Raw genomic sequence first — 57,671 nt, forward strand, 5'->3', positions numbered from 1 at the left:
GAAATGGATTATAAAGCAGGATACTAAGAAAATAGAAGATTATGAATGCTTTAAAGCTGTCGCAAAAATAAAAACAAGAGAAGATAAACCAGCACTAACTGTAATAGCATGGTTTACACCTGTAATACCAGTAAGTTTTGGTCCTAAAGATTATTTTGGGCTTCCAGGGTTAATTTTAGAAGTTTCTTATAAAACAACACGTATAAAGGCGACGAAAATTGTTTTAAATCCATCTAAAAAAATTGTCATAAAAAAACCAAGAGAAGGGAAGCGAATGACACATGAGGAATATGCAGAAATGAATAAAAATTTCTTTAGAGGTGTGGGAAGAAAAAAAGATAGACATTAATGTTGAAAAGAATAGTATTTACCTTATTAATTTTTATAACGGGCATTACTTGTAGTGGTCAAACTGTTGTTTTTAAAGGGATAGTTAAAGATAGCTTACAAAACCCATTGTCATTTGCCAATATTATAGCGAAACCAAAAGATGTAACTAAAAACATGAGTTTTGCAATTACCGATGAGCAAGGTCGTTATCGTTTAGAACTTACTAAAAGTAAGGGGTATACAATTAGTATAAGTTATTTAGGTTATGAAAAAATTGAGTTTGAGATAATATCGGCAGAAAGTAGTATTAAAAATTTTGTTTTAAAAGAAGCAAAAAACCAGTTAAACGAAGTTGTAATAGAATTACCTATAATGGTAAAACAAGACACCATTATTTATAACACCGATAAGTTTGTAAACGGTACTGAGCGTAAGCTGAAAAATGTTTTAACAAAATTACCAGGTATTGAAGTAGATAAAAACGGAGGTGTAACCGTACAAGGTAAAAAAGTAACAAAATTATTAGTTGATGGGAAAAAATTCTTTGGTGGTGGTACTAAATTAGGCGTAGAAAATATACCTGCAAATGCAGTTGATAAGGTTGAGGTAATAGACAATTACAATGAAGTGTCATTTTTAAAAGGTCTCAGCGATTCCGATGAAATGGCTATGAATATTAAATTAAAAGAAGATAAGAAAAATTTTATTTTTGGAGATGTAGAAGGAGGTAAAGGAAATAGCAATTTTTATAAAGCGAATGCGAATTTGTTTTATTACTCACCTAAAACCAATGTAAATTTTATTGGTAACCTTAATAATATAGGCGAAAAAACGTTCACTTTTAAAGACTATATGAACTTTCAAGGAGGAATTAACGCTGTTTTTAGTGGTAATTTTAATTGGAAAGGTGGCGATTTTTCACAGTTTTTAGAAAATAAAGATGTATTGAAAAGTATACAGCGTTTCGCAGCCTTAAACATTACAAAAACAGTAGCGAGTAAATTAGATATATCTGGCTATGCTATTTTCTCTCATAATAATACCCAAAGTTTTAATGAAGAGTTAAATGAATATGCTACTTTTTTAGAGGAAAAGAAAAGCAAAACGAATTTAAAAAATGTTTTAGCTATCGGTAAGTTTAATATTGAATATACCCCTAATAATAAAGAGCAATGGTATGTTAGAACACAAGTAAAGAAATCAGCAGTTAATAAGCTAAATACGATCTCTTCATTAATAAATAATGATGTAAATAGTATAGAAACAAGTAAAGAAAATGATATTTGGTATGTAAATCAGAATATAGAATGGCATAAAGATCAATCAAAAAAGCATACGTTTTCTACAGTTTTAGATTATACATTTGATAAAAACAACCCAACTACTTTTTGGGGCGCATCTCAATCTTTTTTAGATAGAATTAAGCCAATTATTAAGCCCTTAAATATTAGCCAGAATTCATTGAAAATTCAGCAATTAAATCAAACTGAAAAACATTATTTACATACTGTATTCAAAGATTTTTGGGAGTTAAACAATAGCAATCATATTTATACGACTATTGGGAATACGCATCAACAAGAAAAATTTGTAAGTAACGATTATCAAATATTAGATGATAATTCGAATAACAATTTTTCATCAGATGGGTTTAATAATGCAACTGTTTTTAAGCACAACGATTTTTTTGCAGGCGTGCATTATAAATTCAGAACAGGAATCTTTACTTTTAAGCAAGGAGCCTATTTACATAATTATAATTGGAGAGTAAATCAGTTAAACCCAATCGTAAAAAATAAATGGGTGGTATTACCAGATTTTCTACTAAAAATTGAATTTAACAAATCTAAAAAAATTCAATTGAATTATAATTTAAAAACAAATTTTTCAAATGCTTCTAAATTAGCAAACCGTTTTTATTTACAATCGTATAATTCGGTGTTTAAAGGGAACCCTAATTTAGAAAACGAACTATATCATTCGGCACGTATTCGTTATAGTCGTTTTAGTTTGTATCGTGGTTTAATGTTACTTGCTAATGTTAATTATACTAAAAGAGTAAAAGGGTTTAGAAGTGCCGTGAATTTTGATGGTGTAAATCGTTTTTTAACTATTGATATGTTAGAAAATCCTACTAAAAATTGGAGTGTAAGAAGTTCATTAAGAAAGAAAATTAAAAAAATACGTTACCATATTGAAGGAAGTTATAGTAGTTCTAGTTTTAAACAAAGTATTAATAATAGTTTTGTAAATAACAAGAACAATAATTATTCTTTTGATGTAGGTTTCGAAACATTGTTTGATCATTTTCCAACAATAGAAACGGGTTTTAGAAGAAGCATAGGTAGTTATGTGTCTAGTAATTCAACTTCTAAATTTGTAACCAACGAACCTTATGTAAATATCGATTATGATTTCTTAAAAGGATTTGTTTTTAATTTTGATTACACGTATTATAATTATCAAAATAAATCACAAGGAATTAATAATAAATACAATGTTGCTAACGCTGTATTGTCATATCAAAAAGAAGACAGTCCTTGGTTGTTTAAAACGACTACTCAAAACCTCTTTGATACAACGTTTAAGCAAAGTAATAGTTTTTCTGATTATTTAGTGTCAGATTCTAAAACTTATGTTATGCCAAGAGTTGTTATGTTTAGTATTGGTTATAAGTTATAAAACTTACCCTCCACTAACAGGCGGAATAATAGCAATAACATCATTTTCTTGAATGATAGTCTCATCAGTTACATAGCTTTCGTTGATTGCAACAGCATATGCGCTCATTTTTTCTAATTTAGGGTGTTGCTCTTTAAGTAAATCTTTAAAAGAGTTAACGCTACTATTAATTGGAAGCCCTACTTCTAAAGAAGAACTTCCAATTAAATCAGTAGCAATACCAAAAAGTAAAACAGTTATTTTCACACGAGTCTTTTTTAATTAACCTCCCAATGAGGTTTTATACTTCGAAATTACAATTTAATTCCAAATAATACACGGTTTTCATTTTTTCCGTTAAAATTAGACCTTGCAAAATCTACACGTAAAAAACGCCATTTTCCGAAACCTATATTATCTAAACCAACAGCAAATTCAGAATAAGGTTTACTACCTGCTGTAAATAAACCTTTAGCACTCGTAATTAAATGAAAGTTTAGCTTATTAAGTAATGGTATTTTGCTTAATAGCGCACCTTTAAAGTTATACTCTCCATGCAGTTCTCCATATTTATCATTAGTACTTAATTGATAATAAGGAAGCATGTAGAAATTGTTTAAGTAATTGTCTTTAGGAGCTATTAGTAAGCGATTCCCATTAAAATGAGCATGATCTATGAACGGAATGTTTTTCTTCTCTAAAAACAGTCCCCCTTTAGCTTTGTATTTAAATTCTCCCCAGTTATTTAAGGATATCTTTTGAGTTAATTGTGAAAATATAACATCTGAATTCCATTGCGAATTACTTGATCCAAAGTTCTTTTTATAACCAACAAATAAAGATGGGTATTTGTTTGTCGTTACATTAAATTTTCGATTAGGATATGATATATATTTTTGCCCGAAATTAATGTTTGCACCCATAGTAAATGACCACATTTTGTGTGCTGTAAATGAAGAAGTGAAATTGGTAGGCTCTATAGGATTGTTTGAAGTATAATTAATATCGCTTTTAGGAAACATTACATAATCTGTTGTATTGAATAAAGGTTTTCTGTAAGCATATTCTAATCCAGAGAAGATACGAACACCGTTTGTAACCTCTTTTGAAAAATCAATTTTAGCAAATGTTTTCTCATAAATTTTCATGTAATTTCTTTCAAATAAAACAGAACTTATAGTGTTCCAAAATCTAGAAATAGGTTGTTTTGCGTTAAATTGAGAAGTGGTAATACCTCCAGAAATATTTAAAATTGGTTTTGTGGTATTGTTCCATTTGTAAGAGAAAGCCCCTGTTGGTCTTAATTTTTTATCAGAAAGACCATAATTAAATTTTGTACCAAAACTAAAACGCTTTCCTTTTTTATTTAAAATTTTGTAATAATTTAATCCTATAGATGAGTTCCAACCTTGTACGGTATTGAAATTTAAACCAATGATAGGAGAAGAAAAACTAACCCCCCATTTATTATAAGTATCATTATAAGAATACCCAGAAAGAACATCTAAAAGTTTAAACTTATTTTGTTTTGTGTCGATAGAATCTAAATATTTTTTAGATTTTCTTATTGTTTTAATGCTATCTTTTAATTTATAATCAGAAGCTTCTTCATAGGTTAAAGAAACAGGACGAATTTTATTCCAGTATAAACTATCTTTTTCGGTAGCGTTTTCTGCAAAAGATAATATTTCACTTCCAAAATACTTATCAGTAAAATTAGGGTTGAAATTGTAATTTGAATATGCCGCAGAAAAACGACCATTAAAATTAAAACCAAATATACCAGCTTTAAAATCGATTGTTTGAGTAACAGGAACCCATGCTTTATTTAAAAGTGAATAATTGTAATTCTGCTTAATATGTAAAGAGTCTACCATTGGCATACTTACTTGTGCGCCTGTAACAACAACATCGGTTCCATAAATAGCCCAATCATCTTCAACTATATAGATAAATCCATTAAAAACACGATCATTTTTTCTTTTTGGAAGCAGTTTTATTTTACTAATTAGTCTCCCATTTTTATCATAAAAAGTTCCTGTTAGTTTGTAGTTGTAATAACCAAAAGCTCCGTTAGCAATAGGAGATATCATTTGAGCATCTGCTAATTGAAAAGAGTTTTTATAGAAATTAAAATCTACTTCTTTTGCTTCATTAAAGCTAATTCCGTTATCACTTCCTGAAACTTTTGACGCGATAATATGTTCTTTAAAATTCTTTGGTTTTTTTTGAAATGAAATCTTTGAAATAGTTTCAGAAAGATATACAACTCCACTTCTTGTAGAATCCAATCCACCTCCCATATCATCAATTTCTTGACCTAAGAATTTTTTTGGAAGATTTTTTACTTTAAATAATCCACGAGAATAGAAATCAGCCTTATACTGAGCAAATTTATCAGTGTTTTTATTTTTATTAGCAATTACATTCCTAATAATTTTGTTTGCTGGGTTTTCTTTAGATGAAATTAAAACTTCATCTAAAGCAACTTCTTCTTCGTAAAGGTTAATATTTAATACGAAAGGAAAAGATTTAATGTCAACAGATTTCTTTACCGTTTTATAGCCTAAAATTTGATATACTAACGTATGCTCTCCCTTTTTTTTAACAACGAGTTCGTAATCTCCATTATTATTTGTTGTAGTACCAGTAATAGAGCCCTCTAGATAAACACTAACAAAAGATAAGGGTTTATTAGCAATGTTGCTTACTCTTCCTTTAATCTGAGAAAAAGAAATGGTCGTAAATATTAAAAAAAGTAGTGTAATTTTTTTTTTCATGATTAATCTAATTTTTCACATACAAACATAAATCAACAAGCTTAATGTGTTTGTTTATAAGTTGTTAAATATATTATAATGAAAGCTTAAATTATAAGACTATAAAAAACACTAATAGGTTGCCTGTGAATTTAGTTGCCTCCCTTTTTCTTCTTCTTTTTACCAAACAAACCACCTAAAACATCTGTTACTTTTTTTACTGTTTTGTCAGTTTTATTTGCAGAGGCTTTGGTTGTATCTTTCTTTTTGTTACCTAATAAATTTCCTAATGTATTATTAATAAGGTTGTTTTTTTGTTGTTGAATTAATTTTTGACTCAGTTTTGAAACAGATGAAGATAAATCGGTTTTTACAGAAGGATTTTTCATGTTTCCAGTAATATTTGCTGTAATTGGCACTGTAATATTTTGATCTTTAGAACTTAATTTAGAAAGTAAACCTTTAGCCTCATTTCCTAAGTATTTAGCAGGCACATCTAAAGTTACGTTGTAATTCATGTTTTGATCAAAACTATGATTTCCGCCAATGTTAATACCAATGTCTTTATATTTTAATTTGAAAGGTTTTACAGCTACTTGTCCTTTATCAAAAGAAAGGTGTGTTTTAATATCAGATAAGTCTAATTCACTTAAATTAATAAAAGATAACTTATCGTCTAACAAACTTAAAGCTTTCGTGTTTTTTGGATTTATTTTAGTACTTAAAAGTTCTGCTAATGCTTTACCTGAAAGTGAAGTTAAATTAGGCGTAAAATCTTTATTTAAATAACCAGATAAATTAATATTAGAATTTAATTTACCATTCATTGCTGCTGCAATTGGACTTATTGATTTTAGTAAATCTAAACCATTAAAAGATTGTGAAATATCAAATGAATTTATACCCAAATCCATATTAAAAGATGGTGTTTTTTGTTGTGTATTTACTTCACCATTTAAAGATATTTTTCCCTTAAACATATTTGCATTTACATTTTTTAATATAGCCTTTTCATCTTTTAAATATAAAATACCCTTTACATTGCTTAAAACTAAATTGTCATAATAAACAGTTTTTGCATCAGCTATAACCTTACAGTCTAAAAAAGCGGGTATCTTTAAAGATTCCGTTGTTTTTTCAGCTTCATTAATGTCCTTATCCTGTTCAGGAGAAGTGTTTTCTTGCATAAAATCACTAACATAAAAGTTACTTGAATTCACATTAAAAGTTCCTCTTAATTTTTTTTGAGACAATAAGAATCCTAATAAATTTTGAATTTTACCAGTAGCATTTAAATCACTTTTTCCTGTATTAGCATCAAACTTTGTTAATGTAACCGTTGTTGGAGTAAAATCTACTTTAGTGTGTTTTATACTAATAGGGTTAACAATATCTTTAGAAGAGAAAATAAAATCGGTTACTTCAATATTACCTTTGTTTTTAATGCGGCTTATGTTATTGTTTTGTACAGCTTTAATATCAAATTTGGTATGTAAATTAGCTTTTAAAATTCCTTGTAATTCATTTTTTAAATCAATAGGATATGCTTTATTTATATTAGCTAAATTTAAAGTTCCATTTATTTTTGCATTAATAGCAGGGTTGGTTGTTATATTGGAAACACTTCCACTTCCTGAAAAAACATCTTCGTCAATTTTAAAAGATAGCCCATTAATGTTAACGAAAGTTTGATTAACATATCCAGAAGTGTTTTTTAATTGTGCATCAATATTAATAGCACGTACACTTTTTGGTAAGTCAGGATATTTAAAAGATGCATTGGTTGATTTAAGACTTATGTCTAGAAGCGGAATAGCATTGTTGGTAACTAATCCCTTAATAGTTCCTGAAACACTGAAATCACCAGAAGTTTCTACATCTTTTATACTTTTAGTATATGTTTCAGGTATTAAACCTAAGAAATTTTTAAAGTCTGATGAAGGAGTTTTAAAGCTAATATCTATATCTTGATTGGATTCATTAATCTTAACGTACCCATTAAATACTAGAGGTAATTTATTAAGTTTTGCTTCGTTTTTTAAGAAAGAAAATTTTTGGTTTACCAAATCCATTCCTAAAATAGCATTTAATTCTATTCTTTGATTTCTTGCATACGAAGTGCTATCCATTTCTAAAGAAACCAATGTAGATGTTTTTGTGTTTAATTCAGAGTTTGATTGAGAGAAATCTCCACTACCACTATGATTTAACTCAGATAGAACAAGGTTTATTTTTGCTTTTTTATCATAATATTTTACATGAGCGTTATTTATCTCATAAGAATTTATGGAAAGACCAAAGTTAGATGGAGTATCATTTGTATTCTCACTTTCTGTATCAGAAGGTTTAGCTATGTCGTAATTAGCAATTCCAATTTCGTTTACTAAAATAGTAAGATCAGGATTGTCAATTGAAAAAGATTGAATATTTAACTGTTCTGTTGAGTTTTTAAATAATTCGGTAAGCCTTAGTTCTAGGTTAATCTCTTTAGTATATAATAATGTGTCACCTTTAAAAGGTTTGCCATTAATAATAGAAACATTAGAAAGTTGTAGTGATGCATTTGGGAAATCTCTTAATAAGCTAAGATTTGCGTCTGTAAAATCTAATTGAGCAGTAATATTATTGTTAACTGTTTTCTTTACAAGCGTAATAAGTTTATCTTGAAATAAAAATGGAGTTAAAATTAGTAAAACCAATAAAGTAACGAATATGGTTAACAGTATTTTATATATTTTCTTCATAGATAAGGGATTAAAGTTTGCATTATTAAAGTGCAAAGTTCAGAAATTATTTGTTAAGTAAATTATAAATTATGCTATTTGATAGTTTTATACCTTAAAAAAGTTTTCTTAGTGATAATAATAAGTTTTTTTCCGAGTAAACAACCTTAAGCTAAATAGGTTTTATTAATTGTCAATCTATCTGATATGTAGTCTCATTTTACTAATGAGCTATTTGTAGGAAGTGATTTTTTAAGTAATAATAGTTTGAAGATAAAGTAATTTATAAAAACAAAAAGGAGGCTATCAATAGCCTCCTTTTTGTTTTTTACAAAAAATCACCAAAGAAAAACCAATTTAAACTTTTTTTGATTTTCCCTTTTTCATTGTGTGATTTTATTTGTTCTTCTTTTTCGCTTTTTATAGATTCTTCTGTAAATAAATCAACTACAAAATCATCATAATTTTTACCTATTTCTTCTTTTAAATATGCACCGAAATATAGTTCACTTGCTTTTTCACTTTTTACATTTTCGATGTCTAATAAAGTCTTATACAGTGGAGCAATTTTTTCTGTTACACTTTGAGGTACTGCTTTCCTGCGACTCGTATAACCTATAATTTCACCATCTTCACTTTTATCAACAGTAAAATCTGTAATAACCCAATAATATCTACCAGAGCGAGTAAGGTTTTTAACTATTGCATGAAAATTATTGCCTTTTTTTAAATTTTCCCATAAAGTTTTAAAAATAATTTTTGGCATATCGGGATGCCTAATGATGTTATGAGGTTCACCAATCAATTCAATTTTATTGAACTCTGAAGCTTTTTCGAAAGCATCATTCATGTATAATATAGTTCCGTTAGCATCGGTTTTACTTATGATTGTTTGGGTTTTGTCCCAGTTAATTTCTTCATCAATAACTTTGGTTGGCCTGAGGTTATTCATAATTATAGTAATTTGTATTTGGTCTAAACAAAAATAATAAAATAAAATAAGTAATCTCTAATTTAATGAAATATTACTGATTTTAAGAGTATTATGTTTATATGGATTAAAAGTGAATAGTTAATTTTTCTCTTTTTTTATTAATAACTTTAGTAAAGGGCGAATGCTTCACTATTATTACCGTTTTTTTAATAGTAATAATAGTGAAGAATCAAACCTTTTTTTAAATATATAGCGTGTTTTGATAAAGGCTATAGAAAGTCACCAAAGAAAAACCAGTTTAAACCTTTTTTAATTTTACTTTCTTCTTCAGGTTGTTGCTCTTGTTGTTGTTCAGCTTTTAATGATTCTTCTTTAAATAAATCAACAACAAAATCATTGTAGTTTTTTCCTACCTCCTCTTTTAGATAGCCTTCAAAATATAGTTCACTTACTTTTTCTCCTTTTATTTTTTCAATTTCTAGAAGTGTTTTATAAAGAGGTTCAATTTTATCAATTACGCTTTTTGGTACCGATTTTCTACGAGCAGTATACCCTGTAATTTTCCCATCTTCATTTTTATCAATAGTAAAATCTGTAATAACCCAATAGTATTTACCAGTTTTAGTTAAGTTTTTTACAATAGCATGATAATTTTCTCCTTTTTTTAAAGAATCCCACAAGGATTTAAAAGCAACCTTGGGCATATCTGGATGTCTAATAATATTGTGTGGCTCACCAATTAAATCAATAGCGTTGTATTCGCAAGCTTCTGTAAATGTGTTGTTTGCGTAAAGTATGGTTCCGTAGATGTCTGTTTTACTAACAATTGTTTGAGTTTTGTCCCATTTAGACTCTTCATTAAGGACTTGTTTGCTTTGGGGGGTCATAGTTTTGTTTTTTGGTTATAATAAATACAAAAGTATAAGAAAATAAAAAAAGCAAACATGACTTTAGTCATGTTTTAGACTTTTAACTAAATAACAAAAACGTATATTTGTGAGTTCAAACAAACAACAACGAACCTATGAGTGATTCTAGAAAAAGGCGCGAAGCTTTACTATATCATGCAAAACCGAAACCAGGAAAAATAGCAGTAGTACCTACTAAAAAATATACAACACAGCACGATTTATCGTTGGCATATTCTCCTGGGGTTGCAGAACCTTGTTTAGAAATAGCAAAAGATAAAAATAATGTTTATAAATATACAGCAAAAGGAAATTTAGTAGCAGTTATTTCTAACGGAACAGCTGTTTTAGGTTTAGGAGATATTGGTCCTGAAGCTTCTAAGCCAGTTATGGAAGGAAAAGGATTGTTGTTTAAAATATTTGCAGATATTGATGTTTTCGATATTGAAGTAGATGCAACTGATGTAGACAAATTTGTTGAAACAGTTAAAGCAATAGCACCAACTTTTGGAGGTATTAATTTAGAAGATATTAAAGCTCCAGAAGCTTTTGAAATAGAAAGAAGATTAAAAGAGGAGTTAGATATTCCAGTAATGCACGACGATCAGCATGGTACTGCTATAATTTCTGCAGCGGCTTTAAAAAATGCATTAGAAATTATTGAAAAAGATATTTCTACTGTTAATATTGTAGTGAATGGAGCAGGAGCTGCTGCGATTTCTTGTACGCGTTTGTATTTAGAATTAGGTGCGAAGAGAGAGAACGTAGTAATGTGTGATAGTAAAGGTGTTATTAGAAAAGATAGAGACAACTTAACATCACAAAAAGCAGAATTTGCTACAGATAAAGATGTGAATACTTTAGAAGAAGCAATGCATAATGCAGATGTTTTTATTGGTTTGTCTAAAGGAAATGTGGTAACACCAGAAATGTTGTTATCTATGGCTAAAGACCCTGTTGTTTTTGCAATGGCAAATCCTGACCCAGAGATTGAATATAAATTAGCTGTTGATACACGTGATGATATTATCATGGCAACAGGAAGATCAGATCATCCTAATCAAGTAAATAATGTACTAGGATTTCCGTTTATTTTTAGAGGAGCTTTAGATGTTAGAGCAACTAAAATTAATGAAGAAATGAAAATGGCTGCGGTACACGCTTTAGCAGATTTAGCAAAAAAATCAGTTCCAGAGCAAGTAAATATAGTATATGATGAAGTAAGTCTTTCTTTTGGTAGAGAATACATTATTCCGAAACCATTTGACCCGAGATTAATATATGAAATTCCTCCAGCAATTGCGAAAGCAGCAATGGATTCAGGTGTAGCTCAAGAGCCAATTACTGATTGGGAAGGATACCGTGAAGAATTAATGGATCGATCAGGTACTGGAAGTAAGGAGATACGATTATTACATAATAGAGCCAAAAAAGAACCAAAAAGAGTTGTTTTTGCAGAAGCAGATCATTTAGATGTCTTAAAAGCAGCACAACGTGTTTACGATGAGAAAATAGGAATTCCTATTTTATTAGGAAGAAAGGACGTTATTTTAGAATTGAAAAAAGAGTTAGGTTTTTATGCAGAAGTAATTATTATTGATCCTAAGACAGATGAAGAGAATGATAGAAGGAATAGATATGCTGAAGCTTTTTGGAAAACAAGACAGCGTAAAGGTATTTCTTTTTTAGAAGCTCAAAAGTGGATGCGTGAGCGTAATTATTTTGCAGCAATGATGGTAAATACTGGTGAAGCAGATGCTTTAATCACTGGATATTCTAGATCATACCCTTCTGTTGTAAAACCAATGTTAGAGTTAATTGAAAAAGCTAAAGGAGTTACAAGAGTAGCAGCAACAAATATGATGCTTACAAAGCAAGGACCTATGTTTTTAGCTGATACTACGATTAATATAAATCCTACAGCCAAAGATTTAGCAAAAATTAGCCAACTAACATCATCACTTGCAAAAATGTTTGGTATGAAGCCACATATTGCAATGTTAGGTTTTTCAAATTTTGGGTCATCAAAAGCCGAAAGCTCTGTAAAAATAAGAGAAGCAGTATCGTATATACACCGTAATCAGCCAAATGTAATTGTTGATGGTGAGTTACAAGCAGATTTTGCTTTAAATCCAGAATTATTAGCCAAGGAATTTCCTTTCTCTAAACTAAATGGAAAAAGAGCAAACATCTTGATATTTCCAAATTTAGAATCGGCAAACATAACTTATAAATTAATGAAACAAGTTGATGGAGTTGAGTCTATTGGACCTATTTTATTAGGAATGAGTAAGCCAGTTCATATTTTACAATTAGGTGCAAGTGTAGATGAAATGGTTAATATGGCTGCTGTAGCTGTTGTAGATGCTCAGAATAAGCTAAGAAAAAAATAAGGTTTTTAATAAATAATAAATTGTTTACTTTAGACAACTTGAAAATCAATTGAATGATAACACAGCTTAAAGGGAAACTTGTAGAGAAAAACCCTACATATGCAGTAATTGATTGTAATGGAGTAGGATACTTATTACATATTTCTTTAAATACATATTCAGCATTACCAGACAATGAAAATGTATTGGTTTATACGCATCTATCTATTCGCGAAGATGCGCATACTTTATTTGGTTTTTCTAGTAAAGTTGAACGAGAAATATTTAGATTACTTACTTCAGTTTCTGGTGTAGGGCCAAGTATAGCTAGAACAATGTTATCATCAATGACTTCAGAAGAAGTACAACAGGCTATTGCTTCAGAAAACGTTAAACAAATACAATCTGTTAAAGGTATTGGAGCAAAAACAGCGCAACGTGTTATTGTTGATTTGAAAGATAAAGTTTTAAAAATCTTTGATTTAGATGAAGTTTCTGTTACACAAAACAATACAAATAAAGAAGAAGCGTTATCTGCATTAGAGGTTCTAGGCTTTGCGCGAAAACAAGTAGATAAGGTTATAGGAAATATTTTAAAAGAAACACCTAAAGCTAGTGTCGAACAGCTAATAAAACAGGCGTTAAAAAATTTATAAAAAAGTTTGAAAAAGACAATTATTAATAGATTACTTACAACACTTGCTTTATTGTTAAGTGTTGTTTCGTTTTCACAAAGCACTTCGGGAAATAATAAAGGAGCAGTAAAAAAAGATACTGTTATACCTCTTAAATATAATTTTAGTAATACTCAGAAAGGAAGTCTTTTTTTAAGTAATCCGTCTGAAAAAATTATAACGTATGATAAAGCAATAAATAAATTTGTTTTGGTAGAGAAAATAGGTAATTACTACATTGGTACTCCTATTTATTTTACTCCAGAAGAATATAAGACGTATCGATTAAAGAATGATGTAAAAACTTATTTTAAAGAAAAAATTGATGCAACAAATTCTAAGAAAAAAGGAAATAAAAAAGCAAGAAAAAATTTACTGCCAAAATATTATGTGAATTCTAAGTTTTTTGAATCTATTTTTGGAGGAAATACAGTTGAAGTAAATCCTACAGGACAAGTAAATATAAAGTTAGGAGGGATTTATCAGAAAAATGAAAATCCTCAAATCTCTATAGAAAACCAAAGTAGTTTTACATTTGATTTCGACCAACAAATAAGTGCAAGTTTACAAGCAAAAGTAGGGAAAAGGTTAAAAGTAACAACAAATTACGATACACAATCTACTTTCGATTTTCAGAATATCATTAAACTAGAATATACACCAACAGATGATGATATTATTAGAAACATTGAGGCTGGTAACATTAGTATGCCAATTAAAAACTCATTAATTAACGGAGCGCAGGCATTATTTGGTGTAAAAACAGAGTTGCAATTTGGTAAAACATATATAACAGCAGCATTCTCACAACAAAACTCACAATCTAAAACAGTTGTTTCTGAAGGAGGAGCTACAATTGAACCTTTTGAGTTAAGAGCTTCTGATTACGATAATGACAGACACTTTTTTTTAGGACAATATTTTAGAGAAAATTATAAAAAGGCACTAGCAAACTACCCATTAGTAAGTAGTCCTATAAATATTACAAGAGTAGAAGTTTGGATTACAAATAGAAATCAAAATGTAACAGATTATCGTAGTATTGTTGGTCTTGCCGATTTAGGGGAGTCTAGTGACGCTAATGAGGTAGATTTTGCAGAAATTAATGCAATTCCTGGGGCAATTTCTTCAGGGTCTAGAATATTACCGTACAATGGAGTTAATAATTTAAACCCATTATTAACTACTACATCAGGAGGTATTAGAGATGTTGCGACAATAGATAATGCTATAACATCTTTAGGAATTACTCCAAAACAAGGGTTTAACTATTCGTATTTACAAAATGCGCGTAAGTTACAGCCTAATGAATTTAGAATGCACCCTCAATTAGGTTTTGTTTCTTTGAACAGACGATTGAATGATGGGGAAGTTTTGGCAGTAGCCTATGAATATACGGTTGTTGGTACCTCAAATGGTGAAACAGTATTTAAAGTAGGAGAATTTTCTAATGATATTGTTGCACCAGATAATTTAGTAGTAAAATTATTACGTAGTGAGATTTTAAATACAGTACGTCCTAATACAGCTACAACTACAAGTCTTGGAGAAGCTTTTCCTACTTGGCGTTTAATGATGAAAAATGTATATGCGTTAGGTGCTTTTCCTCTACAACGAGAAGGTTTTAGATTTGAATTATTATACCGTGATGATGAAACAGGAACTTTACAAAATACTTTACAAAAGGCTTTAACTTCAGGGATTAGAGATAAGCCATTATTACGTATTTTAAATTTAGATAAACTAGATCAAAGTCAGTATACGGTTCCTAATGGAGATGGTTTTTTTGATTATGTAGATGGAATAACAGTTAACTCAGAGAGAGGATACGTATTGTTTCCAGAACCAGAACCATTTGGAAATGACTTAAAAGGGGAGCTTACTAATGCTGTAGATCAAGAAAAATATTTATTCGAAGAATTATATTTAACAACAAAAATTCAAGCAAAAAACGAATATCAAAATAAAGACAAATTCTTTTTAAAAGGATATTTTAAATCAGAATCTAGTAGAGGTATATCGCTAGGAGGATTTAATATTCCTAGAGGTTCTGTTAGAGTTACAGCAGGAGGACGACAATTGGTTGAAGGAATTGATTATGTTGTAGATTATCAGCTAGGAAGAGTACAGATTTTAGATCCAGGATTAGAAGCTTCTGGAATTCCAATTAACGCAACAACAGAAAGTAATACTTTATTTAGTCAGCAAAGAAAAACATTTATAGGTATTGATGTAGAGCATCGTTTTTCAGATAAGTTTATTTTAGGAGGTACTTATTTAAATGTAAGTGAAAAACCTATTACACCAAAAGTTAATTTTGGAGGTGAACCTATAGATAATACGATGTTAGGTTTAAACTTAGATTATTCAGCTGAAGTACCATATTTAACAAAATTAGCAAATAGATTACCATTTGTTGAAACTGATGCATCATCAAATGTATCGGTTAGGGCTGATATGGCATATTTATTACCAGGATCACCTAGTGGAATTAATGTCGATGGAACTGCAACATCATATTTAGATGACTTTGAAGCATCTCAAATACCAATTAACTTAAATTCGCCACAGCAATGGTTTTTAGCAAGTACACCTGAATCACAAGGTTTTGATGGTGGTACAGGAGATTTATCATATAATTATAAAAGAGGTAAAATTGCATGGTATAATGTAGATCAGTTATTTTACGGTAGCAGTAATAGACCTAGTAATATTGATGAGACGGAATTATCAAGAGATGAAGTTCGTCAAATTAGGTACAATGAATTATTTCCGAATACCGATTTAGATATTACACAACAAAATTTAGTGAGAACACTAGATTTAGCATACTATCCTGCTGAAAAAGGGCCGTATAATTATAACGAAAATGCTAGTTCTGTAACTCCTGAAGAACGTTGGGGTGGAATTATGCGCCCATTAACAACGAATAATTTTGAGCAAGCCAATGTAGAATATATTCAATTCTGGTTAATGGATCCTTACGAAAATCATTCTATTAAACAAGAAGAAGGAATGCCTGTTGGAGTGAATGCTAAAGATATAAGTAATCAAGTAGGTAAGTTGTTCATTAATTTAGGTAATGTTTCTGAAGACATTTTGAAAGATGGAAGAAAGCAGTATGAAAACGGATTACCTGTTGATGGAAATAAAATTGACGGAACAAATGTAAATACTACAACTTGGGGTAATATACCAATTAACCCATCAATATTATATGCTTTCGATTCAAGTAATGAAGCTAGAGAAAATCAAGATATTGGTTTGGATGGTTTATCAGATGAAGAAGAAAAAATTAAATATCCAGCATTTGCTTCATTAGAAGATCCTGCGGGAGATAACTTTCAATATTTTAGAGGAGGAGCTATAGAGGCATCAAGTCCTTCAGTTTTATCACGTTATAAAAATTTTAACGGTACACAAGGAAACTCACCAACAGCAAGTCAATCAGGTGAATCATATCCAACCTCTTCAACAGCATACCCAGATACTGAAGATATAAACAAGGATCAAACAATGAATCCTGTTAATAGTTATTTTGAATACGAAATTTCATTAAATAAAAGTGATTTACAGCTTGGGCAAAATCATATTATCGATATAAAAAATGAGCAGGTTACATTAGTAGATGGAACTTCAAGAAATGCGACATGGTATCAGTTTAGAATTCCTGTTAGAAATGGAGCGAATGCAATTAATGGAATTACCGATTTTAATAGTATCCGTTTTATACGAATGTTTCTTTCACAATTTAAAATGCCTGTAGTTTTACGATTTGGTGAGTTAGAGTTAGTGAGAGGAGATTGGCGTAGGTATACAAAAACATTTCCAAATGTTGGAGTTCCTGTTAGTTTGGATAATGCAGAGCTTAATAAGTTTGAAGTTGGAGTTGTAAGTATTGAGCAAAACTCAGATAAATATCAGCTTCCTCCAGGAATTGAAAGAGAGCAGTTACAAGGTACAAACAGAATTCAACGACAGAATGAGCAGTCAGTAACTTTAAAAGTAACAGATTTACCCGCAGACGAACAAAGAACTATTTACAAAAATATAAGTATAGATATGCGTAGGTATAAGAATTTACGTATGTTTTTGCATGCTGAAGCACCTACGAGTTCTACTACACAAGATGATGAAACAGTAGCTGTTGTTCGTTTAGGTACTGATTTAAATGATAATTATTACGAAATTCATAAACCATTAAAATTATCTCCTTCTAACGGATCTACTACACCAACAGGTGTTTGGCCAAAGGAAAATAATTTGGTAGTCCCTTTGCAAGAGCTAGCAAATTTAAAAATTGAAAGACCAATAGGAACAGGAACAAGTATTACAGATATATTTTCAGGAACAAGTTCTAACGGGTTGAAAATTTATGTAAAAGGAAATCCAACATTGGCACAAATAAGAACAGTAATGTTAGGTGTTAAGAACACATCAACTGATTCAAAAAATATTGAAGTTTGGTTTAATGAATTACGTGCTGTAGGTTTTGATAATAAAGGCGGTTGGGCTGCGGTTTTAAATGCAGATGCTAACCTTGCAGATGTAATGGATGTTTCTTTAGCAGGTAGAATGTCTACCATTGGTTTTGGTAATGTAGAAGATAGAGTACAACAAAGAAGTATTGAAGAAATAAAACAATATAGTGTTGCTACAAATATTCAATTAGGTAAAATGATGCCTAAAAAATGGGGTATGCAAATACCTATGAGTTATAGTTATGGAGAAGAATTTAGAGACCCTAAATATGATCCACAGTTTCAGGACGTAGCATTAGAAGATGCTTTAGATAAAAATCCAAATAGTAAAAATGCACAAGATTATACGCGTAGAAAAAGTATAAGTTTTATAAACGTAAAAAAGAATAAAAATCCTGAAAGTAAGAAAAAGCCTAAATTTTACGATGTAGAAAATTTATCAGTTTCTTATGCACATAATGAAGAGTTTCATAAAGATTATAATATTGAAAAGTTTGAGAATAAAAATGTAATGGCAGGAGCTAGTTATAGTTTTAGTTTTAAGCCTTTTGTTATCGAACCTTTTAAAAAGTCGAAAAAATTTAAGAGTAAATTTTATAAATTTATAAAAGATTTAAACTTTAATCCTGTACCAAAAACCATAGCACTTAATTCTAAGATTAATAGAAATTACAATTCGCAACAATCAAGAAATTTAATTGTTGATCCTGTTAATCCATTACCTGCACAACCTGAATTAGTTCAGCGCAGATTTATGTTTAATTGGGATTATACTATTGGTTTTGATTTAACAAAATCGCTACAATTAAACTTTAATGCTACGAATAATTATATTTATGATGGTTTTGGAGCTGATGAAGACTTAGAAATTTATGATCAATTTTTTAATATAGGTAGACCAGATAATTATAATCAAAAATTAAATGCAACTTATAAATTGCCGATTAATAAGTTACCATATTTAAGTTTTATAAATGCAGATTATGGGTATACTGCAGATTTTAATTGGAAATCAGGATCACAAAGTGTTATTGAAAATACAGATGCAAGTACAGGAGAAGTTACCGTTATTGACTTTCAGGAAGTTGTTGGTAACATGATTCAGAATGCAAACACACATAACTTAAATACAAATATTGATTTTGGACGTTTTTATAAGACGTTACGACTTGATAAATTATTACTAAAAGGAGCTAGGAAAAAACCAACAAAAAAAGGAGAAGCAACATTAGGAGCACAAGTAGCAGCAAAAAAGCCAAAATTAAAAAAGAATGCTTCTTTTGGACACAAAGTAATGAAAGGGATGTATGATGTGTTAACTTCAGTAAAAAGAGCAAAAATAAGTTATTCTCAAAATAATGGAACTTTATTGGAAGGGTATAAACCATCGGTTGGTTTCTTGGGAAGAAATAATTATGGAGGAGGCTCTGCACCTACACTAGGATTTGTATTTGGAAGTCAAACAGATATTTTAAATACAGCTATTGAAAACGGGTGGTTGGTAACAAGAACAAGCCAAACAGACGATAAACAACCTTATTATAATAAGAACTATGGAAAAACAAGATATAAAAAATTAGATTATAATATTGCTGTTAAACCATTTAAGAGCTTAACAATTAATTTAAGAGGTAATAGAATTCAAACAAGTAACTTAAACCAACAGCTAGATGTAATTTCTGATGGTAGTGGAGGTTTTCATCAAGACCCAAATATAAAAGCATTTGAAACAGGTAACTATAGTATTAGTCACTTTATGTTAGGTACTATTTTTACAGATAGTGAAGTTTTATATCAAAACTTTTTACAAAATAGAAGTATAGTAGCTGATAGGTTAGCGACTTCGTTAGGAGTGCCAAATACACCAACATCAGGATATCAAACTTCAGGACAACAAGCTATGTTACCAGCGTTTATTGCTGCATACTCAGGAAAGAATGCAAATTCGGTAAGCACAGGTGTTTTTAAAAACATTCCAATTCCAAATTGGACATTACGTTATAATGGTTTTATGAAATTTAAGTGGTTTAAAAAGAATTTCTCAGCATTTACCCTGTCGCATGGCTATAAGTCATCTTATACAATAGGTAATTACACTAATAATTTGCAATATGGTGGAGTTGACTCAAATTCACCAATATCTGTAGGAAATCCACCAAAGACAAATAATTCTGGGAATTATCAATCAGAACTATTACTTTCGTCGGCAACTTTAATTGATGAGTTTTCACCATTAGTAAAAGTTGATTTTAGAATGAAAAGTTCATTTTCTTTTAAAGGTGAAATAAGGAGGGATAGAAGTTTAACATTAAACTTTAATAACAATACCTTAACAGATATAAAAGGAACAGAATATGTTGTAGGATTTGGATATAAAATTAAAGATGTTAAATTTGTAACCAGATTTACAGGAAAAAAAGAAACGTTAAAAGGAGACATTAATCTAAGAGCAGATATTTCATTAAGAGATAATCTAACCTTAATAAGAAGTGTTGATGAACAAAATAGTCAAATAACAGGAGGAGAGAAATTATTCGGGTTTAAATTTATAGCCGATTATAATTTAAGTAGCAATTTAACAGCATCGTTTTATTACAATCATCAAACGTTTCAATATGCTGTTTCAACAACTTTTCCAAGACAATCAATTAATGCAGGTATTAATTTAATATATAACCTAGGAAACTAAAACAAACAAATTAAATAAATAAGGACAATGAACATTCCATCAGAATTAAAATATACAAAAGACCACGAGTGGGTAAAGATCGAAGAAGGTGTTGCTACAATTGGTATTACTGATTTTGCACAAGGTGAGTTAGGTGACATCGTATATGTAGATGTTGATACTTTAGATGATACTTTAGATATTGAAGAGGTTTTCGGATCAGTAGAAGCGGTTAAAACTGTTTCAGATCTTTTTATGCCTTTATCAGGAGAAGTAGTTGAATTTAACGAAGCATTAGAAGATGAGCCAGAATTAGTAAATTCTGATCCTTATGGTAATGGTTGGATGATAAAAATTAAACTATCAGATGATTCACAAACTGCAGATTTATTAAGTGCTGATGCGTATCAAGAACTTATTAAAGGATAATATAAAAATTAAAGCAATTGCAATACTAATTACTATTAGTATTGCAATTCTTAGTTTAATAAAGATAGGTCCTCAACCAATTCAAATAAATAATTTAGATAAATATGAGCACGCTCTCGCTTATTTTGTTTTAACTTTTTTTTGGTTAATGGTCTTCAGAACAACAAAAATCAATAAACTTATTGTTGTGTTTTGTTGTTTTTTTTACGGCATAATTATTGAGACTCTTCAAGTTACAGCAACATCATATCGAACTGGAGATATTTTAGATATTGCAGCAAACACGACGGGTATTTTAATAGCTTATACCATTTACTTTCTTTTTTTAAGGAAAATGTAGTTATTTAAAGGAATTAGCTTGTAAAAGTTAAAATAATTTAATTAAATTAGCGAACTATTAAAAAAACATTTAGGATGGAAATTAAGAAAAATCCAAAATCAAACTTAGAGAATTATAGTAAACTGTTTATGCAGTTAGGTTTGGTTTTAGCTTTATTTGTAACATATATTGCAATAGAAAATAAAACATATGATAAAACATATGGAGATTTAGGTTCTGCGAACATGGCTTCAGAAATTGAAGAAGAAACCATTGAACTTCAAATTGAACCACCAAAGCCAAAACCTAATACACCACCACCACCAGCTCCTGAAAAGATTGAAGTTGTTGAGGATGAAAAAGAAGTTGAAGAGACAGTTATAGAAACTACTGAGACTGATGAATCTGAAGCTGTAGAAGTTGAAGAAATTGTAGAAGTTGAGGAAGAAGAAGAAGTAGTTGAAGATGTACCTTTTTCAATTATTGAAGAAGTGCCTATTTTCCCTGGATGTAAAGGAACAAAAGCACAAAAGAAAGCTTGTTTAAACAAAAAGTTACAAAAGCACGTACAACGTTATTTTGATGCAGAATTGGCAAACGAATTAGGTTTAGCTCCTGGTAAGAAAAGAATCTATGTTCAATTTAAAATTGACAAAGATGGATCTATTACAAGTGTAAATGCAAGAGCACCTCACCCAAGATTAAAAAAAGAGGCAATGCGTGTAGCTAGAAAGATACCGAAAATGAAACCAGGTAGACAAAGAGGTAGACCTGTAAGAGTTGGTTATACTTTACCTATTACTTTTAATGTTGAGTAGTAAATAACCACAGTATAAAGCATAAGAAAGCAATCCTATTTAGGGTTGCTTTTTTTATTGGCACGCTTCTTGTTTTTAACATAGTATTAACACTAAAATTAATAACTATGAAAGCACAAAAAAAGACCCCTAGAAAACAATTAGAAAAATTTTCATCAATTTTTACCCAATTAGGTTTAGTACTTGTACTATTTATTGTTTTTGTTTCACTTGAGCATGAAACTGAAAAAACAGCACAATTTTATGATGATTCAGGTAGAGAAATAGAAACAATTTTTGACTTTTCACCAGATATTATTATCGAGAAAGTTAAAACTGTTGTGAAGAAGCCAGTAAAAGTACAACCTGTTATAACTATTGTTCCTCCGGTAATTGAAAAAAGACCTGAAATAGCTCCAGCACCTGTAATTAATTTACCAATTAAAAACACACCAACAATTACCGTTGGTAAGAAGAAAAAAGAATCAAAAATTATAAAACCAATAGAAGGACCAGTATCTATAAATAACGTTCAAAATAGACCTGTTTTTAAAGGGTGTGAAGGATTATCAGAAGAAGATAATAGAAAATGCTTTGAGAAAAAAATTAAAAAACATGTACAGCGTTATTTTGATGCAGAAATAGCACAAGATTTAGGATTAAGATCAGGGAAGTATAAAATTTTCACACAATTTATAATAGATAAATCAGGGGTGATATCTGATGTGAAAATAAGAGCACCACATAAAAGATTAACAAAAGAAACGAATAAAGTGGTAAGTAAAATACCCAAATTTATACCAGGTAAACAGAATAATAAACCTGTAAAAGTTAAATATACTTTGCCAATTACTTTTAAAGTAGAATAAATTTAAAAACTCAACTATTTAAGTTGAGTTTTTTATTTTTGTTTTATGGATACACAAAAACTTTTTTTTGCACACGAAACAGCAGTAATTGATGATAATTGTAGTATTGGTTTAGGTACTAAAATTTGGCATTTTAGCCATGTAATGCCTAACTGTATTATAGGAAATAATTGTAATATAGGTCAAAATGTAGTTGTTTCACCTAAAGTTATTCTGGGTAATAATGTTAAAGTTCAGAACAATGTATCTATTTATACAGGTGTTATTTGTGATGATGATGTTTTTTTAGGGCCATCAATGGTATTTACAAATGTTATAAATCCAAGAAGTGCCATAAAAAGACAAGATCAATATTTAAAAACAATTGTTAAAAAAGGCGCAAGTATAGGTGCTAATGCAACAATTGTGTGTGGTAATAACATTGGTGAATATGCATTTGTTGGTGCAGGTGCAGTAGTTACTAAAGAAGTGCTACCTTATGCATTAGTAGTTGGTAACCCTTCGAAACAAATAGGTTGGGTTAGTGAGTATGGACATCGCTTAAATTTTGATAAAAATGGAGAGGCGGTTTGTATTGAAAGTAACGAGAAGTATAATATTATAAATAATAAGGTTTCTAAAATTTAAGTTTACAATCTTTTTATTTTGAAAGAAAGAAAAGATTCTCTATATTTGAGATGTGGTTGAAAAACCACTTCTTTTTCATAGCAATTTTTCCCATTCAATTTTTTGGATGGGTTTTTTTATGAATAATTCCCATATTAAAAAGCTATAAACAATACTATATTCTATAGCGACATACCATAAATTTTCTTTCCAGGGATCATTAGCATATGCTTGATAACTTAAAATTATAACCAAACTCCAAACTATTGGGAATCGGTATTTAGTAAAAACAGATAAAATTAGTAATGTTGCAATATACCATGGATGCATTGTTGTTGTTGTGAAATAATAAAAAGATAAGCCGAACAACATGGCTGTTATTAGTTGTATTGAAGATTTGTTCTTTCTGAAAAAAGTGATAATTATTAAAAAGATTATGGTTATAAGAGGTATTATTTTACCGATTATAGCTATTTCATTATAACCTCTAAACATATAGCCGATTTCTCTAGCTATGTAATAAAAGCTAGCATTAAATTCGAAATTTTTAAACCAAAGACCAACAGAATTAGTGTAGTTTGAGATTAATTGTGGAGAGTAAAAAGGTGAAAATAAAAAGATAGTAGTTGTAAAAATAATTATATAAAAACCGATAAGTTTTATAGTTCTTGATTTTAGTGAATAACTATTAGTTGAATCTTTTACATCATTTTTTATAAACCATTGTAAGAATAATGGTAAAAAAAGTAATGGAATTAATTTTACTGAAATAGAACAAGCTAATAAGATTGCAGACCAAATCCATTTTTTTTGTTGTAATTTATATAAACTCCAAATTAAGAAGAATAGCATTACAGGTTCGAAATGCATATTACCAGTCATTTCTATAATAATAAAAGGATTTAAGGCATAAAAATAGATGTTATATGCTGGCAGGTTTAATTTTTCTAATAGTTTCTTACCGAAGTAAAGAATACCGACATCAGCTAAGATGATGATAACTCTCATTGTTATTACACTACCAATAATACTTTTGTTTGAAAAAATGGCAGTTATTAAGAAACACAATTGATTTAAAGGAGGGTAATTGGTAAAATGACTTCCATTCATCTTCCCCATTCCTTCGTATAATTCTTTAGCTTGTGGTATAGGTAAATTGTTTTGTTCTATAAAGGTTTCAGGTAGAGATAAATATGGATTAAGACCTTCTAAAATCATTCTTCCATCCCAAATGAAACGATAAAAATCTTGTGATAAATTTGGAATTGAAAAAACAAAAATAAGTCTAAATAGTATACTAATACTTGCTAAAAAATAAAAATCATTTTTTTTATATTGATATAAAAAATAAGACGTGGTAAATAGTCCAACCCATAAAAATAGCAATTCATAAAACGCTGTACGTTCTAAAAAATATGCGAAAACAAAATAAAGTAATATACAAACTACGGCTAGTATAATTGAATTATGTTTTCTCCAAAAAGACATTAGGCTTTAGAAAAAATAGATTTAAAAAATACGTACCCAAACCCAATAAATAGCATTAGGTGAAATGGAAATAAACCAAAGTCACCCCCTTGATCACCTACAATAAATGCACTGTACATACCAAAAGCAAAATATATAGCTAAAAGCCCTTCAATAATAACATGTAAAGAAATGTTTTTACTAATATATTTATTGTTTTTCCAACCATCTTTAATTGTTGTAATATTAAACTTAGGAGTACGAACAAATTCACTTTTTTTACCAAAATGCCCTTCTAAAACGGCAATTGAATTATGTAAAGAGAACCCCATTGCAATAGAAAAAAATGTAAAAAATACACCTATATAACTAAAGAAGTTTTTAACTCCGCCACCATAAGTCCTTTTATACATATGCCAGTAACAAATAAAGAAAATTAAAGAGCTAATTACAAAAAAGCTCATCATATAAAAGTAAGGTTTTAAATGCGCATATTCATTTTTAATATATAACATAGGAATACTTAAGATACCTACTAAAAAGACATTTAAAAACATTGAGCTATTCAATAAATGTAATAAACCGTGAATTTTAGATTTAAAAGATAAGTTTTTACTCGAAACTACTCTTTTTGCCATCTTCTGAAAATTTTCAGCACCACCTTTATTCCATCGAAATTGTTGTGAACGTGCAGCGCTAATAACTACTGGTAGCTCTGCCGGAGTTTCAACGTCTTCTAAATACTTGAATTTCCAATTTTTTAATTGAGCTCTATAGCTTAAATCTAAATCTTCGGTAAGTGTATCTCCTTCCCAATTCCCTGCATCATAAACACATTCTTTACGCCATAAACCAGCAGTTCCATTAAAGTTAATAAAATGCCCTTTACTATTTCTACCAACTTGCTCTAATGTAAAATGAGCGTCTAATGCAAATGCCTGAATTTTAGTTAAAGTTGAATAATTTCTGTTGATATGTCCCCAACGAGTTTGTACAACTCCAATTTCTGGATCTTTAAAATATGGAACGGTTTTTAATAACCAATCTTCTTGAGGCAAAAAATCTGCATCAAAAATAGCAATAAACTCTCCTTTTGCTATTTTTAAACCTTCTTTTAAAGCACCTGCTTTAAAACCTTGACGATTTTCTCTACAAATATGCGTAATATCTAATCCTGTTTCTTGAAGTTTCTTTATGTGTTTGTTTGTAGATATTACTGACTCATCTGTAGAATCATCTAACACCTGAATTTCAAGTTTTTCTCTAGGGTATTCAAGTTTTACAATATTATCTAATAAACGATCCATTACATAAAGTTCATTAAATACTGGAAGTTGAATGGTTATATATGGAACCTCTTTAGGGTTCGATAAATCAAATTTAATTGAATTGTCTTTCTGTTTTCGAGCTTTTAAATAATTAAAAAGTAAATTTAATTGTGCTAAAGCATACATGAAAATAAGCACTAAAGATATAGTGTAAATCGTAATTATAATATATTGTAAAGCCATTATTTAAAGCTGTATTTAAATATCCAAGTTAATATTTTAATGCCGGCAAATATACTACCTTTTACGGTTCCTGAAACTTTTGATACACCAATTCTATTTCGGTATTTCATAGGAATCTCTATGTATGAAAATTTCTGTTTTAAAGCTTTTAATTGCATTTCTACAGTCCAACCATAGGTTTTGTCTTCCATATTAAGGGCTAGTAATTTGTTATATTTTATAGCTCTAAAAGGACCTAAATCAGTAAATTTAGCATTAAAGAAAAGTGACATTAAGAAGGTTGCTAGCCAGTTTCCGAGTATTTGTTGCGGTGTCATTGCTCCTAGTTCTCTTAACTCTTTTACGCGGCTACCAATTACAAAGTCGATGTTATCATTTATAATAGGGGCAACCAATTCGGTTAATTGTTCTGGGTAATCAGAATAATCTCCGTCTAAAAACACAACAATGTCTGGTTTGTCTTTAAGAGAAGCAATGTGTTCCATTCCTTTTAAACAAGCATAACCATATCCTTTTCTAGATTCTTTTAAGACAGTTGCTCCTGCATTTTTTGCATTTCCTTCTGTTGCATCAGTAGAGTTGTTATTAACAACAATTACTTCATTAACTATTAAAGGAATATCGTTAATTACATTTGCTATAGAATCTTGCTCATTATAAGCAGGAATTATTACTTTAATTGATTGACTCATTTATCTTAAATCGAACAAACTATTTTCTTTTTTAAAAGAAGCTAAATCTGTCCATTCTTTTATTTTTTTTCCTTGTTGATATTTTTCTGCTTTAACCAGTTTTTGTTGGTTATAACGTAAACAATATCCGTTTTTCTTATTGTTTTTTAACTGGCACTTATGGTATACATACCCTTCATCGTTATAAAACAACCACCATTTGTTTTTTTTTCCATCAACGAAATGTCCTTCTTTTTCTATTGTTCCGTTCTTGCGGTAAAAATACCAATATTTTGTTGAGAGATTCTTTTTGTAGTTGCCTTCTTTTTTTAATTGTCCATTTTTGTAGTAAAATTTCCAATAATTAGTTTTAAGATCATTGTTTAACCAACCTTCTGTTTTTAAATTATTGTTGTTATAATATTCTTTTTGATATTTCTTTTGTGAAAAAACCGCAAAGGATATAAAAAATAGAAATAAAAAAAGACTACTTTTCATTTACTAATTCCATTAAATTAACATCGTTTCCTAATAATACATCTGTAGGGTTGATTCTTCCTTTTTCAGGTCCGTTCTCTAATTTTAGAACACCTCTTGGGCATACTGCAGAACAAACACCACAACCAACACAACTAGAACGCACAATGTTTTCTCCTTTCTGAGCATACGAACGAACATCGATACCTTGTTCACAATATGTAGAACAATTTCCGCAAGAAATACATTGGCCACCATTTGTTGTAATTCTAAAGCGAGATTTAAAACGTTGTACAAATCCCATGTAGGCAGCTAAAGGACAACCAAAACGACACCAAACTCTGTTTCCTAAAATTGGATAAAAACCTGTACCAATAACACCAGAGAAAATTGAACCAATAAAGAAACCATAAGATGTTTGTATATCGTAAGCTGAAATTCCGAAAGCAATTTCTTTCCAACTTTCTATTTCAGCAAAATAAGTATATAATGTTAAAGCTGTCATTCCTAGAGCGAAAACTAATACACCATGTATTAACCAACGTTCAATTTTCCAAGAAAATAAAGACTTACTAGATAATTGTCTGTATGGGTCACCTAAAGTTTCTGCTAATCCACCACAACCACAAACCCAAGAACAATACCATCTTTTTCCATAGAAATATACCATTACCGGTACAATAACTAAGGTTAATAAAATACCCCAAACTAACATGAATATTCCCATGTTTCCACTAGCTAATAGATTGTTAATATTCCAATCGAAAAAGAAAGAATAGTTTAATGGAAATGCATTTTTAAAATCAAACCAAGGTTGATTAAAGGCTACTAATATTTCTGGAATTATAAAGGCGAATGCTATTTGAAAAAATAAAACAACCGCTGTTCTAAGAATTTGATAATTGTTATGACGGTATTTAATAAACATTCTTATTGCAAAAACACTCATTACCGAACAATACATGAATCCATATAAAAACCATTGACTAGATTCATTACCGCTCATTCCTTTACTAATTGGATTTACCGATAAAATTGGATTTACTAAATAGTTTGGGAAGAAGTATAAGAACATATAAAACCCAACAAAAAAGATAAATGCTAAGATTCCTAGGTAACCTCTATTGGTTGCCGAATGCTGAAATATTCCGTTGTTTTTTATCCCCGCAGGACCTAATAATTTATAATCAGAAGCAAATGCGATCGATCCTCCTAAAATAGCTAACCCGAAAGTTAATAAGAAAAATAACCATTGGTTTTGTTGGGGCCAACCAGTTGCAGAAGCTCTTGTTAAAGGATAAATAAAATCTTTAGAAGTTTTATTCCACTTCAAATAAATAATTTTATCCCAAGCAATTTCTTTTTGTTTTTTATGAAACTCATTTGAAGCTTTTACTATTTCAACAATTTTACTTGACAATTGAAAAGCACTTAATTCTTTATTTACAATTTCTGATTGTGCTTTCTCTATGAAAAATTCACTTTTTACTTTTTGTTTAGTCCAAGTATTAAAAGTTTCTTGAGAAACATTATTTGTACCTGTAAATATGCTTGCTGTAAAAATAGCAAATCCAATAAAGCATATTATTAAACCTATGTTTTTAATTGTTTTCATTCTATTATGCTTTATTAAAAATTCGTTTCCAACTTTTCTTTTTTAACTGAATCGTTGTGTTATTCTCTTTGTTAAATTTCGATACAATTTCTTTCTCGTGCAGTTTAAAAAATTCAGGATCAAAATTAGCATCAGCTAAATGTTCTAAAACGTATTCTACAGAACGTTTCTCTGTTAGAATTTTATCAAAAAACTCATGACGCATTCTAATTCCGAAGTTATTTATACCGATAAACTCATGAGTGTTTTTGTCATAATTAATATGAATACACTTTTTACCACTTTCGTGTTCCCAATAAAAACGAGCTTCGTTTTCTTTAGGTTGTGCCCATACCCAACCGTAGGTTTGATATTCTATATCCATAAATTTAGCAGAGTTAAACCAATGCCCAGGTTTATATGCTGTTTTATTGCCACAAATAGTTTGCGCTAATGTTTCGCCCATCATTCTACCTGTGTACCAAACCGCCTCTATCGGACGACGTTGATCAATAGGTTCGTGTTGTTCTGCACAATCACCAATTGCATAAATATCTTTAATATTAGTTTCCAAGAAGCGATTAACTTTTACACCTCTTCCTAACTCGATACCAGACTCTTTTACAAAATTAACATTAGGAGAAACTCCAGCAGTTAATCCAACAACATTACACTTAATTTCTTCACCAGTTTCAGCAATAATAATTGATTTTACTTGTCCGTTTTCATCGGATTTAATTTCTTTTAAATTAGCTCCTAATCGTAAATCAATATGGTTATTTAAAATTTCTTTATTAATCATTGCTGATTCTTGGGCAGGCAGAACACCATTCCAGAAACTTTTTTCACGTACTAAAAAAGTAACAGGAATATTTCTGCTATGTAACATTTCAGCAAGTTCAATTCCTATTAAACCTCCACCAACAATTACAGCTCGTTTACATATTTTGTTGTTAGGAGCATATTTTTCAAGGTTTTCTAAATCTTGTTTATGGTACATGCCCATAACACCATTTAAATCTTGTCCTGGCCAACCAAATTTATTAGGTTTAGATCCTGTAGCAATTATTAACTTATCAAAAGAAAATTTTTCACCGTTGCTAAATTCAAGCTCTTTATTAGAAGTGTTTATGTTGGTAACAAAACCTTTTTTAAGTTCAATTTTGTTTTTTTTCCAAAACCAAGGCTCGTAAGGTTGCGTATGCTGGAATGTTAGATGTCCCATATACACATACATTAAAGCAGTTCTAGAAAAAAAGTAATCTGTTTCTGTAGATATTATCGTTATTCTTTTGTCAGAGAGTTTACGAATATGTCTTGCGGCTGTAACACCAGAAATTCCATTACCAATAATAACAACGTGTTCCATAATAATTGATTTGCAAGTTAGGTCGTTGTTAAAGTTAAGAACTTAATAGTGTAAATAAATTTAGAATGAATTTAAATAAGAAGAAAGCTTGTAAGCTGCTGAAAAACAAAACGTCTTAATTTATTCAATTATAAAAAAGTAATAATGAAAACTAGAATTATACATATTATAACTACAGTGGCTTTATTTAGCTTTTCTCAAGGATTTGCTCAAGAAGAGAAAAAAGAAGAAAAAAGTAATATTCAGACATATACACCATCTAAACTATTAAATAAAGGGCAGTGGGATATTAAATTTTTTAACGGTTTATATACACAGACAAAAGCTACTGGAGAAAATAATAGTAAGTCGAGTAAAATTGCTAGGCAGAATTTTTTTACATCTACTGTAGAAGTTTTTACAGGGGTTTCAGATAATTCTAGATTTAATGTAGGTGCTATTGTAGAGTTTCGTTCTAATACATTTGGTGGTAGGCAAGCGCTTTCAGTATTTAGTTTAGAAGATACAAATACAGATAGAAAAGGAATTAGTTCTATAGCCCCATCGGTTAAAATTCAACCTTTTGAAAGCATAGGGAATTTTTCTTTTCAAACATCATTGCATATACCTTTATTAAAAAAAGGTGATGAGAATAACAATCCAGATGGTTTTTTAGATCAAACAGCTTGGTCTTTACAAAATAGATTTTTCTATGATTATACTTTTGAAAGTGGAGACTGGCAACTATTTACAGAGTTAAATACAGAATATGGTTTTGGAGACGATAAAAGTTTTGCAAATAATACTTTTTTAGTAGCCCCAGGAGTATTTATGAGTTACTTTCCTTCTGATAAATCTACTGTTTTAGGGTTCGTGCAACATTCACAACGTTTTGGGGATTTTGAACAGAATAATACATCTCTTGGTTTTGGAGGTAAATATCAACTTACAAGTGTTTTAAACTTAGAAGTTTTATATAGTAATATTGTGAGAGGATACAATTTTCAGGGTTTAGGAAGTACTTATAGTATAGGGTTACGTGCATTATTTTAAAAAACAGTAATTTAGGAGTTATGAAAATAATAAGACTCCTTTTAATGTGCCTTATATGTTTGTCTTGTAAGAGCCAAACAAAAAAGATGAACGGAATTAGTTTTGTGGCTTCTCCAGAAAAAATAAACCATAAACATATTTCTCCTATTTTAAAGGTGTCAGCCAACTATGTTGCGTTGATGCCTTTTGGCTTTATCAAAGATTTATCTTCTCCTAAAATAATTCATAATACCAACAGGCAATGGTTTGGTGAAACTGAAAAAGGAATTGTTCAATATGGAAAAGAGTTTACTAAAAGTAATATTAAATTGATGATTAAGCCTCAAATATGGGTGTGGAAAGGAGAATTTACTGGAAATATTAAAATGGAGTCTGAAAAAGACTGGAAAATATTAGAAGATTCATATTCAGAATTTATTTTAACTTATGCTAAAACAGCACAAGAATTAAAAGCTGCTGTTTTTTGTATTGGTACCGAATTAGAGAACTTTGTAGTTAATAGGCCTCTTTTTTGGCAAGCCTTAATTAAGAAAATAAGAACTGTTTATAAAGGGGAATTAACGTACGCTGCGAACTGGGATGAATACAAAAGAGTTCCTTTTTGGGGGCAATTAGATTATATTGGCATTGATGCCTATTTTCCTTTAAGTACTAAAAAATCACCATCGAAAGAAGAGTTTGAGGAAGGATGGTTGGTTCATAAAAAAGAAATTCAAAGAGTTAGAAAAAAAGTAAACAAACCAGTTTTGTTTACAGAGTATGGTTACAGAAGTGTTGATTTTACGGGTAAAGAACCTTGGGATTCAAATAAGGTAATTGAACAGGTGAATTTAGAGGCTCAAAAAAATGCAACTGAGGCTATTTATAATCAATTTTGGAAAGAAGATTGGTTTGCTGGAGGTTTTTTATGGAAATGGTTTCATAAACACAATGAAGTAGGAGGGGAGAATAATAATAGGTTTACACCTCAGAATAAGCCTGCTGAAAGATTACTAAAACAATTGTATGGGAAATAAAATAGGTTACATCATAATTTATTGCTTGTTTTTATGGAGTTGTACAGAAGCATCACCTGTTAACACATTTACAAACTTACAAGAGTTAATAAATAGTAAAATAGGATTAAATAAAGGTGAGGTTATTGCTTGCGCAGCAAGTGATAAATTAAACGATAATAAAACGTATATTTTTTATTATCCAATACCATCAGCAAAAAATATTCAATATTTTGAAACAGAAAGTGTAAATGTTAATAAAGATGATTACTCGCTTTATAAATTAGTTGAGTTAGAAAAAGAAGGTGTTTTTAATGGTTATTTAGAAAGATTTGTAAGAGAAAGTACAAAAGAAGTTTGGTGTATTGTTACTTACGAAGTAAGTGGGGAGTTTTATAAATCGAATCCTATTCGATTAAAACATCAATCTATTCCAACGGAATGGACAAACAATGTAATTGTTGATAAATCAGTAAGTTTAAAACCTAAATTTATTTGGGCTGATGGTCTTGTTAAAGAGAATGTTATTTATTTTCAGGTAATTACTGATTTCGAAAATAATCTGCTATCAGGAACTTACACTTATGATGAATGGTTTCAATATTACAATCTTTCAAATGTTGTTTTAAACATAACTAGAGAATCACCACCAGATTTAATAAAAGGGAATGATTATGGTTTTACAATGATGGGAGTAAGTGAAGATAATTGGGTTAATTTAGTTTTACAGAAAACAATTAAAGTGGAATAATGAAAAAGAAATTTACATTTTTAGTATTAACTATTTGTTTCAGTTTTTATACATTTTCTCAAGAGAACATAATTCTTGATTTGAAGATAAAAGGAATTAAAAAAACTAAAATATCACTTATTAAAAAACTAATAGAAACTAAAAAAAACACATCTTTAGATTCTATTCAATTATTTGAAGATATTGTTCGTTTAAAACGATTGCCCGCAATATCACATGCTTATTTTCAAGTGTTTCATGTTAATGAAAATAAATACAATGTATATATTAATGTTGAAGAGAATTTTACATTAATTCCAGAGTTTAATATTTGGACTACTACAAATAAAAAAACAGCTTACAAGATAGGGGTTTCGGATTATAATTTTTTGGGACAGAATATTACTTTTGGTGGTTTTTATCAGAACAACGGATTCAATTCTTATGGTATAAATTTCAGAGCACCAACACTGTTCTCTAGTAAGTGGGGTTTAGCTTTACACCATCAAAAATGGGTAAGTGAAGAGCCTTTATATTTCGATGAAAGAACGGCAAATTATAAATATCAAAATATTTCTTATGAAGCCCTTGCCTTATATCAAGTGAGTTTTAAAAATAATCTTCAATTTGGAATTAATTATTTTAAAGAAAAATATGATTATTTAACAGGAAGCACAGATCCAAGTATTCCTGTAAAACTAGATGTGAAAAAATGGTTACTTAAAACAGTTTATACTTACGATAACTTAAATTACTATTATCAATATATAAGTGGCTTTAAAAATCAGTTTTATGGCCAATATGTAATTTCTGAAAATGAGTATCAAGAAGATTTTTTAATCGCTTGGAATGATTTTTTTTATTATAAGAGAGTTGGAGAAAAAGGAAATTGGGCTAATAGATTACGTATTGGATTATCTTCAAATATAAAAAGTCCTTTTGCGCCTTTCGCACTAGATAATAATGTGAACTTAAGAGGAGTTGGTATTTTAGTAGATAGAGGTACTGGTAGTATTGTTTGGAATACTGAATATCGATATACACTGTATGAGAATAATTGGTTTGTTATGCAGGGGAATTCATTTATTGATGCAGGTTCTTGGAGAAACCCAGGTGGAAGCCTTAGTGATTTTATTAAAGGTAAAAATATTCAAGTATATTCAGGAATTGGATTACGTTTTATCAATAAAAAAATATTCAATGCCGTATTTAGAGTTGATTATGGCTACGGTTTAACCAAAAATTCATCTAAAGGACTAGTTTTTGGAATAGGGCAGTATTTTTAAAGTGTTACTTCGAATTTAATGGGTATATTTCTTGATTAAGAAAATCTTTAGGGAACCTTTCATCTCCACTAAAGCCAATTTCAATATTACGACCACTATGTGGAATGTAATTTGTTTTAAATATGTAATCCCAAATACTTAAAGTAATCCCGAAATTAACACCTTTTCTTCGTTCTATAGGTAATTCTTTTGCATGGTGCCAAATATGCATTTTAGGGTTGTTTAAAATGTATTTTAAAAAACCATAATCCCAGTTAATATTCGCGTGATTTAAATGTCCAATAGTAATATTAAAAAAGTGAACTAAAGCAATGTCCTTGGCTGTAAATCCGCCTATAATAGCTAAAGGAATATACTTCATAGAATTATATAGTACTGGTTCCATCCAATGATAACGTAAATGTGCAGCAAATCCCATTTCTTTTACTGAATGATGTACTTTGTGAAAGTTCCATAAAAAATCATACCTGTGTAAAAGGGTGTGTGTAAACCATTGTACAAAATCAATAATAACAAGAAATATAAGAAGACGTGCCCAAAGAGGAAATTCGTTAATATTGAATAATTGAAAACTTTCAATAGAAAGTCCGATAAAACCTAAAATATCATTAAATATTTGAGCTGTAGAATTAGATAAAGCAATAAGAATAATGAGGTTTAATAAAAAGAAATTAAAAAACATATAAAAACCATCTAACCAAAAATCCTTTCTAAATATGGATTGGTTTTTACGCCAAGGAAAAATTATTTCTAAGCCCCAAACAAACAAAGAAATAATAATTAAACCATAAAAATAATTCTCCCAATTTAATTCCATTAAAACAGATTGTTTTATGTAATTCCAGTAGTTGGAATAAGAGCTTTTTATGATATCTAAGTATTTGTTCATTAGATTAAAGAATGTTTGCTTGGGTATAAAAATAACAAAATAAAGATAGTTAAGGATTTTTTATTTAAGTTAAACAGATACAATTATAGATAAGATTTTAAAAATAATAGCACTCATAATTGCTGCTATAGGTAGCGTAAGTACCCAAGATAAAATAATTTTACCTATTACCTTGTAGTTCGCTTTTTTAGTAACTGTCCCAATTCCAAAAAGAGAACCAACAGAAACATGGGTTGTAGAAACAGGTAAGCCATGTATGCTTGCTGTAGTTACTAATAAACCTGTAATCATGTTTGCGGTAAATCCTTGTCCTGAATTCATTTGGGTGATTTTTTTACTCATTGTTTCACCTACTTTTTTTGCATTTAATAATCCTCCTAAAGCCATAATAATAGCAACAGAAATCATACTCCATTTAACATCAATTGTATTGATTATTATTAATAAACCGACAATCTTAGGGGTGTCGTTTAATCCTCTAGCAAAACTTACAACTCCAGAGCTCATATAGTGTAAAAAATCTAGAATTTTGGTAGAGCTAATTCCGAATAAGGTAGGCTTATCTTTATTTAAAGAAGGTATTTGTTTTCGTGAAAACTTGAAAAATAAATAGGTGATTAAGCTTAAAATAGCGGCCATAAGTGGGCTAACAATTAAAGGAATTAAAAAAGTATTACCAAGTTTGTGAAAGTTAAAACTTGTACCAACTGCCATAATACCTGCTCCAAATAAGGCTCCAACTAAACTATGAGTAGTAGAAATAGGCATTCCTATTTTAGTTGCAGAAAAAACAGTTATAGCAGCACCTAGAGCGATTGCAATTGCAAAAATTGGAGTTTGTATTAATTCATCAGGAACTAAACCTTTTCCTGAAAAATTTTTAACTAATTCTTCCGCTAAAAAAATAGCAGCAATAGATCCTGAAAGAGTTGTGATTGTAGCCCAGTTAATTGCTTTTTTATAATTGGTAGTTCCGGAGCCGAATAAAGTAGCAACACCTTTAAAATTATCATTAGCACCATTACTATAAGCTAAAAAGCAAGCGGCAATAAAAAGAAGTATTAATATCATTTAATTATAAATTTTAATATTACAGTTTTGACGAATAGCTTTGCTTATACTTACTAATTTTAACAAAAAAAACCGTCAAAATATTTTTTGACGGTTTTGTGTATATGTTAAAAAGTAAATGAATTACTTCTTGTTGAGGTCTTTTATATATTTGTCTAAAGCCATTGTCATTGATGGTGTTTCAGGTGTTGGAGCAGCAATGTCTACACGTAAACCTCTGTCTTTTACAGCCTTTATAGTTGAATTTCCAAAAACAGCTATTTTTGTATCATTCTGTTTAAAATTAGGAAAGTTCTTAAACAAACTATCAATTCCTGAAGGACTAAAAAATACTAAAACATCGTAAAAAACATTCTCTAAGTCAGATAAATCACTTACTACTGTTTTATATAAATTTGCACGTTTCCAGTCTACACCTAATTTATCTAATTCGTTAGGTATTAATGCTTTTAGCTTATCAGAAGATGGTAGTAAAAACTTTTCGTCTTTGTGTTTCTTAATTAATTTAATTAAGTCAGGAAAAGTTCTGTTTCCAACATAAATTTTACGTTTTCTATACACCACATATTTTTGTAAATAGTAAGCTACAGCTTCTGATTGACAGAAATATTTCATAGAATCAGGAACAGTAAAACGCATTTCTTCAGCAATTCTAAAAAAGTGGTCTACAGCATTTCTACTTGTTAAAATAATTGCAGTATAGTTGTTTAAATCGATTTTTTGAGATCTTACTTCCTTTCCGTCGATACCTTCAACATGAATAAAAGAACGAAAATCAATTTTCACTTTTTGTTTTTCGGCTAAATCAAAATAAGGAGAAGTTTCCGTCTTAGGAGCTGGTTGAGAGACTAAAATAGTTTTCACTTTCATAAATTTTTCCTCTTTACGTAGTAGTTATTATTTTATAAGCAATTAATAGCGGAGCTATTTCGAGGGTGCAAAAGTACAAAATAAAATAAAACAACTTGAGTATAACTATCCTTTTGTTATTAATTAAAATTAAAAACACTCTGAAAACAAATAAGATAAAGAAAATAGTAAGTAAAAAAAAGTTGTTGTTAAATGCGTATTGATATATAATAATACTTGGAAATAACCATAAACTAAGGGTGTTTAGATACCCCGATTTTGTAACTAAAAAGTATTTTGTTGCTAAAGAAAGTCCTAAAATATTAGATAAAAAGTAATCTAAGAGATGTCTAACAATAAAATACGTTGTTAGTATTGAGAATAATGCAAGAAAATTAAAAAAACTATGTTCCTGTTTTTCTGGATAAATAATTAAAAATAGAAACAGCGATATTGTTATGGATGAAAAAGAAAATAATAGTAAATTAAAAAAAGAGTAAAAAGGTGTGTTTTCCTGTGTTTTTTTCTGAAAAAAACCAGAAATGAAAAAAGCAATTGTATATCCTAATAGTTGGTTTGGTTTAATTAACTTCATTATAACAAGTAAAACTATACCAAGTAAAACTACTAAAGTAATCCAGTTATTCTGTGTTGTAATGCGCTCAATTGCTTGCAATCGTATTTGTTTTTATGCTTTTTATTTAACACAAAATTAGTGATAATTTAGTGTATATTTGCCTAGATTTAGATGAAAATTATATGAAGTCAGATGCTTTAGTTATAATCCCTACATATAACGAAAGAGAAAATATAGAGGCGATAATACGTGCAACTTTCAGCCAAGAAAAAGAATTTGATATTTTAGTCGTAGATGATAACTCTCCTGATGGAACGGCTAATATCGTTGAAGAACTTCAAAAAGAATACCCTAATAAACTTTATATAGAAAAGAGGATAGGTAAAAGTGGGTTAGGTACTGCTTATATTCATGGGTTTAAATGGGCAATTAATAAAGCCTATGATTTTATTATTGAAATGGATGCTGATTTTTCTCATAATCCAAAAGATTTAATTAAGTTGTATAATGCTTGTGCTATTGATAATGCTGATGTTTCTGTAGGTTCCCGTTATTCTGTTGGAGTAAATGTAGTAAATTGGCCAATGAGTAGAGTGTTATTGTCTTATTTTGCATCTAAATACGTACGTTTTATTACAAGGTTACCAATAAGTGATACAACTGCTGGTTTTGTGTGCTGGAAAAAAGAAGTTTTAGAAACGATACAACTTGATAAAATAAAATTTATTGGATATGCTTTTCAAATAGAAATGAAGTACAAAGCATGGAAACACAAGTTTAAAATTAAAGAAATATCAGTTATTTTTACTGATAGAACTTTAGGAGAGTCAAAAATGAGTGGAGGTATTATATCTGAAGCTTTATTTGGAGTTATAAAAATGAGATTAAAAGGTTTACCAAAATAATTATGAAGTCATATTTAATTAAAAATGCAAATGTCGTTAATGAAAACAAAGTTTTTAAAAGCGATGTATTAATTGAAGGAAATTATATTAAGGAAATTTCAAATGAAATTAACATTGTTTCAGGTGTAGAAATTATTGATGCAAAAGGAAAGTATTTAATTCCAGGGATGATTGACGATCAGGTGCACTTTCGTGAACCTGGATTAACTCATAAAGCAAATATAGCAACTGAAAGTAAAGCTGCTATTGCTGGAGGAATTACATCATTTATTGAAATGCCTAATACAGTTCCTCAGGCTACTACACAAAAATTACTAGAAGACAAATTTGAAGTAGCTTCAAAAACATCGTATGCTAACTATTCATTTATGTTTGGAGGTACGAATGATAATCTAGAAGAGTTACTTAAAACAAACCCTGAAAATGTAGCAGGAATTAAATTGTTTTTAGGTTCATCTACAGGAAACATGTTGGTAGATAATGAAGAGGTTTTAGAAAAAATATTTTCATCAACAGATATGTTAATCTCTGTGCATTGTGAAGATGAGGGAACTATTAGAAAAAATACCGAAGAATATAAAGCAAAATACGGAGATGATATTCCATTAAAATACCATCCAATTATTAGAAGTGAAGAAGCTTGTTATTTATCGTCATCTAAAGCAATTGAATTAGCAAAGAAAACAGGAGCAAGATTACACGTATTTCATTTATCAACTGAAAAAGAAACACATCTGTTTAGAAATGATATTCCCTTAGAGGAAAAGAAAATTACAGCAGAAGTGTGTATACATCATTTATGGTTTACCGATAAAGATTACGATAAAAAAGGAACGCATATTAAGTGGAACCCTGCAGTAAAGTCTCAAAAAGATAAAGATGGATTATGGAAGGCTTTATTAGATGATAGAATTGATGTAATTGCTACTGATCATGCACCTCATACTATAGAAGAAAAAGACAATGTGTATACAAAAGCGCCAAGTGGAGGGCCATTAGTACAACATGCTGTAACTGCTCTTTTTGAAAAAGTAAAAGAAGGTGTTTTACCAATTGAAAAAGCGGTAGAGAAGATGTGTCATAACCCAGCAAAACTATTTAGAGTAGAAAAAAGAGGCTTTATTAAAGAAGGTTTTTACGCTGATGTAGTATTAATAGATACTAATGAAAATTGGACTGTTACCAAAGAAAATATTTTATATAAGTGTGGATGGTCTCCTTTTGAGGGAGTGGAGTTTTCAAGTAAGATTACACATACTTTTGTTAATGGAAACTTAATGTATGATAACGGTGTTTTTGATGAAGAAACGAAAGGGAAAAGATTAGAATTTAAAAGATAAATGAAATATTTTTATTACATATTTTTTTGTTTATTTCTGTTTTCTTGCACGAGTAATACTATATATAAACAACCTAAGAATCTAATACCAAAAGATTCTATGGTTGCTTTATTAACAGATATGTACATTGCTTCATCAGCAAATGGAAAAAAGAACAAACTTTTAAAAAGAGAGAAGAATTATACTGTTTTGATTTATGAAAAGTATAAAATAGATACCACACGATTTGATATAAGTAACAAGTATTACACTTCTAAAATAGAGGAGTATACTGAAATACTTGAAAAAGTAAGTTCAAATATTGATTCTCTTAGCAATATTATTAAAAAAGAACGAGCAATATATGATTCAATACATGGTGGTAAGAAAAGAATTATGAATGATTCTACCATCGACCCAAGAGAAATGGAATATGATGATATGCCTCAAATATTGATGGAGAAAAATTCAAAATTATTAAAAGGAAGAAAAGTAAATATTCAAAACTAGGATTTAAAATCTTTACAGATTGTAGCACATGATTTCGCTATTGATTCAAATTCAAAACCTAATTGGTTTTGAATCTTTTTTGAAGAATAGTAAGAAATATTATGTGAAGACTTTGCTGAATTTTTAGTTAACAGCGGTTCTTTGTTTGTAATTATTGTAAATAACCAATCAATCCTCCATGCAATAGCGGTAATTATTTTACCTACTTTTATGGAGGGTCTTTTCTTATTAAGAATATCTGCAATTGAAAATAAAACATCTTTAAAAGATTTATTTTCAGAAACTAAAATAAAACGTTCGTTTTTAATGCTAGATTCCATTAACAAAATCATTGCTTTAACGACATCGTGTACTCCTACAAAACCCGTAATCCCTTCAGTATAAAATTTAAAACCACTATTTATTTGTGTAAATAGTTTTCCTGAGTTTTCGTTCCAAAAACCGCTACCTAAAATTACTCCAGGATTAACAATAATAACATTTAATCCTTCTTGGCTACCTCTCCATACTTCCATTTCAGCACCATATTTTGTAATAGAATATCCGTTATGATTATCATTTTCAGACCATTCATTTTCTTCATTAATTGGTTTGCTATTTATAGAGTTTCCAATAGCAGCAATAGAACTTACAAAACAAAATTTATTAATTTTATTTTCAATAGAAAAATTAATAATGTTTGCGGTACCGTCAATATTTACTTGACGCATTTTTCTGTAATCTTTTGGAGTAAAAGAAACCAATGCTGCACAATGATAAACTTCTGTTATTTTTTTAAAAACTGGTTCTAATGAAGGAATATCAGTAATATCTGCTTGTATCCATTCAATTTTAGAAAAATTCTCTTGAACATTTTCAGTATAATATGAAAATATTTTTTTTACATTTTCTCTTTTTTTATCAGTTCTATAAATAGCACGAATTGTATCATTTTTTTGAGTTAAATGATATAATAAATGAGCTCCTACTAATCCTGTTCCGCCTGTAACTAAAATCATATAACGAAAATAGAATTTTTTCAACGATAAATGTATCTTTGTCTCTTTTAAAACACATAAAAATGACCAAAAATTTAGTAGCAGAATTACGTTGGCGTGGAATGATTCACGACATGATGCCAGGAACTGAAGAACAATTACAAAAAGAAATGACTGCGGCATATATTGGTTTTGATCCAACCTCTGATTCATTACATATTGGAAGTTTGGTACCGATTATATTACTTGTGCATCTTGAAAAGGCAGGTCATAAACCTTTAGCATTAGTAGGTGGAGCAACAGGAATGATTGGTGATCCTTCAGGGAAATCTGATGAACGTAATTTATTAAATGAAGAAGCATTAGCTAAAAATGTAGATGGAATTAAACGAACTTTAGCTCGTTTTTTAAATTTTGATAGTGATAAAGCCAATGCGCCTTTATTAGTTAATAATTATGATTGGATGAAAGATTTTTCATTCATAGAATTTGCTAGAGATGTAGGTAAACGTATAACTGTTAATTACATGATGGCTAAAGATTCTGTAAAAAAGCGTATTACAGGAGATTCTAATAGCGGAATGAGTTTTACTGAGTTTACTTACCAATTAATTCAAGGATACGATTTTTACCATTTATATAAAAATCACAACTGTTTATTACAAATGGGAGGTTCTGACCAATGGGGAAATATAACTACAGGTACCGAATTGGTTCGTAGAATGAATGTAGGAGTAGAGGCAAAAGCGTATGCAATGACTTGTCCTTTGATTACAAAAGCAGATGGATCAAAGTTTGGGAAATCTGAAGGAGGAAATATTTGGTTAGATGCAGATAAAACATCAGTGTACAAATTCTACCAATTTTGGTTAAACACATCTGATGAAGATGCTGAAAAGTATATCAAAATTTTTACTTTTTTAAATGAAAATGATATAAACTTGTTAATAGAAGAGCATAAAGAAGCTCCTCACCAAAGAGCACTTCAAAGAAAATTAGCTGAAGAGGTTACAACATTTGTTCACTCTAAAGAAGAACTAGAAAAAGCAATAGCTGCTTCTAATATTTTATTTGGAAAATCTACATCAGAAGATTTAAAAAGCTTAGACGAACAAACGTTTTTAGATGTTTTTGATGGAGTACCACAAGCGGAAGTTTCTAAAGCTGATATTTCAGAAGGATTATCTATGATAGATGCTTTATCAGGTAAAACAAGCTTTTTAAAATCTAATGGAGATGCTAAACGAGCTTTAAAAGAAAATGCTGTTTCTGTAAATAAAGTAAAAGTAAAAGAAGATTTTGCAATTACAGCAGAAGATTTAATTGCAGATAAGTATGTGTTATTACAACGCGGAAAAAAGAGTTATTTCTTATTAAAAGTAGCTTAATTAAGAAGCTATTTTAATATCAAAAGTTAAAGGGCATCGCTTGCAGTTGATGCCTTTTTTTTGGTACTTATTGCAACACTTATTTTTTGGTTTTATACAGTTTGAAGAGCAAATAGAAGAACATGCTGTTTCTTGCTGTAATGTAACAAGTGGTGTAAGTTTTTTATTTTCAGTGTAGAATATAATCATGACCTATATAAATTCGGTGCAAATATATGATTTTATTTAGAATAAATTAAAATAATATTCATTCCGATTTTTATTGAGTAAAAAAGATACTTGATTTATCTTTGTAGTTCTATAATTTAAAATCAGTTTTGTTACAGAGATTAAGCATATACATATTTGTTTTATTGTACACGATTGGCATGCTACGACCTGTTGCTCCGTTTGTAGAGTATGTAATAAATTACGATTATATATCTAAAGTATTGTGTATTAATAAAGACAAACCAAAGCTTCAGTGTAATTGTAAATATTACTTTATGTAAAAGACAATAAGTCTATATAAGTTTAACTAGCAATTATTGGGAAGTAATTAATAAAAAATAAGTATTACAACTTTTTTTTAAGAAAACCACCACCTTCAAAGGTTAAACTGATTAACATTCTCTCAACAAAAAAGAGAAGCATAAAAGCTTCTCTTTTTTGTTTTAGAGATTATCCTTTTGAAAAAAGGAGTTAAATAATCAAAACTAAGTTTTTATTGCTTTATGATTAATCACCAACTAATCCGTAATAAGTATAAGCTCCATTTACTAAACTAATATTTTCTTTAATTTGTATCGGATAATACTTATTTAAAATTTCTTTATACCTAAAAAAAGGATGATATTTTAATTTTAATTCATCAGTTACATACAATTCATAACTTTTATTAAACTTAAAAAAAGAACCTTCCACCTCTAATTTCTCGGTATCATTAAACTCTACCTTATAACATCTGTACCCATTAATTACCTTAATACTATCTTTATATTCCTTAATTTTTAACTGGTTAATACTAGAGTTATATTTATATAATTCTTTTAAGTACTTAGTTACAGAATCTTTTTTTGCTAACTTGTAAGTAATAGAATTTCTCATATTTATTACATCGTAATCTCCTATTATTTCCCCTTTATATTTCGCATATGAAGTAATTAAAGAGTCTTTAACTCTATAATACATATAAGTACTAATAGAATCATTATAGTCTTGATAAAATTGATTACCTAAAAAACTCAGTAAATTATTTAATAACAAAGTATCTGTATTTTTCTGATTTCTTTCTTTAAGAACACTCTCTCGTAAATTATTTAAAAAAGCCTTTTTACTTTTGTTAAACAACTCCTTATCTATAATTCTTTTTTGTTTAACAAAAACTAACTCATTAGTTGTTTTCTCGCTTCTTTGCTTGTAATCAATCGCTTTACAAGCAAAGCAAAATATAAAAAAAATAAAACCTATTGTTTTTGTTAATTTACTCATAATAAAATTTTAATAAATAACTTCAATTTTATCTAATTCACTAACCTCTGTAAATTCCATTCCTGTAAAACCATTTTTCTCTATATCATTTTTTAATTTCTCTGATACAAAATATCCTCCAGGAGGAGCATTGAAAAACCTAAACATATCTTCGTTTGTTTTACTTAAATCTAAAGTAACATTTTTATGAAGTAACATATATTCATCTCCTAATGATTCTTTTAGAAAAACATACTCCTTATAATCTTTTACGGAAATAGGTTTTTGAACACTTGAATTATCCCAATCAGTCATTTTTTTAGAATAGAATTCACTTTTAGAGAAATCTATATATTTATCTTGCTTTGTGTCACCTAAAAGAAATAAATTATATTTTTCTACTAATTCTTTTTTATTATACCAAGTATTTATTTTCCAATTTTGATGATTTCCAATAGTATAGTTTTTTAAAAAAGCTAATAAAATATCATCAATAACTAAAAACCTGTATGGGTGTATGGCAACAACATCAATATATGAGGTTTGTTTAGATTTTTTTTCAAGATTAGGCTCTGGAAGTTTAAAATCAAAATCTATTTCGCCTTCCCAAGGTATAAAACCCTGTCTTAGGTCACCGATAATACAGTCTTCGCTTTGAGGTATTTTTCCAACTTCTTTTATATTACTACTTGATATTAATTTATAATATTTCATTAATTAGGAAATGTTATTAGGTTAGCTATTTGTCCAGAATTTAAATTTGGATTGTTTTGAATTACTGTTCTTATATGATTTGCCAAACCAGAAACAAAATTATAGGATTTATCAACAGAAGCATTTGAGTCAAAGCTATTAAGAATCTGTTTTATTTTATTATTATAAGCTGTATGTCCTGTCAAATGTAAATTACTAAGCCTTGGTATTCCGTTTAATACTTCATTAATATGAAAAGCAGATTTAGATTTTGCTGCTTTCTCAACTACACTATGATTTCTTAGCGCCCAAGGAATTAAATGATGTGCATGTTTTGCTGGATTGGTTAAGCCTAAAGCTTTTCGTAATTTACTGCCTGAAGAACCAAAATATACGCTACCATCATTAAGTATTCTTAAGACTAACTTAATTTTTGTACCATTTATAGTATACTGTGTAAGCTTATAAGCATATTTAGACCCCGTTGCTGCCCAACCAGCAATAGGAATTGCAGCAGCAAAACTTAAAGAAGCATTTACCCCATCACCTTGAATTGTGTAAATAACACCATTTGTAACATCACAAACTTCACCGACTACAGGTACCATACCGCCAATATCTAAACCAATATGAATTATTTCTTTAGAGGCTTCCCAATAGATTTTATAATCTGACCAATCTGGATTTTGTAATTTTATTATAGCACATTGAGCTGAAAAATGTGCTATCCATATAGATTGAATATACGGATCTGATAAATCTGCTGTTGTATATTGATTTATTCTATTGAAGAAGTTTACATTATATGGACCTAAAATATTACTGTTTTTAGATACTTCAATATACATTTTAACAATTTTTTCAATATCTGAAATATCTTTATTGTTATTTAAAACATATTCAAATAATAAACTTTGACTTTCTATGGTTTGATTATCTACCCAATTTCTTTGAGCGCTTGTTAAATTTAATACATTCCCTAAAAAAGTATGTATTGCAGAAGTTCCGTCAGAATTTAATGGAAGGGTAATAGTAGGATTTGTATTTGTTGGTGTAGAGTTTGCTGGTGTTCCAATAACAATACCAGATCCTCCATTATTTGAATTATCACTAGGTAAATTATTACTTGGGCCACTTCCTACACAATGTGAAAAATCAATTATTGTTATACTCCCTGAGCAAAAACCACCATCTATATAAGTTTCAGGATTATGAAAATAAGCATCCCCATTGCTACAAGGTTTGTGAAAAATTTTTCCTTCACAAGGAATACCACCACCACCGCTATCGTCATTTGGAGCTGTATCAAAAAAATCTCGTGATGCTAAATCTAAATTTTTTAGAGTTAAGTTTTTTTCTAAAATTTCATATAATAAACTTTTTTCAATTAAACTTCCTTCTTTAGTTTTTTTAGTTTCATATGAAACTAAAAAATAACTGAATTCATTATTATATTTTTTTACTAAAAAGTTTTCAAAATCAGAATTCTCTAAAACAGGAGACTCTACCTTAAAAGTCCAAGAAATTGCTTCTCCAGAAACAACCTTATTAATTTCATCTGTTAAGATTACTAAGCCATCTGCAACTTCAGTTGTATTTCTATTATACGATTTTTGTTGTTGTTTTATTCCTGAAAATTTACTTCCTAAAAGAGATAATGATTGTTGAATATCTTTATCATTAATAAGCACTTTATAATTAATTTTTTCTAAAGTGTAATCTAATTTTTTGATTTCAGTTGCTTCTTGAGTGTGATCAATTTCATAATCATCTTCACAATTATATAGTAAGAAGGAAATACCTAAAAGTAACGTACCGAATTTTAAAAAATTTGCAATTTTGTTTTTCATAATTTTATTTGTAATATAATATTTAAGAGCAATATTTACTCATTTATTTTATGTTTTGCAAAAATAAAAACAAATTAGAAAACCTTAAAAGGGATATCCGAAATAAAAAATGTGATTTACCGCAAAAAAGTTAAAACACCTGTAGTAAAAATTGCTACTCCTAAAAAAAATAATAAATAGCTTGACTCTCTTTTTATATTTTAATTAAAATCTATCTAAAGCTACATAAGCAGTCTTTATACTCGGTATTTCATCTTTAAGAGAAGTCCATGCAAAATATACTTTATTTCCAATACATTCCATCTGCGGAAAACCAGATTTTCTAGAAGTACTTATTTCGCTAATAATTACAGGATTTGATTTCTTTCCTAATTTAGTAACCTTTACAGCTTTTAAAAAACTTTTATCTTTTGATATTGCTATCCAAGAAACTATGGCGGTTTCAGAATTTATTAACTCAATATCTACTCGTCCTAAATTTTCTCCGCTATTAATTATAGTTGGGCTTAAGAAATTAGCACCTCCATCTTCAGAGAAAATTACCTTCACTTCAGGTTTATCATATACGGCAGTGTACCATGCAACAGCTACATTATTTTCAATAGCATCTACCTTAGGTCCGTTAACAGGGCAGCCTTTTATCAACCATTGATCATTGTAAATAGGTTGAGGTGTAATCCATTTACCATTAATATATCTTGTAATCGCAATATCTCTAATTTCATTATCAGTTCTGTCGCGATACAAAACAATAGGTCCGTTTTTTGTAATAGCAGCAGTAGTTTGGCAACAACTACATGTTCTTGTATCTAAGAGAGTGCTGTTTGTTACTATTCCTTCTGGTGAAACTTCTGCTGATCTTAATGTCATCGTACCAGAATGACCAGCATGATTGTTGTTTGTTTTTGCAGCGTTCGAACCTGTATTTCGGCCATCTAACCAGGTTAAGAAAAAACCAGTATTGTAAGGTAGTGCACTAACAAAACCATGCTCTGTTTTAGTATTGTCATTATGTAAAGTTAAATTTGTTGTCCATTTTTCCTTTCCTTTAGCAAGTAGATTTAACTTAATATCGTACGAGAAAGTTTCTTTCGATGATTTTTTTAAAAAATGAGTAAGGAGATTATCATTGTTACTCGTTATTGAAGGGAAATCAGCCCAGTTTACAAACCAGTTTTTACCTTTTATTATTTCTTTAGAGGTTTCCCATTTTCCGTGGTTAAGTTGTGTGTAATTAAGTTGAGTTATTGAATCGTTTACTTTTTTTACCCACGATAAAGTTAAAACACCTTCTTTGGTAGTGTGTAAACTAGGTAAAGAAGTTTCTTGGCTGTTTGTAAAAGGTATGAGATTAGTAACTCTTTTCTCGTTTTTTAAAACATTCTCTTTCTTTTTATCAGAATTACATCCAGTTAAAAAATAAATTAATAGCAGTGCAATGTAGTATTTATTATTTCTCATTTATTAATGTTGTTTGAAACGGGTTCCTAGAATGTTTCTAGTGTCAAAAATAATAAATTTAACAGCGGTTGATATTAAAAATAACATGGATTTTTGATTAAAAGCTTCTCGGTTTTCATGTTTGTAAGTTTATCTATTTCTAAAGAAAAAGCAGGTTGTAATTGATTAAAATATATACTTAAACTACCTTTGCGTTTTCAATGATTTAAAAATCAGTTTTGTTACAAAAGTTAAGTATATATTTCTTTGTTTTATTATACACGATTGCTATGTTGCGACCTGTTGCTCCATTTGTTGAGTATGTAATAAATTACGATTATATATCAAAAGTATTATGTATTAATAAAGACAAGCCAGCACTTCAATGTAACGGTAAATGTCAGTTAATGCAAAAACTTGAAAAACAACAAGACGACGATTTTAAATCTTTACGAATTGTTGGTGAAGATTATCCAATAGGATTTATTGAATTGTTATCTATAAAAAAAGATACTATAATTTTAAAAACAATTTCAAAACGAGACCCTTACAACAAGAATTACTTTTTTTTGTTTTCTAAGTTGGTATTTCACCCTCCTGCCCTTTAAATTTTACATACAATTTATCAAAAAATAGAATACACATTAGCTAATTTACTAATGTGTATTTAACAATGCACGTATTTAAAATTTTAAAAAATGTTCAAATTACATTATATACTATTAATAACATTTTTAATGTTATCAATAAAAGGCTACTCACAAACTATATTTAAAGGGAAAGTAGTAGGTGTTAAAAACAAACCCGTTGTTGGAGCTACAATTATTTCAATAGCAAATAAAAATAAAGGAGTTGCTGCCGATTTTGAAGGTAATTTTATAATCAAATTACAAAATTCAACAGTACAGATAACAAGCGTTGGTTATAAAACAAAAACGATTAAACTTATTAGTGATTTTAATGAAATCGTATTAGAAGAAGATGAGTATAGCTTGAATGAAATTATTGTTTCTGCAAGTAGAGAGTCGCAGAAAAGAACAGAGGTTCCTGGGGCTATTGGTATTGTTACTTCAAAAGATATTGAGGAAACGAAAGCCTTTGGAGTTGATCAATTAGTAAATCAAGTTCCAGGAGTATATATGAGTTCATCAATGGCAGCAAGTAACGAACAACATATGATGGCCATTCGTACGCCAATCGCAACCAAAGCATTATTCTTATATTTAGAAGATGGTTTGCCAATTAGACCCGTAGCTGTATTTAACCATAATGCGCTTTTAGAAATGAATAGTACATCTTTTGGTAGAGTTGAGGTTTTAAAAGGACCAGCATCGAGTATTTATGGTAGTGAAGCAATTGGGGGTAGTATAAATTTTATTACTGAAAATCCAAGAAAAGAATTTGGAGGGTCATTTGGTATAGAGGGAAACTCTTTGGGGTTACAAAAAATTGAAGCAGAGGTTTCAACAACTGCATTAGATAAATATGGTTTTTATGTAGGGGTGCATAAAGTGCGTCGTGTAAATGGATTAATTGAACATTCAGATTATGAGAAATTTGCAATTACTTTTAAGAATGTAAATGATTTTAGTGAATCTTTACGATGGACAAATACGGTGTCGTTTATAGATTTTCGATCTGATATGGGGTCAAGTTCTTTATCAGAAGAAAATTATTTAGCAGGTAAATATGAAAGCAATCATACATTCGCAGAAAGAGAAGCAAGATCACTACGCTTTCGATCTACATTAGATAGAATTTGGAATGATAATAATAAAACATCATTCAATTTCATTTATCGTGATAATGAAATGAATCAAATTCCGTCATACAGAATATCTACAAGAAGTGAATTTGGTGAAATTAATTCCAATAAGTTTAAAAGTGTTGTAGGTTTAATTCAACATAAAATAGATTTCAATTTTGCTGAAGCATCATTAATTATAGGGGGAACAATAGATTATTCACCACAAGAATATTATGCAAAACAAATTAGAGTCACGTACGATGCTACCACCAAAAAGTTTATTGATTATGACGTAACTAACAATTATAAAATGTTTTACGATGCTGATATATTAAACTATGCAAGTTATGCGCAATTTGAAATATCACCTATTAATAATCTAAAAATTACTGCTGCCATTCGCTACGATGGTTTTAGTTATGATTATGATAACAAAGATGAAGGAGCTTCTGGAGTTGAAGATCAAAAAGTTACTTACAATAATTTTGCTCCAAAAATTGGATTAAATTATAATTTTAATAAAAGGTCCGGTGTATATGCTAATTATTCAAAAGGATTTACACCACCTCAAATAGGTTCATTATTTAGAAATAGTGGTTTAAATGGTGACTTGTATGAATTAAAACCAGCAAAATTTAATAATTTTGAGGTTGGAGCTTATGCAACCTTAAATTCAAACATTAAGTTAGATCTTGCTATTTATCGTTTAGACGGGAAAAACCGTTTTGTTACAACTTCTGACGATGCAGGGAATTATTTATCTCAAAATGCAGGAGAAACACGCTCACAAGGAGTTGAGTTAGGGTTTAATTGGAAAATAACTGATAATTTAGAATTTGATTATAATGGTAGTTATGCAAGTCATAAATACATAACTTTTACAGAGGCTGCTAAAGATAGAAAAACAGGAACTTATTTTACCATAGATCGCTCTAATACCGCAATGCCAATTGCACCAAAATATATTGCTTCAACATCTTTAAAATACAAACCCATAATGAACTTATTGTTAACCTTACAGCACGAGCAATTAGGTAAATATAATTCAAGTTTTGAAGGAGCTGCTATAGTAAATGGTCAATCAGGGCAAACTACGGTATATGATGGTCACCATCTTATTAATTTAAAGGCAAGTTATACTTATAGGAATTTTGAAATTTGGGCGCAAGGTTTAAATTTATTTGATAAATTATATTCAACAAGAGCTTCATATCGCTATGGTTCTGTTAAGTATAGTGTAGGAGCTCCTGTTTCTTTTTATGGAGGAGTTAAATATAACTTTTAGTAACCAATTTATTCTAGAAATTTATCAATGATACAAAATGTTAAGTGTTATTGGGAATTCAATCTCAAACAATGAAAAAAGATAAAAAATTAAATCAATGGTTTTGGAAATGGCATTTTATCGCAGGAATCATTTCATTACCTTTTGTATTAGTGCTTTCTATAACGGGAGCAATTTATTTATTTAAACCAGATGTAGAAAAAGAAGCAATAGCTAATATTCAAAATATAGAAAGTACTCAGGCTATAACGGTTTCTTATGAAAAACAATATGCAAATGCAAAGGAGTATTTAAAAAAGAAGCCAAATACATTAATTCTAAATAATGAGGTTACAAAAGGTAATGAATTTATTTCAGGAAGATTTGGTGGTAAAAAAAGTGTTTTTGTAAATAAATATACAGGTAAAGTTTCTGGAAGTTTCAGTGCTAAAAATACTTGGATGTATACTGTTCGAAAACTCCATGGAGAATTATTAGGAGGTAAAATAGGAACAAAAATCGTAGAACTAATTGCTAGTTGGATGGTTATTTTAATTTTAACAGGACTGTATATTTGGTGGCCTTTTTCTAAAGGAATAAAAGGAGCTTTTATTATTCGATTTAAAGAAGGAAGAAGAACTTTGTATAGAGATTTGCATGCTGTAACTGGTTTTTGGATGTCTATTTTATTGTTAGTTATTTTGGCTGGGGGGTTTCCTTGGACAGATGTTTTTGGAAGTAACTTTAAATGGGTGCAGAAAGTAACCAATACTGGGTATCCTAAAACATGGAGCGGACGAGGATTAACTTCTACATTAAAAGAAAAAAGAATTACAATTGAAGAGATGGTTTTGATTGCTAAGCAACAAAACTTACCAGGAGTAATTAGTTTAGGTTTTCCAAAATCAGCAAAGAGTACCTTTAGTGTTTCTAATAAAACCCTTCCTCTAGATGCTCAAAAAATGTTGCATTTTGATCAGTATTCAGGTAAATTAGTTAAAGAGCACGATTGGAGTGATGTTGGTTTTTTAATGAGAGGACGTATGTGGGTTATGGCATTTCATCAAGGAGAGTTTGGGGCTTGGAATTGGTGGTTAATGTTTGGCATAGCAATTGCTTTAACTGCCATGAGTTTAGCAGCAGTAATGTCTTATATTTATAGAAAACAAAAAGGGAGCTGGGGAGTACCAAAGGTGTCAGCTAAATTTAAATTAACAAAAAGCAATATAATACTAATTATAGGGCTTTCAATTGTGTTTCCTATGTTTGGTTTTAGTGTATTTTTGATCTTTTTATATGAGAAACTCCGTGTTTTAAAATGGAATAATTAAGATAAATTTCACATAATTTTAAGAGAAAAGATTGTAAGTTTACTGCATTAAAAAGACCAACGATAAGTATAAATAAATTAAAATACATAGTATGAAAAAATCAATAGTATCAATCTTTATATTTACAATTGCACTTGTATTTACAAATAAGGCAGTTGCGCAAAGTTTTGCAGGATTAGATAAAAGTCCAATGGATGCAGCTGCATACCCAAGTAGCTATAGAGTTTCAGATAAATTAGTGAAAGTCGTTTATAGCCGTCCACAATTAAAAGGAAGAAAAGTTTCTAAATTAGCACCAAATGAAAAAGTTTGGAGAACAGGAGCTAATGAGGCAGCTGAAATTACTTTTTACAAGGATGTTAATTTTGGAGGAAAAGATGTAAAAGCAGGAACATATACGTTATTCACAATTCCAGGAGACAAAGAATGGACAGTGATTTTAAGTACTGCTAAAAATGTTTGGGGATCTTATTTTTATAATGAAACCGAAGATGTTGCTAGAGTAGCAGGTAAAGTTTCTAAATCGGAAAAACTAGTTGAAGCATTTTCAATTGCTTTTGATGGAGAAGATAACGATGCAAAGATGTACTTTGGTTGGGGAAAAACTATCGTGTCAATACCTGTAAAAGGATAAAAAGTAAATTCTTTTAAATAATAAAAAGATATATTTTTATTAAAAATCGCAAACATTTGTTTGCGATTTTTTTTATGCTTTTATTTTAAAAAGAGATCTGTTTTATTGTTCCATACAATAACCGTAAATTTGCAGCTTCTTAAAAGAAATACAATGCAATATAATCATCAAGAGATAGAAAAGAAATGGCAACAGTTTTGGGCAGATAACCAAACATTTAAAGCCAGTAATGAATCGGAGAAACCTAAATATTATGTGTTAGATATGTTTCCTTATCCATCAGGAGCAGGACTACATGTAGGGCATCCATTAGGCTATATTGCATCTGATATTTATGCACGTTACAAGCGTCATAAAGGCTTTAATGTATTGCATCCGCAGGGATATGATTCTTTTGGATTACCAGCAGAACAATATGCAATTCAAACAGGGCAACACCCTGCTATAACAACTGAAACAAACATAAAAACATACCGCCGTCAGTTAGATACTATCGGATTTTCTTTCGACTGGTCACGTGAGGTTCGTACTTCTAGTCCAGAATATTATAAATGGACACAGTGGATTTTTATTCAATTATTTAATTCTTGGTATAATAAAGATACTGATAAGGCTGAAGATGTTTCAACTTTAATTTCAGTTTTTGAAACGGCAGGAAATGGAACGATAAATGCAGTTTCAGACGAAGATATTACTGTTTTTACGGCAGATGAATGGAAAGGATTCTCTTCAGAAAAACAACAAGAAATATTGTTGCAATATCGTTTAACTTATTTATCAGATACTGAGGTTAACTGGTGTCCTGAATTAGGAACGGTATTAGCAAATGATGAAATAATAAACGGTGTTTCAGAACGAGGAGGACATCCAGTAGTACGTAAAAAAATGACGCAATGGTCTATGCGAATTTCGGCATATTCACAACGTTTGTTAGATGGTTTACAAAACATCGATTGGCCTCAGCCTTTAAAAGATAGTCAAACGAATTGGATTGGTCGCTCACAAGGAGCTATGGTAACTTTTAAAGTTGATGCTTTAGAGGCGCCAGAAAGTGGTGTTAAATTATCATATAAAGAATTAGAAGCATTAAAAGAAATGCGTTTAAATCTTTCTAAAGCTGAAGAAGTTCTTTGGAATGAGTTAAAAGCTAAAAAAGGAGCAGCAAAGTTTAGAAAAAAATATACCATTGGTACATTTTTAGTAGATTATGTATGCTTAGCAAAAAATATAATTGTTGAGTTTTCTGGTAAAGAAGACGAAGCTGCAAGAACTTCTTATTTTACAAGTGAAGGATTTAATATTGTTCGTTTTACAAATGAAGAAGTAATTGAAAATGTTTTAGGTGTTGTATCTAAAATAAATAATACAATTCAGTTTGCAAAACCTATTGAAAAGAGCAATGTTGAGGTAGTAAACTCTGTTGTACAAAACGATTACAAAATAGATGTTTTTACAACAAGACCTGATACTATTTATGGTGTGTCGTTTATGACGTTGGCACCAGAACATGAATTGGTGTCACGAATCGTGACTGATAAACAGAAGAAAGCTGTTTATGCATATATTAAAGCAACAGCAAAACGTTCTGAAAGAGAAAGAATGGCAGATGTAAAAACGATTTCAGGAGTTTTTACAGGAGCCTATGCTTTACATCCATTTACAGGTAAACAAGTGCCAATTTGGATTGGTGATTATGTTTTAGCAAATTACGGTACAGGAGCAGTTATGGCTGTTCCTTGTGGAGATCAACGTGATTATGATTTTGCAAAACATTTTGAACTAGAAATTCCTAACATTTTTGAAAATGTTGATATTTCAGAAACTGCACATGCAGATAAGGAAGGAACAAAAATTGCAAATTCAGATTTCTTAAATGGATTATCGTATAAAAAAGCGATGAAATTGGCTATTTATGAAATGGAAAAACAAGGCTTTGGTTTTGGTAAAATAAACTATCGTTTACGTGATGCCGTATTTAGTCGTCAACGTTATTGGGGAGAACCTTTTCCTGTTTATTATAAAGACGGAATGCCTCAAATGATTGACGCAAAATATTTACCAATTGTACTACCAGAAGTAGAAAAGTATTTACCTACTGAAGACGGGAAACCACCGTTAGGAAACGCAATTGAGTGGGCTTGGGATATTGAGAAAAATGAAGTAGTAAATAATAGTTTAATTAACAATAAAACGGTTTTTAATTTAGAGCTAAATACAATGCCAGGTTGGGCAGGAAGTTCTTGGTATTTTAATCGTTATATGGACGCTACGAATACTGGTGAATTTGTAAGCAAAGAAGCTGCTGATTACTGGAAAGAAGTAGATTTATATATTGGAGGTTCAGAACATGCAACAGGGCATTTATTATATGCTCGTTTCTGGCAAAAATTCTTATTTGATAAAGGAGTTGTTCCTGTTGATGAATTTGCAAAAAAGTTGATTAACCAAGGAATGATTTTAGGAACTTCTGCACTTGTGTATGAAGCAATGTTTGACGGTAAAACGAATAACTTATATGTTTCTGCTGATTATTTTCAAGGAGAAAACCAAATAACAGAAACTGAGAAAGACGATAAATTATGGTCTCGATTAGATAAAAAACTAAAAGAAGCAGGTCTTACAGCTGAAAATGAAGCAACGTTATCTTACCGACCTATTCATATTGATGTAAGTACACTTGAAGGTGATACTGTAATTAATATAGATAAGTTAAAAGAGTGGAGAGACGAATTTAAAAAGGCTGAGTTTGTTTTTGGAAAAAATAATGAGTTTTCTTGCTATCGTGAAGTAGAGAAAATGTCTAAATCTAAATATAACGTCGTTAACCCAGATTTAATTTGTGAAGAATTTGGTGCAGATGCTTTGCGTTTATTTGAAATGTTTTTAGGGCCCTTAGAACAAACAAAACCTTGGAAAACCTCGGGGATTTCAGGAGTATATTCATTCTTAAAAAAGCTTTGGAAATTATATATTGGGGAAGAAGGCGTTATTGTAACGGAAGAAGAACCAACTAAAGACGAATTAAAAGTATTACATAAAACAATTAAAAAAGTAGAAGAAGATATTGAGAACTTCTCATTTAATACCTCAGTTTCTACTTTTATGATTGCTGTAAACGAATTAAATGCTTTAAAATGTAATAAGCGTGCTATTTTAGAACCATTATTAGCTTTAATTTCACCTTATGCTCCTCACGTAGCAGAAGAGTTATGGAATAAATTGGGGCATACAGAATCAATTTCAACAATTGAATTCCCTAAGTTTGAAGCATCTCATTTAGTAGAAAGTTCTAAAAATTATCCTGTTTCATTTAACGGTAAAATGCGTTTTACTTTAGAGTTACCATTAGATTTATCGAAAGATGAAATTGAAAAAATTGTAATGGCAGAAGAGAGAACACAAGCTCAATTAGGAGATAGAACACCTAAGAAGATAATTATCGTTCCTGGAAAAATTATTAATATTGTAGGATAAAAGATAAAGTTAATTATAAAGAAAAGAAGACTTTTTAAAACTTTAAAAAGTCTTCTTTTTTGTTTAAAATAGTTTAGTATGGATTTTTATGAAACATTAGGTTTGTTAGCAGCCACATTAACAACGGCTTCATTTTTACCACAAGTTTATAAAACATGGAAAACAAAGTCTACTGAAGGGTTATCTTTAGTAATGTACTCCGTATTTTTTGTAGGTATTGTATTGTGGTTAATTTATGGAATTCATTTAAAGAGTTTACCAATGATTTTAGCTAATGGTATAACGGCTGTATCATCACTTTTTTTAGTAATAATGAAACTTAAATATAAGTAGTTTAAAGGGGAATATATTTTGAAAATAAGCAAAAAAAATCTAATTATTTTTGTTTTATGATTACCTTTACAATCTTAAAAAAAGATAAAAATGAAAAATGTAATTAAGTTTATTGCCATGGCAATTGTATTTGCTTTTGTAGCTTGTTCTGATAGTACTGACGATAATCTCGGTGGGTCTATACCAAATACTGCATTAGCAGGAACAGTATTTAATACCAATTTTGTTGCCACAGGAGGAAAGGCTTTTATGAGTGGAGATCAGTTAAGCATTAACATAACAAATGTTGAAGCAGATTGTAGTTCAAGT

46 protein-coding genes (2 of these 46 only partly in view) are annotated in these 57,671 nt (G+C 29.5%); 26 read left to right on the forward strand and 20 right to left on the reverse strand.

The window, feature by feature from the left end; all coding sequences use genetic code 11:
- Positions 1-349 carry the final stretch of a GLPGLI family protein gene (locus H518_RS20615; RefSeq protein WP_051263806.1) on the forward strand. 401 nt of this gene lie to the left of the window's left edge, so 349 of the gene's 750 nt are visible here — the last part of the coding sequence; its start codon lies off the left edge, out of view; its stop codon occupies positions 347-349.
- On the forward strand, positions 349-3,012 hold the full coding sequence (locus H518_RS0115415; protein WP_028889902.1) for a carboxypeptidase-like regulatory domain-containing protein: 2,664 nt from the start codon (positions 349-351) through the stop codon (positions 3,010-3,012). Before H518_RS20615 ends, H518_RS0115415 begins: the two co-directional genes overlap by 1 nt.
- A gap of 3 nt (positions 3,013-3,015) precedes the next feature.
- Here the strand turns inward: H518_RS0115415 and H518_RS0115420 are convergent, their stop codons facing one another.
- The 5 genes from H518_RS0115420 to H518_RS0115440 form a co-directional block, all read right to left on the reverse strand.
- On the reverse strand, positions 3,016-3,258 hold the full coding sequence (locus H518_RS0115420) for a MoaD/ThiS family protein (protein WP_028889903.1): 243 nt from the start codon (positions 3,256-3,258) through the stop codon (positions 3,016-3,018).
- Positions 3,259-3,305: 47 nt separating this feature from the next.
- Positions 3,306-5,771 carry a DUF5686 and carboxypeptidase regulatory-like domain-containing protein gene (locus tag H518_RS0115425; RefSeq protein ID WP_028889904.1) on the reverse strand — a complete coding sequence of 822 codons (2,466 nt, stop codon included), beginning with the start codon at positions 5,769-5,771 and terminating at the stop codon, positions 3,306-3,308.
- 131 nt (positions 5,772-5,902) lie between these two features.
- Positions 5,903-8,494, reverse strand: coding sequence for an AsmA-like C-terminal region-containing protein (locus H518_RS20020; RefSeq protein ID WP_043707108.1), 2,592 nt, complete (start codon positions 8,492-8,494; stop codon positions 5,903-5,905).
- Positions 8,495-8,801: 307 nt separating this feature from the next.
- Complete coding sequence (locus H518_RS20025; RefSeq protein ID WP_051263807.1) at positions 8,802-9,425, reverse strand: PAS domain-containing protein; 624 nt, start codon at positions 9,423-9,425, stop codon at positions 8,802-8,804.
- 251 nt (positions 9,426-9,676) lie between these two features.
- Complete coding sequence (locus tag H518_RS0115440) at positions 9,677-10,294, reverse strand: PAS domain-containing protein (RefSeq protein ID WP_028889905.1); 618 nt, start codon at positions 10,292-10,294, stop codon at positions 9,677-9,679.
- A gap of 137 nt (positions 10,295-10,431) precedes the next feature.
- Between H518_RS0115440 and H518_RS0115445 the strand changes: the two genes are divergently transcribed.
- From H518_RS0115445 to H518_RS0115480, 8 genes are all read left to right on the forward strand, one after another.
- On the forward strand, positions 10,432-12,708 hold the full coding sequence (locus H518_RS0115445) for an NADP-dependent malic enzyme (protein ID WP_028889906.1): 2,277 nt from the start codon (positions 10,432-10,434) through the stop codon (positions 12,706-12,708).
- A gap of 53 nt (positions 12,709-12,761) precedes the next feature.
- Entirely contained in the window at positions 12,762-13,343 is a 582-nt protein-coding gene (ruvA, locus tag H518_RS0115450) for a Holliday junction branch migration protein RuvA (protein ID WP_028889907.1), read from the forward strand.
- Between the two features lie 6 nt (positions 13,344-13,349).
- Positions 13,350-20,531 carry a T9SS outer membrane translocon Sov/SprA gene (gene sov / locus H518_RS0115455; protein WP_043707109.1) on the forward strand — a complete coding sequence of 2,394 codons (7,182 nt, stop codon included), beginning with the start codon at positions 13,350-13,352 and terminating at the stop codon, positions 20,529-20,531.
- 27 nt (positions 20,532-20,558) lie between these two features.
- A complete protein-coding gene (gcvH, locus tag H518_RS0115460) occupies positions 20,559-20,939 on the forward strand; it encodes a glycine cleavage system protein GcvH (protein ID WP_028889909.1) in 381 nt (126 codons plus the stop codon).
- Positions 20,911-21,279: a VanZ family protein gene (locus H518_RS0115465; RefSeq protein WP_043707110.1), complete on the forward strand. Its 369-nt coding sequence runs from the start codon at positions 20,911-20,913 to the stop codon at positions 21,277-21,279. Before gcvH ends, H518_RS0115465 begins: the two co-directional genes overlap by 29 nt.
- A 74-nt stretch (positions 21,280-21,353) precedes the next feature.
- Positions 21,354-22,076: an energy transducer TonB gene (locus H518_RS0115470; RefSeq protein WP_028889911.1), complete on the forward strand. Its 723-nt coding sequence runs from the start codon at positions 21,354-21,356 to the stop codon at positions 22,074-22,076.
- Between the two features lie 107 nt (positions 22,077-22,183).
- Complete coding sequence (locus H518_RS0115475) at positions 22,184-22,924, forward strand: energy transducer TonB (protein WP_028889912.1); 741 nt, start codon at positions 22,184-22,186, stop codon at positions 22,922-22,924.
- Between the two features lie 45 nt (positions 22,925-22,969).
- On the forward strand, positions 22,970-23,551 hold the full coding sequence (locus tag H518_RS0115480) for an acyltransferase (protein ID WP_028889913.1): 582 nt from the start codon (positions 22,970-22,972) through the stop codon (positions 23,549-23,551).
- A 75-nt stretch (positions 23,552-23,626) separates the two neighbouring features.
- On the opposite strand, the gene H518_RS0115485 is transcribed toward H518_RS0115480, so the two are convergent.
- The 6 genes from H518_RS0115485 to H518_RS0115510 are packed head-to-tail and all read right to left on the reverse strand — an operon-like array spanning position 23,627 to position 30,619.
- The gene (locus H518_RS0115485; protein WP_028889914.1) at positions 23,627-25,018 is read right to left on the reverse strand and encodes a mannosyltransferase; all 1,392 of its coding nucleotides are present in this window, start codon (positions 25,016-25,018) and stop codon (positions 23,627-23,629) included.
- Positions 25,018-26,508 carry a cellulose synthase family protein gene (locus H518_RS0115490; RefSeq protein ID WP_028889915.1) on the reverse strand — a complete coding sequence of 497 codons (1,491 nt, stop codon included), beginning with the start codon at positions 26,506-26,508 and terminating at the stop codon, positions 25,018-25,020. Before H518_RS0115490 ends, H518_RS0115485 begins: the two co-directional genes overlap by 1 nt.
- Positions 26,508-27,200 (reverse strand): glycosyltransferase family 2 protein, encoded by a 693-nt coding sequence (locus H518_RS0115495; protein WP_028889916.1) that lies wholly within the window; start codon positions 27,198-27,200, stop codon positions 26,508-26,510. The genes H518_RS0115490 and H518_RS0115495 overlap by 1 nt, the downstream gene beginning before the upstream one ends.
- Positions 27,201-27,677 (reverse strand): toxin-antitoxin system YwqK family antitoxin, encoded by a 477-nt coding sequence (locus tag H518_RS0115500; RefSeq protein ID WP_028889917.1) that lies wholly within the window; start codon positions 27,675-27,677, stop codon positions 27,201-27,203.
- Positions 27,667-29,271: a 4Fe-4S binding protein gene (locus tag H518_RS0115505; protein ID WP_028889918.1), complete on the reverse strand. Its 1,605-nt coding sequence runs from the start codon at positions 29,269-29,271 to the stop codon at positions 27,667-27,669. The genes H518_RS0115500 and H518_RS0115505 overlap by 11 nt, the downstream gene beginning before the upstream one ends.
- 4 nt (positions 29,272-29,275) lie before the next feature.
- The gene (locus H518_RS0115510; protein WP_028889919.1) at positions 29,276-30,619 is read right to left on the reverse strand and encodes an NAD(P)/FAD-dependent oxidoreductase; all 1,344 of its coding nucleotides are present in this window, start codon (positions 30,617-30,619) and stop codon (positions 29,276-29,278) included.
- Positions 30,620-30,763: 144 nt separating this feature from the next.
- Between H518_RS0115510 and H518_RS0115515 the strand changes: the two genes are divergently transcribed.
- The 4 genes from H518_RS0115515 to H518_RS0115530 are packed head-to-tail and all read left to right on the forward strand — an operon-like array spanning position 30,764 to position 34,662.
- Positions 30,764-31,651 carry a hypothetical protein gene (locus H518_RS0115515; protein WP_028889920.1) on the forward strand — a complete coding sequence of 296 codons (888 nt, stop codon included), beginning with the start codon at positions 30,764-30,766 and terminating at the stop codon, positions 31,649-31,651.
- A 20-nt stretch (positions 31,652-31,671) separates the two neighbouring features.
- Positions 31,672-32,667 carry a glycoside hydrolase family 113 gene (locus H518_RS0115520; protein WP_028889921.1) on the forward strand — a complete coding sequence of 332 codons (996 nt, stop codon included), beginning with the start codon at positions 31,672-31,674 and terminating at the stop codon, positions 32,665-32,667.
- Positions 32,657-33,397, forward strand: coding sequence for a hypothetical protein (locus H518_RS0115525; protein WP_043707112.1), 741 nt, complete (start codon positions 32,657-32,659; stop codon positions 33,395-33,397). Before H518_RS0115520 ends, H518_RS0115525 begins: the two co-directional genes overlap by 11 nt.
- Positions 33,397-34,662 (forward strand): BamA/TamA family outer membrane protein, encoded by a 1,266-nt coding sequence (locus tag H518_RS0115530; RefSeq protein ID WP_028889923.1) that lies wholly within the window; start codon positions 33,397-33,399, stop codon positions 34,660-34,662. Before H518_RS0115525 ends, H518_RS0115530 begins: the two co-directional genes overlap by 1 nt.
- Positions 34,663-34,666: 4 nt before the next feature.
- Here H518_RS0115530 and H518_RS0115535 read toward each other — a convergent pair whose 3' ends face one another.
- From H518_RS0115535 to H518_RS21570, 4 genes are all read right to left on the reverse strand, one after another.
- On the reverse strand, positions 34,667-35,551 hold the full coding sequence (locus H518_RS0115535; protein ID WP_028889924.1) for a sterol desaturase family protein: 885 nt from the start codon (positions 35,549-35,551) through the stop codon (positions 34,667-34,669).
- A gap of 69 nt (positions 35,552-35,620) precedes the next feature.
- Positions 35,621-36,622, reverse strand: coding sequence for an inorganic phosphate transporter (locus tag H518_RS0115540; protein WP_028889925.1), 1,002 nt, complete (start codon positions 36,620-36,622; stop codon positions 35,621-35,623).
- Between the two features lie 123 nt (positions 36,623-36,745).
- On the reverse strand, positions 36,746-37,492 hold the full coding sequence (locus tag H518_RS0115545; RefSeq protein WP_028889926.1) for a uroporphyrinogen-III synthase: 747 nt from the start codon (positions 37,490-37,492) through the stop codon (positions 36,746-36,748).
- A gap of 13 nt (positions 37,493-37,505) precedes the next feature.
- Complete coding sequence (locus H518_RS21570; RefSeq protein ID WP_155995247.1) at positions 37,506-38,066, reverse strand: DUF4271 domain-containing protein; 561 nt, start codon at positions 38,064-38,066, stop codon at positions 37,506-37,508.
- On the opposite strand from H518_RS21570, the gene H518_RS21465 reads away from it, so the two are divergent.
- From H518_RS21465 to H518_RS20030, 4 genes are read left to right on the forward strand one after another with little or no spacing between them, the layout of a single operon-like run.
- Positions 38,014-38,187, forward strand: coding sequence for a hypothetical protein (locus H518_RS21465; RefSeq protein ID WP_231891934.1), 174 nt, complete (start codon positions 38,014-38,016; stop codon positions 38,185-38,187). The two genes, H518_RS21570 and H518_RS21465, sit on opposite strands and share 53 nt — an antisense overlap.
- A gap of 43 nt (positions 38,188-38,230) precedes the next feature.
- The gene (locus tag H518_RS0115555; protein ID WP_028889928.1) at positions 38,231-38,953 is read left to right on the forward strand and encodes a polyprenol monophosphomannose synthase; all 723 of its coding nucleotides are present in this window, start codon (positions 38,231-38,233) and stop codon (positions 38,951-38,953) included.
- A gap of 2 nt (positions 38,954-38,955) precedes the next feature.
- Positions 38,956-40,293, forward strand: a complete 1,338-nt coding sequence (locus H518_RS0115560) for a dihydroorotase (RefSeq protein WP_028889929.1) — start codon at positions 38,956-38,958, stop codon at positions 40,291-40,293.
- Complete coding sequence (locus H518_RS20030; RefSeq protein WP_064966537.1) at positions 40,294-40,782, forward strand: DUF4296 domain-containing protein; 489 nt, start codon at positions 40,294-40,296, stop codon at positions 40,780-40,782.
- Here the strand turns inward: H518_RS20030 and H518_RS0115570 are convergent.
- On the reverse strand, positions 40,779-41,780 hold the full coding sequence (locus H518_RS0115570; RefSeq protein ID WP_028889930.1) for an NAD-dependent epimerase/dehydratase family protein: 1,002 nt from the start codon (positions 41,778-41,780) through the stop codon (positions 40,779-40,781). The genes H518_RS20030 and H518_RS0115570 overlap by 4 nt on opposite strands.
- A gap of 62 nt (positions 41,781-41,842) precedes the next feature.
- Here H518_RS0115570 and tyrS point away from each other — a divergent pair, with 62 nt between their 5' ends.
- Positions 41,843-43,147 carry a tyrosine--tRNA ligase gene (gene tyrS / locus H518_RS0115575; RefSeq protein ID WP_028889931.1) on the forward strand — a complete coding sequence of 435 codons (1,305 nt, stop codon included), beginning with the start codon at positions 41,843-41,845 and terminating at the stop codon, positions 43,145-43,147.
- A 717-nt stretch (positions 43,148-43,864) separates the two neighbouring features.
- Here tyrS and H518_RS0115585 read toward each other — a convergent pair.
- The 4 genes from H518_RS0115585 to H518_RS0115600 form a co-directional block, all read right to left on the reverse strand.
- Entirely contained in the window at positions 43,865-44,617 is a 753-nt protein-coding gene (locus tag H518_RS0115585; protein ID WP_028889932.1) for a hypothetical protein, read from the reverse strand.
- 9 nt (positions 44,618-44,626) lie between these two features.
- The gene (locus H518_RS0115590; protein WP_028889933.1) at positions 44,627-45,310 is read right to left on the reverse strand and encodes a hypothetical protein; all 684 of its coding nucleotides are present in this window, start codon (positions 45,308-45,310) and stop codon (positions 44,627-44,629) included.
- Positions 45,310-47,139, reverse strand: a complete 1,830-nt coding sequence (locus tag H518_RS0115595) for an AHH domain-containing protein (RefSeq protein ID WP_028889934.1) — start codon at positions 47,137-47,139, stop codon at positions 45,310-45,312. The genes H518_RS0115590 and H518_RS0115595 overlap by 1 nt, the downstream gene beginning before the upstream one ends.
- A 204-nt stretch (positions 47,140-47,343) precedes the next feature.
- Positions 47,344-48,600 (reverse strand): hypothetical protein, encoded by a 1,257-nt coding sequence (locus H518_RS0115600; RefSeq protein WP_028889935.1) that lies wholly within the window; start codon positions 48,598-48,600, stop codon positions 47,344-47,346.
- Positions 48,601-48,818: 218 nt separating this feature from the next.
- Between H518_RS0115600 and H518_RS20035 the strand changes: the two genes are divergently transcribed.
- From H518_RS20035 to H518_RS0115635, 7 genes are all read left to right on the forward strand, one after another.
- The gene (locus tag H518_RS20035; RefSeq protein WP_155995248.1) at positions 48,819-49,187 is read left to right on the forward strand and encodes a hypothetical protein; all 369 of its coding nucleotides are present in this window, start codon (positions 48,819-48,821) and stop codon (positions 49,185-49,187) included.
- A gap of 90 nt (positions 49,188-49,277) precedes the next feature.
- A complete protein-coding gene (locus H518_RS0115610) occupies positions 49,278-51,611 on the forward strand; it encodes a TonB-dependent receptor (protein WP_028889936.1) in 2,334 nt (777 codons plus the stop codon).
- A gap of 71 nt (positions 51,612-51,682) precedes the next feature.
- Entirely contained in the window at positions 51,683-52,921 is a 1,239-nt protein-coding gene (locus tag H518_RS0115615; protein ID WP_028889937.1) for a PepSY-associated TM helix domain-containing protein, read from the forward strand.
- A gap of 91 nt (positions 52,922-53,012) precedes the next feature.
- A complete protein-coding gene (locus tag H518_RS0115620) occupies positions 53,013-53,555 on the forward strand; it encodes a DUF2911 domain-containing protein (protein ID WP_028889938.1) in 543 nt (180 codons plus the stop codon).
- A gap of 153 nt (positions 53,556-53,708) precedes the next feature.
- Positions 53,709-57,029, forward strand: a complete 3,321-nt coding sequence (locus tag H518_RS0115625; RefSeq protein ID WP_028889939.1) for a leucine--tRNA ligase — start codon at positions 53,709-53,711, stop codon at positions 57,027-57,029.
- Between the two features lie 78 nt (positions 57,030-57,107).
- Entirely contained in the window at positions 57,108-57,362 is a 255-nt protein-coding gene (locus H518_RS0115630; protein ID WP_028889940.1) for a SemiSWEET family sugar transporter, read from the forward strand.
- A gap of 90 nt (positions 57,363-57,452) precedes the next feature.
- Positions 57,453-57,671, forward strand: the beginning of a protein-coding gene (locus H518_RS0115635; protein ID WP_028889941.1) for a hypothetical protein. 222 nt of this gene lie beyond the right edge of the window; 219 of the gene's 441 nt are visible here — the first part of the coding sequence; it begins with the start codon at positions 57,453-57,455; its stop codon lies beyond the right edge, outside the window.

The sequence above is a fragment of the Tenacibaculum ovolyticum DSM 18103 genome (assembly GCF_000430545.1).
GTDB lineage: Bacteria > Bacteroidota > Bacteroidia > Flavobacteriales > Flavobacteriaceae > Polaribacter > Polaribacter ovolyticus.

What these genes read in the sequence shown, in the direction of transcription:
- H518_RS0115510 (WP_028889919.1), bottom strand. Translation starts at nt 30,619, where the DNA reads ATGGAACACGTTGTTATTATTGGTAATGGAATTTCTGGTGTTACAGCC.
- H518_RS0115600 (WP_028889935.1), bottom strand. Translation starts at nt 48,600, where the DNA reads ATGAGAAATAATAAATACTACATTGCACTGCTATTAATTTATTTTTTA.
- gcvH (WP_028889909.1), top strand. Translation starts at nt 20,559, where the DNA reads ATGAACATTCCATCAGAATTAAAATATACAAAAGACCACGAGTGGGTA.
- H518_RS0115615 (WP_028889937.1), top strand. Translation starts at nt 51,683, where the DNA reads ATGAAAAAAGATAAAAAATTAAATCAATGGTTTTGGAAATGGCATTTT.
- H518_RS0115440 (WP_028889905.1), bottom strand. Translation starts at nt 10,294, where the DNA reads ATGACCCCCCAAAGCAAACAAGTCCTTAATGAAGAGTCTAAATGGGAC.
- H518_RS0115470 (WP_028889911.1), top strand. Translation starts at nt 21,354, where the DNA reads ATGGAAATTAAGAAAAATCCAAAATCAAACTTAGAGAATTATAGTAAA.
- H518_RS0115540 (WP_028889925.1), bottom strand. Translation starts at nt 36,622, where the DNA reads ATGATATTAATACTTCTTTTTATTGCCGCTTGCTTTTTAGCTTATAGT.
- H518_RS0115415 (WP_028889902.1), top strand. Translation starts at nt 349, where the DNA reads ATGTTGAAAAGAATAGTATTTACCTTATTAATTTTTATAACGGGCATT.
- H518_RS20030 (WP_064966537.1), top strand. Translation starts at nt 40,294, where the DNA reads ATGAAATATTTTTATTACATATTTTTTTGTTTATTTCTGTTTTCTTGC.
- H518_RS0115485 (WP_028889914.1), bottom strand. Translation starts at nt 25,018, where the DNA reads ATGTCTTTTTGGAGAAAACATAATTCAATTATACTAGCCGTAGTTTGT.
- H518_RS0115535 (WP_028889924.1), bottom strand. Translation starts at nt 35,551, where the DNA reads ATGAACAAATACTTAGATATCATAAAAAGCTCTTATTCCAACTACTGG.
- ruvA (WP_028889907.1), top strand. Translation starts at nt 12,762, where the DNA reads ATGATAACACAGCTTAAAGGGAAACTTGTAGAGAAAAACCCTACATAT.
- H518_RS0115525 (WP_043707112.1), top strand. Translation starts at nt 32,657, where the DNA reads ATGGGAAATAAAATAGGTTACATCATAATTTATTGCTTGTTTTTATGG.
- H518_RS20020 (WP_043707108.1), bottom strand. Translation starts at nt 8,494, where the DNA reads ATGAAGAAAATATATAAAATACTGTTAACCATATTCGTTACTTTATTG.
- H518_RS0115585 (WP_028889932.1), bottom strand. Translation starts at nt 44,617, where the DNA reads ATGAGTAAATTAACAAAAACAATAGGTTTTATTTTTTTTATATTTTGC.
- tyrS (WP_028889931.1), top strand. Translation starts at nt 41,843, where the DNA reads ATGACCAAAAATTTAGTAGCAGAATTACGTTGGCGTGGAATGATTCAC.
- H518_RS21570 (WP_155995247.1), bottom strand. Translation starts at nt 38,066, where the DNA reads ATGAAGTTAATTAAACCAAACCAACTATTAGGATATACAATTGCTTTT.
- H518_RS0115465 (WP_043707110.1), top strand. Translation starts at nt 20,911, where the DNA reads ATGCGTATCAAGAACTTATTAAAGGATAATATAAAAATTAAAGCAATT.
- H518_RS0115545 (WP_028889926.1), bottom strand. Translation starts at nt 37,492, where the DNA reads ATGAAAGTGAAAACTATTTTAGTCTCTCAACCAGCTCCTAAGACGGAA.
- H518_RS0115595 (WP_028889934.1), bottom strand. Translation starts at nt 47,139, where the DNA reads ATGAAAAACAAAATTGCAAATTTTTTAAAATTCGGTACGTTACTTTTA.
- H518_RS0115475 (WP_028889912.1), top strand. Translation starts at nt 22,184, where the DNA reads ATGAAAGCACAAAAAAAGACCCCTAGAAAACAATTAGAAAAATTTTCA.
- H518_RS0115480 (WP_028889913.1), top strand. Translation starts at nt 22,970, where the DNA reads ATGGATACACAAAAACTTTTTTTTGCACACGAAACAGCAGTAATTGAT.
- H518_RS0115505 (WP_028889918.1), bottom strand. Translation starts at nt 29,271, where the DNA reads ATGAAAACAATTAAAAACATAGGTTTAATAATATGCTTTATTGGATTT.
- H518_RS20025 (WP_051263807.1), bottom strand. Translation starts at nt 9,425, where the DNA reads ATGAATAACCTCAGGCCAACCAAAGTTATTGATGAAGAAATTAACTGG.
- H518_RS0115500 (WP_028889917.1), bottom strand. Translation starts at nt 27,677, where the DNA reads ATGAAAAGTAGTCTTTTTTTATTTCTATTTTTTATATCCTTTGCGGTT.
- H518_RS0115490 (WP_028889915.1), bottom strand. Translation starts at nt 26,508, where the DNA reads ATGGCTTTACAATATATTATAATTACGATTTACACTATATCTTTAGTG.
- H518_RS0115520 (WP_028889921.1), top strand. Translation starts at nt 31,672, where the DNA reads ATGAAAATAATAAGACTCCTTTTAATGTGCCTTATATGTTTGTCTTGT.
- H518_RS0115425 (WP_028889904.1), bottom strand. Translation starts at nt 5,771, where the DNA reads ATGAAAAAAAAAATTACACTACTTTTTTTAATATTTACGACCATTTCT.
- H518_RS0115495 (WP_028889916.1), bottom strand. Translation starts at nt 27,200, where the DNA reads ATGAGTCAATCAATTAAAGTAATAATTCCTGCTTATAATGAGCAAGAT.
- H518_RS0115620 (WP_028889938.1), top strand. Translation starts at nt 53,013, where the DNA reads ATGAAAAAATCAATAGTATCAATCTTTATATTTACAATTGCACTTGTA.
- H518_RS0115515 (WP_028889920.1), top strand. Translation starts at nt 30,764, where the DNA reads ATGAAAACTAGAATTATACATATTATAACTACAGTGGCTTTATTTAGC.
- H518_RS0115625 (WP_028889939.1), top strand. Translation starts at nt 53,709, where the DNA reads ATGCAATATAATCATCAAGAGATAGAAAAGAAATGGCAACAGTTTTGG.
- H518_RS0115570 (WP_028889930.1), bottom strand. Translation starts at nt 41,780, where the DNA reads ATGATTTTAGTTACAGGCGGAACAGGATTAGTAGGAGCTCATTTATTA.
- H518_RS0115630 (WP_028889940.1), top strand. Translation starts at nt 57,108, where the DNA reads ATGGATTTTTATGAAACATTAGGTTTGTTAGCAGCCACATTAACAACG.
- H518_RS0115590 (WP_028889933.1), bottom strand. Translation starts at nt 45,310, where the DNA reads ATGAAATATTATAAATTAATATCAAGTAGTAATATAAAAGAAGTTGGA.
- H518_RS0115610 (WP_028889936.1), top strand. Translation starts at nt 49,278, where the DNA reads ATGTTCAAATTACATTATATACTATTAATAACATTTTTAATGTTATCA.
- H518_RS0115555 (WP_028889928.1), top strand. Translation starts at nt 38,231, where the DNA reads ATGAAGTCAGATGCTTTAGTTATAATCCCTACATATAACGAAAGAGAA.
- H518_RS0115560 (WP_028889929.1), top strand. Translation starts at nt 38,956, where the DNA reads ATGAAGTCATATTTAATTAAAAATGCAAATGTCGTTAATGAAAACAAA.
- H518_RS0115445 (WP_028889906.1), top strand. Translation starts at nt 10,432, where the DNA reads ATGAGTGATTCTAGAAAAAGGCGCGAAGCTTTACTATATCATGCAAAA.
- H518_RS0115530 (WP_028889923.1), top strand. Translation starts at nt 33,397, where the DNA reads ATGAAAAAGAAATTTACATTTTTAGTATTAACTATTTGTTTCAGTTTT.
- H518_RS21465 (WP_231891934.1), top strand. Translation starts at nt 38,014, where the DNA reads ATGAAAAAAGCAATTGTATATCCTAATAGTTGGTTTGGTTTAATTAAC.